This window comes from Actinoplanes cyaneus (assembly GCF_016862095.1).
Taxonomy (GTDB): domain Bacteria; phylum Actinomycetota; class Actinomycetes; order Mycobacteriales; family Micromonosporaceae; genus Actinoplanes; species Actinoplanes cyaneus.
In genome coordinates this window covers 1-53,853 of sequence record NZ_BOMH01000054.1, presented here as the reverse complement: position 1 = coordinate 53,853, position 53,853 = coordinate 1, and the positions used below count along the sequence as shown (strand labels likewise).

53 protein-coding genes, 3 tRNA genes and 1 pseudogene are annotated in these 53,853 nt (G+C 70.1%); 33 read left to right on the top strand and 24 right to left on the bottom strand.

The genetic code is table 11. The annotated features are described in order from the left end of the window. The first annotated feature begins 773 nt into the window (after window positions 1-773). The 4 genes from Acy02nite_RS33640 to Acy02nite_RS33625 all read left to right on the top strand — a co-directional run bounded on the left by Acy02nite_RS33640 (window position 774) and on the right by Acy02nite_RS33625 (window position 5,331). Entirely contained in the window at window positions 774-2,522 is a 1,749-nt protein-coding gene (locus tag Acy02nite_RS33640; RefSeq protein WP_203750002.1) for a hypothetical protein, read from the top strand. A gap of 1,213 nt (window positions 2,523-3,735) precedes the next feature. After that, window positions 3,736-3,900, top strand: a complete 165-nt coding sequence (locus Acy02nite_RS33635) for a hypothetical protein (RefSeq protein WP_203749999.1) — start codon at window positions 3,736-3,738, stop codon at window positions 3,898-3,900. A gap of 283 nt (window positions 3,901-4,183) precedes the next feature. Then, window positions 4,184-4,561 (top strand): ArsR/SmtB family transcription factor, encoded by a 378-nt coding sequence (locus Acy02nite_RS33630; protein ID WP_014440216.1) that lies wholly within the window; start codon window positions 4,184-4,186, stop codon window positions 4,559-4,561. A 95-nt stretch (window positions 4,562-4,656) separates the two neighbouring features. Next, window positions 4,657-5,331 (top strand): class II aldolase/adducin family protein, encoded by a 675-nt coding sequence (locus tag Acy02nite_RS33625; RefSeq protein ID WP_203749996.1) that lies wholly within the window; start codon window positions 4,657-4,659, stop codon window positions 5,329-5,331. 175 nt (window positions 5,332-5,506) lie between these two features. On the opposite strand, the gene Acy02nite_RS33620 is transcribed toward Acy02nite_RS33625, so the two are convergent. The 4 genes from Acy02nite_RS33620 to Acy02nite_RS33605 form a co-directional block, all read right to left on the bottom strand. Continuing rightward, the gene (locus Acy02nite_RS33620) at window positions 5,507-6,325 is read right to left on the bottom strand and encodes a DedA family protein (protein ID WP_239175450.1); all 819 of its coding nucleotides are present in this window, start codon (window positions 6,323-6,325) and stop codon (window positions 5,507-5,509) included. Between the two features lie 123 nt (window positions 6,326-6,448). Further along, complete coding sequence (locus Acy02nite_RS33615; RefSeq protein WP_203749993.1) at window positions 6,449-8,941, bottom strand: polynucleotide kinase-phosphatase; 2,493 nt, start codon at window positions 8,939-8,941, stop codon at window positions 6,449-6,451. Beyond that, entirely contained in the window at window positions 8,938-10,299 is a 1,362-nt protein-coding gene (locus tag Acy02nite_RS33610) for a 3' terminal RNA ribose 2'-O-methyltransferase Hen1 (protein WP_203749975.1), read from the bottom strand. The genes Acy02nite_RS33615 and Acy02nite_RS33610 overlap by 4 nt, the downstream gene beginning before the upstream one ends. A 194-nt stretch (window positions 10,300-10,493) precedes the next feature. After that, the gene (locus Acy02nite_RS33605; RefSeq protein ID WP_203749972.1) at window positions 10,494-10,685 is read right to left on the bottom strand and encodes a hypothetical protein; all 192 of its coding nucleotides are present in this window, start codon (window positions 10,683-10,685) and stop codon (window positions 10,494-10,496) included. A 289-nt stretch (window positions 10,686-10,974) separates the two neighbouring features. On the opposite strand from Acy02nite_RS33605, the gene fbaA reads away from it, so the two are divergent. Both fbaA and Acy02nite_RS33595 read left to right on the top strand, forming a co-directional pair. Further along, window positions 10,975-12,000 (top strand): class II fructose-bisphosphate aldolase, encoded by a 1,026-nt coding sequence (fbaA, locus tag Acy02nite_RS33600; RefSeq protein WP_203749958.1) that lies wholly within the window; start codon window positions 10,975-10,977, stop codon window positions 11,998-12,000. A gap of 117 nt (window positions 12,001-12,117) precedes the next feature. Then, window positions 12,118-12,639 carry a hypothetical protein gene (locus Acy02nite_RS33595; protein WP_239175448.1) on the top strand — a complete coding sequence of 174 codons (522 nt, stop codon included), beginning with the start codon at window positions 12,118-12,120 and terminating at the stop codon, window positions 12,637-12,639. 105 nt (window positions 12,640-12,744) lie between these two features. Here Acy02nite_RS33595 and Acy02nite_RS33590 read toward each other — a convergent pair whose 3' ends face one another. The 3 genes from Acy02nite_RS33590 to Acy02nite_RS33580 are packed head-to-tail and all read right to left on the bottom strand — an operon-like array spanning window position 12,745 to window position 14,478. Continuing rightward, on the bottom strand, window positions 12,745-12,918 hold the full coding sequence (locus Acy02nite_RS33590) for a hypothetical protein (RefSeq protein WP_203749942.1): 174 nt from the start codon (window positions 12,916-12,918) through the stop codon (window positions 12,745-12,747). A 14-nt stretch (window positions 12,919-12,932) separates the two neighbouring features. Further along, the gene (locus Acy02nite_RS33585) at window positions 12,933-13,247 is read right to left on the bottom strand and encodes a hypothetical protein (RefSeq protein WP_203749939.1); all 315 of its coding nucleotides are present in this window, start codon (window positions 13,245-13,247) and stop codon (window positions 12,933-12,935) included. A 43-nt stretch (window positions 13,248-13,290) separates the two neighbouring features. Continuing rightward, window positions 13,291-14,478, bottom strand: coding sequence for an LOG family protein (locus tag Acy02nite_RS33580; RefSeq protein WP_203749936.1), 1,188 nt, complete (start codon window positions 14,476-14,478; stop codon window positions 13,291-13,293). A 167-nt stretch (window positions 14,479-14,645) separates the two neighbouring features. On the opposite strand from Acy02nite_RS33580, the gene Acy02nite_RS33575 reads away from it, so the two are divergent. Continuing rightward, window positions 14,646-15,638: an ADP-ribosylglycohydrolase family protein gene (locus tag Acy02nite_RS33575; protein ID WP_203749934.1), complete on the top strand. Its 993-nt coding sequence runs from the start codon at window positions 14,646-14,648 to the stop codon at window positions 15,636-15,638. A 43-nt stretch (window positions 15,639-15,681) separates the two neighbouring features. Continuing rightward, entirely contained in the window at window positions 15,682-16,104 is a 423-nt protein-coding gene (locus tag Acy02nite_RS33570) for a DUF3151 domain-containing protein (RefSeq protein ID WP_203749930.1), read from the top strand. A gap of 4 nt (window positions 16,105-16,108) precedes the next feature. Here the strand turns inward: Acy02nite_RS33570 and Acy02nite_RS33565 are convergent, their stop codons facing one another. Together Acy02nite_RS33565 and Acy02nite_RS33560 are read right to left on the bottom strand one after the other, a co-directional pair. After that, window positions 16,109-17,068, bottom strand: coding sequence for a diacylglycerol kinase family protein (locus tag Acy02nite_RS33565; RefSeq protein ID WP_203749927.1), 960 nt, complete (start codon window positions 17,066-17,068; stop codon window positions 16,109-16,111). Between the two features lie 3 nt (window positions 17,069-17,071). Next, entirely contained in the window at window positions 17,072-18,361 is a 1,290-nt protein-coding gene (locus tag Acy02nite_RS33560; RefSeq protein WP_203749924.1) for an adenylosuccinate synthase, read from the bottom strand. Between the two features lie 80 nt (window positions 18,362-18,441). On the opposite strand from Acy02nite_RS33560, the gene purD reads away from it, so the two are divergent. Beyond that, window positions 18,442-19,683: a phosphoribosylamine--glycine ligase gene (purD, locus tag Acy02nite_RS33555; protein ID WP_203749921.1), complete on the top strand. Its 1,242-nt coding sequence runs from the start codon at window positions 18,442-18,444 to the stop codon at window positions 19,681-19,683. A 341-nt stretch (window positions 19,684-20,024) separates the two neighbouring features. Here the strand turns inward: purD and Acy02nite_RS33550 are convergent, their stop codons facing one another. Continuing rightward, on the bottom strand, window positions 20,025-20,474 hold the full coding sequence (locus Acy02nite_RS33550) for an SCP2 sterol-binding domain-containing protein (protein WP_203749919.1): 450 nt from the start codon (window positions 20,472-20,474) through the stop codon (window positions 20,025-20,027). Window positions 20,475-20,605: 131 nt separating this feature from the next. Here Acy02nite_RS33550 and Acy02nite_RS33545 point away from each other — a divergent pair, with 131 nt between their 5' ends. From Acy02nite_RS33545 to purL, 6 genes and pseudogenes are all read left to right on the top strand, one after another. Further along, entirely contained in the window at window positions 20,606-21,043 is a 438-nt protein-coding gene (locus Acy02nite_RS33545; RefSeq protein WP_203749916.1) for a helix-turn-helix domain-containing protein, read from the top strand. Between the two features lie 48 nt (window positions 21,044-21,091). After that, a pseudogene (locus Acy02nite_RS33540) lies at window positions 21,092-21,754 on the top strand (MFS transporter); the annotation flags it as partial. Further along, a complete protein-coding gene (gene purB / locus Acy02nite_RS33535) occupies window positions 21,751-23,172 on the top strand; it encodes an adenylosuccinate lyase (RefSeq protein ID WP_203749910.1) in 1,422 nt (473 codons plus the stop codon). The pseudogene Acy02nite_RS33540 and the gene purB, both read left to right, overlap by 4 nt. 62 nt (window positions 23,173-23,234) lie before the next feature. Next, window positions 23,235-23,486, top strand: a complete 252-nt coding sequence (gene purS / locus Acy02nite_RS33530; protein WP_203749896.1) for a phosphoribosylformylglycinamidine synthase subunit PurS — start codon at window positions 23,235-23,237, stop codon at window positions 23,484-23,486. Beyond that, the gene (gene purQ, locus Acy02nite_RS33525; protein ID WP_203750022.1) at window positions 23,483-24,193 is read left to right on the top strand and encodes a phosphoribosylformylglycinamidine synthase subunit PurQ; all 711 of its coding nucleotides are present in this window, start codon (window positions 23,483-23,485) and stop codon (window positions 24,191-24,193) included. The genes purS and purQ overlap by 4 nt, the downstream gene beginning before the upstream one ends. A gap of 23 nt (window positions 24,194-24,216) precedes the next feature. Beyond that, window positions 24,217-26,691 (top strand): phosphoribosylformylglycinamidine synthase subunit PurL, encoded by a 2,475-nt coding sequence (purL, locus tag Acy02nite_RS33520; RefSeq protein ID WP_425548066.1) that lies wholly within the window; start codon window positions 24,217-24,219, stop codon window positions 26,689-26,691. 91 nt (window positions 26,692-26,782) lie between these two features. Here purL and Acy02nite_RS33515 read toward each other — a convergent pair whose 3' ends face one another. Beyond that, entirely contained in the window at window positions 26,783-28,603 is a 1,821-nt protein-coding gene (locus Acy02nite_RS33515; RefSeq protein ID WP_203749878.1) for a carboxypeptidase-like regulatory domain-containing protein, read from the bottom strand. A 153-nt stretch (window positions 28,604-28,756) separates the two neighbouring features. On the opposite strand from Acy02nite_RS33515, the gene Acy02nite_RS33510 reads away from it, so the two are divergent. The 5 genes from Acy02nite_RS33510 to amcA all read left to right on the top strand — a co-directional run bounded on the left by Acy02nite_RS33510 (window position 28,757) and on the right by amcA (window position 33,554). After that, window positions 28,757-29,119 (top strand): sterol carrier family protein, encoded by a 363-nt coding sequence (locus tag Acy02nite_RS33510; RefSeq protein ID WP_203749875.1) that lies wholly within the window; start codon window positions 28,757-28,759, stop codon window positions 29,117-29,119. A gap of 121 nt (window positions 29,120-29,240) precedes the next feature. Beyond that, on the top strand, window positions 29,241-30,833 hold the full coding sequence (gene purF, locus Acy02nite_RS33505; protein WP_203749872.1) for an amidophosphoribosyltransferase: 1,593 nt from the start codon (window positions 29,241-29,243) through the stop codon (window positions 30,831-30,833). A 36-nt stretch (window positions 30,834-30,869) separates the two neighbouring features. Next, on the top strand, window positions 30,870-32,018 hold the full coding sequence (purM, locus tag Acy02nite_RS33500; RefSeq protein ID WP_203749869.1) for a phosphoribosylformylglycinamidine cyclo-ligase: 1,149 nt from the start codon (window positions 30,870-30,872) through the stop codon (window positions 32,016-32,018). 236 nt (window positions 32,019-32,254) lie between these two features. Further along, the gene (amcB, locus tag Acy02nite_RS33495) at window positions 32,255-33,358 is read left to right on the top strand and encodes a cyclophane-forming radical SAM peptide maturase AmcB (RefSeq protein WP_307872300.1); all 1,104 of its coding nucleotides are present in this window, start codon (window positions 32,255-32,257) and stop codon (window positions 33,356-33,358) included. Next, the gene (amcA, locus tag Acy02nite_RS33490) at window positions 33,327-33,554 is read left to right on the top strand and encodes a multiple cyclophane-containing RiPP AmcA (protein WP_203749849.1); all 228 of its coding nucleotides are present in this window, start codon (window positions 33,327-33,329) and stop codon (window positions 33,552-33,554) included. Before amcB ends, amcA begins: the two co-directional genes overlap by 32 nt. A gap of 418 nt (window positions 33,555-33,972) precedes the next feature. On the opposite strand, the gene Acy02nite_RS33485 is transcribed toward amcA, so the two are convergent. Further along, the gene (locus Acy02nite_RS33485; protein WP_203683401.1) at window positions 33,973-34,188 is read right to left on the bottom strand and encodes a DUF3073 domain-containing protein; all 216 of its coding nucleotides are present in this window, start codon (window positions 34,186-34,188) and stop codon (window positions 33,973-33,975) included. 181 nt (window positions 34,189-34,369) lie between these two features. Continuing rightward, window positions 34,370-35,449 (bottom strand): Glu/Leu/Phe/Val family dehydrogenase, encoded by a 1,080-nt coding sequence (locus tag Acy02nite_RS33480; RefSeq protein ID WP_203749846.1) that lies wholly within the window; start codon window positions 35,447-35,449, stop codon window positions 34,370-34,372. A gap of 202 nt (window positions 35,450-35,651) precedes the next feature. Between Acy02nite_RS33480 and Acy02nite_RS33475 the strand changes: the two genes are divergently transcribed. The 6 genes from Acy02nite_RS33475 (at window position 35,652) to Acy02nite_RS33450 (ending at window position 40,409) form a co-directional block, all read left to right on the top strand. Continuing rightward, window positions 35,652-36,491, top strand: coding sequence for a DUF8083 family protein (locus Acy02nite_RS33475; protein ID WP_203749843.1), 840 nt, complete (start codon window positions 35,652-35,654; stop codon window positions 36,489-36,491). A gap of 281 nt (window positions 36,492-36,772) precedes the next feature. Continuing rightward, complete coding sequence (locus Acy02nite_RS33470) at window positions 36,773-36,982, top strand: BldC family transcriptional regulator (protein WP_014687221.1); 210 nt, start codon at window positions 36,773-36,775, stop codon at window positions 36,980-36,982. A 166-nt stretch (window positions 36,983-37,148) separates the two neighbouring features. Then, window positions 37,149-37,925 (top strand): class I SAM-dependent methyltransferase, encoded by a 777-nt coding sequence (locus Acy02nite_RS33465; protein WP_203749840.1) that lies wholly within the window; start codon window positions 37,149-37,151, stop codon window positions 37,923-37,925. Beyond that, a complete protein-coding gene (locus Acy02nite_RS33460) occupies window positions 37,922-38,488 on the top strand; it encodes an RNA 2'-phosphotransferase (RefSeq protein WP_203749837.1) in 567 nt (188 codons plus the stop codon). Before Acy02nite_RS33465 ends, Acy02nite_RS33460 begins: the two co-directional genes overlap by 4 nt. An 83-nt stretch (window positions 38,489-38,571) precedes the next feature. Beyond that, window positions 38,572-39,153, top strand: coding sequence for a hypothetical protein (locus tag Acy02nite_RS33455; RefSeq protein WP_203749834.1), 582 nt, complete (start codon window positions 38,572-38,574; stop codon window positions 39,151-39,153). Continuing rightward, a complete protein-coding gene (locus tag Acy02nite_RS33450) occupies window positions 39,150-40,409 on the top strand; it encodes a PrsW family intramembrane metalloprotease (RefSeq protein WP_239175447.1) in 1,260 nt (419 codons plus the stop codon). Before Acy02nite_RS33455 ends, Acy02nite_RS33450 begins: the two co-directional genes overlap by 4 nt. 1 nt (window position 40,410) lies before the next feature. Here the strand turns inward: Acy02nite_RS33450 and Acy02nite_RS33445 are convergent, their stop codons facing one another. Beyond that, window positions 40,411-40,662: a hypothetical protein gene (locus tag Acy02nite_RS33445; RefSeq protein WP_203749831.1), complete on the bottom strand. Its 252-nt coding sequence runs from the start codon at window positions 40,660-40,662 to the stop codon at window positions 40,411-40,413. Between the two features lie 244 nt (window positions 40,663-40,906). Here Acy02nite_RS33445 and Acy02nite_RS33440 point away from each other — a divergent pair, with 244 nt between their 5' ends. Both Acy02nite_RS33440 and Acy02nite_RS33435 read left to right on the top strand, forming a co-directional pair. Then, window positions 40,907-41,257 carry a hotdog fold thioesterase gene (locus Acy02nite_RS33440; RefSeq protein ID WP_203750016.1) on the top strand — a complete coding sequence of 117 codons (351 nt, stop codon included), beginning with the start codon at window positions 40,907-40,909 and terminating at the stop codon, window positions 41,255-41,257. A 55-nt stretch (window positions 41,258-41,312) separates the two neighbouring features. Further along, complete coding sequence (locus tag Acy02nite_RS33435; RefSeq protein WP_203749828.1) at window positions 41,313-41,702, top strand: hypothetical protein; 390 nt, start codon at window positions 41,313-41,315, stop codon at window positions 41,700-41,702. A gap of 36 nt (window positions 41,703-41,738) precedes the next feature. On the opposite strand, the gene Acy02nite_RS33430 is transcribed toward Acy02nite_RS33435, so the two are convergent. Next, window positions 41,739-42,047: a hypothetical protein gene (locus Acy02nite_RS33430; RefSeq protein WP_203749825.1), complete on the bottom strand. Its 309-nt coding sequence runs from the start codon at window positions 42,045-42,047 to the stop codon at window positions 41,739-41,741. A 278-nt stretch (window positions 42,048-42,325) separates the two neighbouring features. Here Acy02nite_RS33430 and Acy02nite_RS33425 point away from each other — a divergent pair, with 278 nt between their 5' ends. After that, window positions 42,326-43,489 carry a calcium-binding protein gene (locus Acy02nite_RS33425; protein ID WP_203749822.1) on the top strand — a complete coding sequence of 388 codons (1,164 nt, stop codon included), beginning with the start codon at window positions 42,326-42,328 and terminating at the stop codon, window positions 43,487-43,489. 169 nt (window positions 43,490-43,658) lie between these two features. Continuing rightward, the gene (locus Acy02nite_RS33420; RefSeq protein WP_203749818.1) at window positions 43,659-44,045 is read left to right on the top strand and encodes a RidA family protein; all 387 of its coding nucleotides are present in this window, start codon (window positions 43,659-43,661) and stop codon (window positions 44,043-44,045) included. A 90-nt stretch (window positions 44,046-44,135) separates the two neighbouring features. Here the strand turns inward: Acy02nite_RS33420 and Acy02nite_RS33415 are convergent, their stop codons facing one another. The 9 genes from Acy02nite_RS33415 to Acy02nite_RS33375 form a co-directional block, all read right to left on the bottom strand. Beyond that, entirely contained in the window at window positions 44,136-44,540 is a 405-nt protein-coding gene (locus tag Acy02nite_RS33415) for a winged helix-turn-helix transcriptional regulator (protein WP_239175445.1), read from the bottom strand. A gap of 232 nt (window positions 44,541-44,772) precedes the next feature. Further along, window positions 44,773-44,991: a type II toxin-antitoxin system HicB family antitoxin gene (locus tag Acy02nite_RS33410; RefSeq protein ID WP_203749813.1), complete on the bottom strand. Its 219-nt coding sequence runs from the start codon at window positions 44,989-44,991 to the stop codon at window positions 44,773-44,775. A gap of 165 nt (window positions 44,992-45,156) precedes the next feature. Continuing rightward, window positions 45,157-45,233 (bottom strand) — tRNA-Phe (locus Acy02nite_RS33405). A gap of 15 nt (window positions 45,234-45,248) precedes the next feature. Beyond that, window positions 45,249-45,322: transfer RNA gene (locus tag Acy02nite_RS33400), tRNA-Asp, on the bottom strand. Window positions 45,323-45,383: 61 nt separating this feature from the next. After that, window positions 45,384-45,456, bottom strand: a tRNA-Glu gene (locus Acy02nite_RS33395). 173 nt (window positions 45,457-45,629) lie between these two features. After that, entirely contained in the window at window positions 45,630-46,502 is an 873-nt protein-coding gene (locus tag Acy02nite_RS33390; protein ID WP_203749810.1) for a MerR family transcriptional regulator, read from the bottom strand. Beyond that, entirely contained in the window at window positions 46,492-47,082 is a 591-nt protein-coding gene (gene idi, locus Acy02nite_RS33385) for an isopentenyl-diphosphate Delta-isomerase (protein ID WP_203749807.1), read from the bottom strand. The genes Acy02nite_RS33390 and idi overlap by 11 nt, the downstream gene beginning before the upstream one ends. Next, on the bottom strand, window positions 47,079-48,593 hold the full coding sequence (gene crtI / locus Acy02nite_RS33380; protein ID WP_203749804.1) for a phytoene desaturase family protein: 1,515 nt from the start codon (window positions 48,591-48,593) through the stop codon (window positions 47,079-47,081). The genes idi and crtI overlap by 4 nt, the downstream gene beginning before the upstream one ends. After that, window positions 48,590-49,660 carry a polyprenyl synthetase family protein gene (locus tag Acy02nite_RS33375; protein ID WP_203749801.1) on the bottom strand — a complete coding sequence of 357 codons (1,071 nt, stop codon included), beginning with the start codon at window positions 49,658-49,660 and terminating at the stop codon, window positions 48,590-48,592. Before Acy02nite_RS33375 ends, crtI begins: the two co-directional genes overlap by 4 nt. A gap of 68 nt (window positions 49,661-49,728) precedes the next feature. On the opposite strand from Acy02nite_RS33375, the gene Acy02nite_RS33370 reads away from it, so the two are divergent. The 3 genes from Acy02nite_RS33370 to Acy02nite_RS33360 all read left to right on the top strand — a co-directional run bounded on the left by Acy02nite_RS33370 (window position 49,729) and on the right by Acy02nite_RS33360 (window position 53,485). Continuing rightward, window positions 49,729-50,616, top strand: a complete 888-nt coding sequence (locus Acy02nite_RS33370; protein WP_203749799.1) for a phytoene/squalene synthase family protein — start codon at window positions 49,729-49,731, stop codon at window positions 50,614-50,616. A 1-nt stretch (window position 50,617) separates the two neighbouring features. Then, entirely contained in the window at window positions 50,618-51,928 is a 1,311-nt protein-coding gene (locus Acy02nite_RS33365) for a cryptochrome/photolyase family protein (protein ID WP_203749796.1), read from the top strand. A gap of 195 nt (window positions 51,929-52,123) precedes the next feature. Beyond that, entirely contained in the window at window positions 52,124-53,485 is a 1,362-nt protein-coding gene (locus Acy02nite_RS33360) for a dihydrolipoyl dehydrogenase family protein (protein WP_203749793.1), read from the top strand. The last annotated feature ends 368 nt before the right edge of the window (window positions 53,486-53,853 follow it).

Below are 53,853 nucleotides of genomic sequence, written 5' to 3'. Positions count from 1 at the left end.
TTATGGTCAGCCCAGTTATGGGCAGCCGGGTTCGGGTCAGCCTGGTTATGGGCAGCCAGGTTCGGGCCAGCCTGATCAGGGGCAGGCCGAGTTCGGGCAGCCGGGCTTCGGCCAGCCGGGGCAGCCTGCACCGGGGCTTCCGCCGTATCCCGGTCAGCCCTCTTACGGACCCCCTCCCGGGACGCCTGGGGTGCCGGGATCACCCGTGGCGCCGGCATCACCTGGGTCGCCAGCCGGAATGCCGCCGTCCTACCCGGGTCAGCCGGGGGCGTATCCGGGACAGCCTGGGTCGTATCAAGGGCAGCCCGGGCCGTTCCCGGGTCAGCCGGGACCGTATTCAGGACAGCCGGGACCGTATCCGGGTCAGGCCTCGCCGTATCCGGGCCAGCCTGGCGCGTATCCGCATCCGGGTCAGCCCGGCGCGTATCCGCCGCCTTACGGTGCGCCCGAGCACTCGGCCAACCCTTGGCAGCAGCCGTCCTCCGCTCCGCCCGCGTCTGCTCCGCCCGCGTCCGGTCCGCCCTCCTCGCCTGTGCTGCCGTCCGGATCGCAGCCGTCCGGTCTTCAGCCGGGTTCGTCGTCGCCGTCCGCATTCGGGCCGCCGAGCGACCCGTGGGGTCTGCCGCCCGCGGCTCCGGGCTCGTCGTCAGACGCGGCCCAGGGCAGCGCCACCTCCGACCCGTCGTCCGGCTCGGTCCCGGGTTCGGCCTCCGACCCGTCCTCCGACGTGGCGCCCGGCTCGTCTCATGGTGCTCAGCCTCCCTCCACACCCAGTGGCCAACCGGCTCCTCCGGCACCTTCCGTCCCTCCGGCTGACGAGGAGCGGCCGCCGCGCGACTCGGCCTGATCGCCGGCGCCTGCCCATCCTGCACGAGGTTTTCCGAACCGGCTCGCTTGTCCACAGGCGGGCCGGTTCGGTTATCCACAGGCGTTCCGGTCCGTCCGACCCGGATCCCGAATACGCGGTAGGTTTCCAGCCAGCCGAACACCGGGAGCCCTCGATGTCCTACGCCGCCGTGCCACCCGTCACCGCGCCACCGCCGCCCGCCAGCGCGCGTCCGCCTGCCGTGACGACGGCTTCGCTCCTGCTCTGGCTCATGGGTGCGGCCGGCCTCTGCTATGCCATCGCGACGGTCGCCGTCGCCGCCGGCACGGTGAGCCGCTTCCGGGGCGCGACCAGCGGCGAAGCGGCGGACAACTTCGTCACCGTGGTCTGGCTGGACGCCGCGCTCGCCGCGATCCTGTCGATCCTGTTCTTCGCGCTCCTCGTGGTGCTCGGCCTGGGCCTGCGCCGCGGCAGCCGGGTCGCCCGGGTCGTCTCGCTGGTCGTCTGCGTGCTCGGCATGCTCGGCGGCCTGGCCTCGTTCGTCACGGTGCTGGCTCAGCGCTCCGGCGATCCGGCGCCGGGCTCGATCAGTGACGCGCTCGGCTCGGCGTACCCGCAGGGCTGGATCGGCCTCAACGTCGTCGTCGCGGGGCTGCAGGTCCTCGCCTACGCCGCGGTCGGTGCGATGCTGCTGGTCGCGCCCCGCACGTTCTTCGGTTACGCCCCCGCGCAGGCGGCCCAGGGCAATCCCGCCTTCAACCCCTATCCGCAGTCGTTCGCCGCTCCGGGCCCCTACGGCCCGCCCGGCGCTCAGGGACCGTATGCCGTGCCCGGCGCTCCGGCTTCCTTTGCTCCGCCTGGAGCACCCGGTGCTCCAGGTCCCTACGGCCCGCCCGCTGCCTCGGGCTCGTCAGGCCCTGCTCAGTTCGGTCCCGGTCAGTTCGCTTCCGGTCAGTTCGGCCCGCCCGGTGTGCCCAACCCGCCCGGTGCGCCCAGCCCGGCCAGTCCGTTCGCTCCGCCTGGTGCTTCTGGCCAATTCGGGCCGCCCGGCTCAACGGGTGGGGCTCCGTCGAGTTTCCCGCCGGCGCAGAGCTCGCCGTACGCTCCGCCCGTCCCGCCCGGCTTCACCCCGCCCGTGCCTCCGTCGGTGGATGCTTCGGCCTACATGCGGCCTGTGCCGCCAGCCGTGGGCGTTCCGCCGGCTACGGGGCTTCCGGCAGCCACGGAGATTCCGCCGGCCACGGGGGTTCCGGCGGCGCCGTCGGCTGCGGAGCCGGCTGAGCACACGTCGCCGGCGCCTTCCGGGCTGTCCGGCGCCCAGCCGCCCGCATCGCCCAACAGCTATCCGCCCGTGGGCGGCTTTCCCACCACACCGCCCGCCGCCGACTCTTCGTCCCCGCCGTCGGGTGCTGTCACGCCACCGGGTCCGGCCACGCCGCCGAGCGACGCCCAACCGCCCACGCCGCCGGGTCCCGCCACGCCGCCGAGCGACGCCCGACTGACCACGCCGCCGGGTGCCGCCATGCCGCCGAGCGTCGGCCAACCGCCCACGTCACCGATTGCCGGCTCACCGGCTGAGGCGTCCGGCCCGTCGGGCCTCCCAGCAGGTGTCGAGGAGGCCCCGCCCGCGGGCCCTGCCGACAAAGCGGGTGGAACCGTCCCGTCCCGTCCTGTGGAGGACGACCGACCGGCCTGATGCGGCCGGTGCCGGCCGACCTGCGGATGCTCGGTGAGCTGTTCCAGGCTTGGCGTGAGGAAGGCTGGAGGGCAGGCTAGGCCGTCCCGTCCGGCCTGGTCTGCCGACGGCTGGCTGCGCGGAAGAGTGGTCGCTGCCCGCGGGCAGGTTCGCGCGGTTGTCGGCATGCCCTGCCGTCCCGTGCCTGGCTGACGAAGTCGAGGTTCGGCTGCCCTGCTGTGCGCCGGCTGCGGAAGGAGTTGCACCTCCGGGCTGTTCCTCGTGATCGGTTGCGCTGGCTGTGGGAGAAGTTCTACCTCCGGGTTGTATCCCGCGGTTCCGTCTGTCCGATGTGCGCTACTTACGGGATGACTTCCACCTCCGGGAGACGGTCCTGCCCTTCGGGCTCCCGCCCTTTCGGGGTGTCTTGGTAAGAGCCTCACGTTCGAGTCGTCGAGGGCCTGCTTTCGCTGCGGCGTACGTCACAGCCGTGACCGAACCAAGCGTCAGGGCCCGGAAAGCAATGCCGTCCGGAGTGCTCGGTGAAGACCCGATGTTTGGATGGTGCCTCGCGTGGAGAAGGGGCATGAAGGCCTCAGTCGGGTAGCCGACCTGAGTGGGCCCGCTCGTCAATTGGCGGCCACCTCCTTGGAGATCGCTGAATGGGTGCCGGGGATCGTCAGGCGCCATGACGCACGGTCCAGGCAGGGGTCCAGATCCCAGTTCGGCTACGGAGAGTGGGCAAGGACACATTGGAGTCGTTCCACGGCCGGATGACCGGACGCGGAAGCGGCTCACGCCTGGATCCGATGACGAATACTGACGGTTGTCATCGGAGTGACCATGCGGAAGGACGGCTAGATCCGGTTCTGCATCGACGACTGTGGGTCACTCGAACGGGTACGGACGGTTTCCTTCGATGTCACCCGATCGGCTGTCCGGATAGCACTAGATCGGCCATCCGGTGGGTGTTTTCGCCTGGACGGACAAACGTGATTCCCGGGGTTCACAGGACTCTCACAGCGCGGCTACCAGGTCATCTTGAGGGGTGGATGGGTACCGTGGCGGTGTTAGCTGCTTTGAGCTGCATCTATGGTCGCCGGAAAGGTCAAGATCCGTTGTACGATCGGTAAACCTTCTTTACAGAGCCATGTAGAGGCCTGGGTCAATAGTTCCGTTCCGCCCCGGCGGGGCGAAAGATTCCGGTTTCCTTCAAGCCAGTACGCTCGATGTCATGAAGGCACGGCACGACCTGGGTAAATTCATCACTGAATTGCCCGTCGCACAGCGTGGCGTCGTGCTTTCATCGGGTCGTGAGGCGCGTAGCGGCCTGTTGATCGCGCAGCGTGGCGTGATGGTGTCGACGCGTTCCGTGGCGAGTCATCGTTCTGGGTCGTGAACCGAACAATCGATGAATTGACAGTGTGGATTGGCTCACTCCCGAGAAGGGGATCGAGACCTCGACACGGATGGGTAGCGACCAAGTGGCGGCTGAGGCGTTGCAGGAGGCAGAGACCGAAGTCGGTGTCGGCGGAAAGGTTGATCGGATGAGTGGTGCGGTTCGGGGCTCCGGCCCGCGCCGGCGGTCGACCGACACGGCGATCGATGTCGGCCTTACGGCCTGAAAGTTAGCCGGTTCGTTCCTGCGCACATGCAGGAGAATCGATGCAGTTGGTGGAAGGATGGAGATCGTGGGAACTGCGTTGGCGGAAATGACGATGCCTCAGATCTCGCCGCTTGCCGGCGAGCCAATTGAACGCGCCGACGCCGAGCGCCTGGCGGGAGTGCTCAAGGCACTCGCCGACCCGGCACGGCTGCGGCTGCTGAGCCTTATCCAGTCCGCGACGGACGGTGAGGCGTGTGTTTGTGACCTGACGGCTCCCCTGGGCCTCTCGCAGCCGACCGTTAGTCACCACCTGCGGATCCTGACCGAGGCGGGTCTGCTGGAGCGGGAGAAGCGGGGAGTGTGGGCGTACTACCGCCTCGTGCCGACCGCGATCGCGACGATTGCGGACCTGCTGACGCCGCCCCGTAAGCGGGCGACCAAGAAGGCTCGCTGATCCGTGGCAATGCCTGGCGTCACTGAAACATGGGGGCGTGACGCCAGGCCGAGGACCTCTTCCCTGGCCACCCCTGGCGATTCGAGGAGGAACGGGTGAACTACGTGCCTGGTGACCTGCGTGACCAGCTCGCGCACGTGGGTTACGACGTGGTCCAGGCCGGTCTCGTCTGCGGCTCGGGCGGCAACCTGTCCGCCCGGATGCCTGATGACGATGCCATCTGGGTGACCGCGAGCGGCGCCTGGCTCGACCGGCTCAGCCGGGCGACCTTTGCGCCGGTTCGTATCACTGACGGTGAGCTCGCGACGGTTGGCGCCCTGCCACCGCCGCGGATCGAGCCGACCAGCGAGCTGGCACTGCATCTCGCGCTCTACCGCGCCCGGCCGGACGTCAACGCAGTGGTGCACCTGCACCCGCAGACGGCGTTGCTGCTGGACGCGCTGGGCGAGCACATCCGGATCGTCACGACGGACCATGCGTTCTATCTGCGCCGGGTCTCCACCGTGCCGTTCCGGCTGCCGGGCACGACCGAGCTGGCCGCGATGACCGCGGCGATGGCCGCGGACGGGACCGACTGCCTGGTGCTCAGCCAGCACGGCTGCGTGGTGATGGGCGACTCGGTGGAGCTGGCGCACAAGCGCGCCCGCAACCTCGAGGAGGCGGCTTCGCTGACGTACAAGGCGCTGGCTGCCGGCCGGCTGGAGAATCTCCGGGACTGCCCGGAAGAGTTTCTGAACCGGCTTTCCGGGTCCGCGGCGGTCACCGTCTGAGCGGGCCCATCGACGCTGCCAGCCGGCCGTCCCTAAGGCCGGCTGGATCGCGTCTCGTCGACTGAGCCTGGCCGTCTCCGGCCAGGCTCTTCTCGTGTGACGAGCGAATGCCGCGATCCGGAGAACACAGCGGCCGGCCCTGGAAACCAGGACCGGCCGGGTGGTGGACGGAGGGTCAGGCGCGGTGCGAACGCGGCCGGCGGTTCCGGTCGTCGTCCTCGTCGTCGTTCAGGTGGGCCGACTCGGCGAGCCCGGCGATGGTGGCCGCCGCGACCACCCCGACCGCCGCCGCGGCCTGCGGGCCCTGGTGCGTGCCGTTCTTCTTCGCCTTCCGCTCGCGGATCATCTCGATGAAGATCGGCAGCGCCGAGAGCAGCACGATGATCACCACGACCGGCAGGATGTAGTGGTCGATCTTGTCGCCGATGAGGTCGTAGATCTGCTTGGCGAGCGCGTGCCCGATGATCAGCACGCCGTCGGTCCAGAGGATGGCGCCGACCACGTTCCACACGAAGAACTTGCGGGCCGGCATGCCGAGCGTGCCCGCAACCGGGTTCAGGAACGTCCGCACGATCGGGATGAAGCGGGCCAGCACCACGGCCTTGGCGGGGCCGAACTTCTGGAAGTAGTACTCCGCCTTCTCCACGTACTCCCGCTTGAACAGCTTGGAGTCGGGGCGCTCGAACATCTTCCGCCCGTAGCGCGCGCCGAGCCAGTGCCCGAACTGGGCGCCGGCGATCGCGCAGATCGGTGCGCCGATCAGCAGCCCGGCGAACGAGAGCTGGGTCCCGCCGCCGAAGATCGCGTCGGCGACCGGGGACGCGGCGATGCCGGCCAGGAACAGCAGCGAGTCGCCGGGGAAGAAGAAGCCGACCAGCAGGCCGGTCTCCGCGAAGAGGATGGCCAGGACGCCAGGCAGTCCGAAGGTGTGCAGCAAGTCCTTCGGGTCCATCGGGTTCAGGGCGAGCTGCTCGGTGAGCGCACGGATGTCCACGGTTAGCCAGGGTACCGGCCGTCCGGTGCGACCAACCTGTACGACTGCTGTGGATGCCTTGTGCTCACGGACAGGAAGCGGGGCGCGCCTCCCGCAAAACGGAAGGGCGCCCCGCAAAGTGGATCAGAGGCGCGGATCGACCGGTTCCGACTCCGCCGCCAGGATCGCGAAGACCAGCTCGTGCACCCGCCAGGAGGGCGCGCCCTCGGCCAGCCGGTCGAGCGCCGCGAGGCCCAGTCCGTGCTCACGCAGCGCCATGTTCCGCTTACGGCCCAGATTGCGCTGCCTCAGGCGGGTGAGCTGCTCGGGCCGGGTGTACTCCGGGCCGTAGATGATCCGCAGGTACTCCCGGCCACGGCACTTCACGCCGGGCTGGACCAGCCGGCCCTTGCCGTCCACGGCGGCGAGACCGGCGTACGGCTTCACCACCATGCCCTCGCCGCCGGCCCCGGTCAGCGTCAGCCACCACTCGGTCGCCTCCGCCTCGGCGGCCGGGTCGGCCAGGTCGACGACCATCCGGCGGGTCGGCGTGAACAGCTCCGGATCCGCGGCGACCAGACGGTCCGCGATCGCCAGCTGCCAGCCGTGATCCTTCCCGGCGTAGGAGACCCCGGCGCCGGCCAGCACCGCGAACGGCGCGAGCGTGACACCCCGCAGACCCTCGGTCGGTTTCACGTACGCCCGGTACGCCGCCGAGTAGCCCTGGATCTCCGAGGATCGCAGCTCGAGCCGGTCCCGCAGGGCCGCCACGTCCAGCCCGCGACCGGCGGTCCGGTCCAGCACATCCAGGGCAGCCGGCAGCGCGGCCCGCCCAGCCGCGCCCACCCCGGCGTAGTGCTCCCGGATCAGGCTGCCGGCCTTCGCCGACCAGGGCAGCAGCTCCGCGTCGAGGAGCAGCCACCCGGTCTGCAGCTCGGCCAGGATCGGCTCGATCGCGGCCCGGACCCGGGCGAGCAGAGGCTGGTCCATCTCCGGGCCGAAGAACGGCCGGCCGGTACGCGTCCAGATCGCGTCGCCCACGCCGGAGGCCGAGACCCGGACGACCGCGCGGGAGCCCATGTGCTTCTCCTCGCAGACCACCCGGTCGACCCCGGCCGCTCGCAGGTCGGCGAAGGCGGACGACGGGTGCTCCAGGTAGCCGTCGACGGTCGAGCTGGAGCACGGCGCCATCGTCGGCGGCAGCCAGACCAGGGTTTCCGGGTCGACGGCGAAACGGCCCATCACCTCCAGGGCGGCAGCGGCGTTCTCGGCGGGAACGGTGGTCCGCCCGTACCCGTAATCGAGGTGTTTGCGGCCGATGACGTCGGCGATGTCGAGACCGCGGTCGGGCTCCGGCGTCGTGGTGAAGAGCGGGCGGATCGGCGCGTAGTACTCCTTCGCGGCGGGGGTGTCGACGAGCTGGCGTTCCGGCCAGCGCAGCGCGGTCAGCGCGCCACCGAAGACGCAACCGGTGTCCAGGCAGATCGTGTTGTTGATCCACTCCGGGCGCGGCGTCGGCACGTGCCCGTAGACGACGGCCGCGGAGCCCCGGTACTCCTGCGCCCACGGGTAGCGCACGGGCAGACCGTACTCATCGGTCTCGCCGGTGGTCTCGCCGTAGAGGGCGAAGCTGCGCACCCGGCCGGACGCGCGCCCCTGGTACGCCTCCTTCAACCCGGCGTGCGCGACCACCAGCTTCCCGTCGTCGAGCACGTAGTGGCTGACCAGGCCGTCGATGAAGGCCCGCACCTCGGTGACGAACTCGGTCGGCTCGGCGTCGAGCTGCTCCAGCGTCTCCGGCAAACCATGGGTGAGCTGCACGTTGCGGCCGTTCAGTTTCCGGGCCAGCTTCTGCTCGTGGTTACCCGGCACGCAGATCGCGTGGCCGGCCGCGACCATGCCCATGACCAGCCGCAACACACCCGGTGAATCCGGCCCGCGATCGACCAGGTCACCGACGAAGGCCGCCTTGCGGCCCTCCGGATGTACGGCGTCTGCCGGGCGCCCCTGGTCGTCCCGGATCAACTCCCAGCCCAGCCGCGTGAGCAGCGTCTCCAACTCGGCACGGCAGCCGTGCACGTCACCGACGATGTCGAACGGGCCGTGCTCGTCACGACGATCGTTGAACAGCTTCTCGTAGCGGATCCCGGCGCTCTCGATCTCCTCCAGCCCGCGCAGCACGTGCACCTTGCGGAACCCCTCGCGGGTCAGCTGGCCGAGCGAGCGCCGCAGGTCACGCTGCATCCGGGTGAGGACCTGCCGGCCGAACGTCCGGTCCGGCCGGGCCTGGGTTCGCTCCCAGGCGACCGCCTCGGGCACGTCCAGGACGATCGCGACGGGCAGCACGTCGTGCTCGCGGGCCAGCTTGACCAGGGCGGCACGGCCGTGCGGCTGCAGGTTGGTGGCGTCCACCACGGTGAGCCGGCCGGCGGCCAGCCGCTTGCCCGCGATGTAGTGCAGCGCGTCGAAGGCGTCCGTGGACGCGGCCTGGTCGTTCTCGTCGTCGGCGATCAGGCCGCGGAAGAAGTCCGACGAGAGCACCTGGGTGGGCTTGAAGTGCTTGCGGGCGAACGTGGACTTGCCGGAGCCGGAGATGCCGACCAGCGCGACCAGGCTGAGCTCGGGAACGTCGATCATGCCGTCACCTCCGTACGGGTGAAGAGAGCGAGCTGGGTGGGGGCGCCGGTGGTCTCGTCCGGGTCGCCGACGCCGCGGATCGTCACCGTGTACCCGAACTGGGAGGCCACCCGGTCGGCCCAGGCGGCGAACTCGGCGCGGGTCCACTCGAAGCGATGGTCCGAGTGCCGCATCCCGGTCAGGCCCTCGTAGTGCACGTTGTACTCCACGTTCGGCGTGGTCACGACGACCGCACCGGGCCGGGCACGACCGAACACGCTCGCCTCCAGCGCCGGGAGCCGGGTCAGGTCGACGTGCTCGATCACCTCCATCAGCACTGCCGCGTCGTAACCGCTGAGCCGGTCGTCGTGGTAGGTCAGCGCGGTCTGGATCAGTTTGATCCGGCCCCGCTGGCGCTCCGGAAGCCGCTCCAGCCGGAGCCGTCGCTCGGCCTGCTCCAGCACCCGGGCGGAGACGTCGGCCCCGACGATCTCGGTGAACCGGCTCTCCTTGAGCAGGGCACCGAGCAGCGCGCCCGGGCCGCAGCCGAGATCGAGCACGCGGGTCGCGCCGACCTCGGCCAGCGCGGCGAGCACCGCGTCCCGGCGCTGGCCGGCGAGCGGCGCCTTGCGGGCCACCGGCAGCTCCGACTCCTCCTCGGTGACCGGCTGGTCGGCGTCGAGCAACTCCAGCGCGGTGGTCGCCAGCGACTTGCGGTGCGCCAGGTAACGCCGGGCGATCAGCACCTTCTCCGGATGGCCGGCGAGCCAGCCCGCGCCGGAGCGCAGCAGCTTCTCGATCTCGTCCGGCGCGACCCAGTAGTGCTTGCCGTCGTCGAGGACCGGGAGCAGCACATACAGATGATTGATCGCGTCGGCCAGCCGCAGCGTGCCCGTCAGGAGCAGATCGACGTAACGACTGTCGCCGCCGAGCTCCGGCTCCAGCGGGATCGGGGTGGCGGTCACCGCCCAGCCCAGCGGCGCGAACAGACGGGTGACCAGGTCGGCGCCGCCACGCAGCACCGGCACCCGGACCTCCAGCGGGATCGCCTGGGCGGCCAGCTCCGGACGATCCTTCGACGTGCCACGCTGGGCGCTGCGGAAGACCTTGGAGATGGCGCTCGCGAGCAGGCTGGACGCCGCATAGGGCCGATCGTTCACATACTGACTGAGCTCGAAGGCGTCGGCGCGGGCCCGCAGCTTGCGCGGGTCGACGTCGAGCAGCAGGGCGGCGGTGCAGCGCTCCTCCGTGGCCTCGGGGAACATGACGTACGCCGTACCGGTGGGCATGTCGAACTGATGGACCCTGTCGGGATGTTTGACCAGCAGGTATCCAAGATCGGTAGCGGGCCGGTGTGTCGTCGTCACGGTTAGCAGCACGCGTTGATGGTGGCAGCGCCGCGCCCCGAGTGCGATCGGAATTCTTCGACCTGTGGACAACCGGCGCACTGTTGTCGATGCTCGATCCCGCAGCGGGAGCGGAGGTGGCCGACAGCCGGTTCAGCGCGTTGCCACGCTATGGCGTCGACCAGGTGCGTGTTCCGGGCCGCGCGCCGGGCGCGGCCCGGAGCACGTCAGCGGTAATCGTCGTCGAACTCGACGATCCGGTTCTCCTCGGCGTCCCAGTCGCCGGCCTCCGCCGAGGCCGGCGCGACGGGCGTCTCCTCGGAGTCGCCGTCCTGCCAGGCAGGGACCGCGCTCACCGCCTGCTCGGCGGCGTCCACCTCGGGCGTCTCCAGATCGGATTCCTCCATCAGGCGCGTCATCCTCGGCTCCCCTCTCGTGTCGCCGGTTCCCGTCCCATGGTGCGCGTTTGCCCGCTCGGATGCCGCGCAAACCGGCACCGGCCCGGCGGCGAACAGCGTGGTGCCACGCAGAGCAACACTCGCGGGTGGCGATATGCCCCAGAACCACTGTTTTGGTCGGGGGAGGAGCGGCGGGCGCCGTGAATTTCGGGGCGATTTCCGCTACCGACCGCGACTGCGGAATACTGCTGCTGGAGGACAGCGCGGTCCTGCCCTCTGCTTCCCGTTTGAAAGAGCAAGGAGCGCACTGATGCCTATCGCTTCCCCCGAGGTCTACGCCGAGATGATCGATCGCGCCAAGGCCGGCGCGTTCGCCTACCCGGCGATCAACGTGACGTCTTCGCAGACGCTCAACGCGGCCCTCCAGGGCTTCGCGGAAGCCGGCAGCGACGGCATCGTGCAGATCTCCACCGGCGGCGCGGAGTACGCGTCCGGCCCGACGATCAAGAACATGATCACCGGCGCCGTCGCCCTGGCGGAGTATGCGACCGAGGTTGCCAAGAACTACCCGGTCAACATCGCGCTGCACACCGACCACTGCCCGAAGGACAAGCTGGACAAGTATGTCCGTCCGCTGATCGCGATCTCGCAGGAGCGCGTGAACAAGGGCCTGGCCCCGCTGTTCCAGTCGCACATGTGGGACGGTTCGGCCGTGCCGCTGGACGAGAACCTGGACATCGCCGAGGAGCTGCTGGCCGCCGCCGCGGCCGCGAAGATCATCCTCGAGATCGAGGTCGGCGTCGTCGGTGGCGAGGAGGACGGCGTCTCCGCCGCGATCGACGACAAGCTCTACTCGACCGTCGAGGACGGCCTGGCCACCGCCGCCAAGCTGGGCCTGGGCGAGCGGGGCCGCTACCTGACCGCGCTGACCTTCGGCAACGTGCACGGCGTCTACAAGCCGGGCAACGTCAAGCTCCGCCCGGAGATCCTCAAGGAGATCCAGGACGCGATCGGCGCGAAGTACGGCAAGGAGAAGCCGCTCGACCTGGTCTTCCACGGCGGCTCCGGCTCGCTGCTCTCGGAGATCCACGGCGCTCTGGACTTCGGTGTGGTGAAGATGAACATCGACACCGACACGCAGTACGCGTTCACCCGCCCGGTCGTCGACCACGTCATGAAGAACTACGACGGTGTGCTGAAGATCGACGGCGAGGTCGGCAACAAGAAGGCGTACGACCCCCGCGCCTGGGGCAAGCTGGCCGAGAACGGTCTGGCCAAGCGCGTCGTCGAGGCCTGCGAGCACCTGCGCTCGACCGGCACCTCGCTCGCCAAGTAAGTAGCGAACCACTCGCGAGAGTCAACGGCCGGTCCCCGTACGCGGGGATCGGCCGCTGTCGTCTTGCGTGGTTACACAACGACATGGGTACGATCGTGCGGTCTTGATCAAGGGGCGGTGATCGTGCTCGCTATCGAGGGCTGGAAACCCGAGTGGCATCACGATGCCGAGGCCCTCGCCGCCACGCATCGGCACATGTTCGTGCGGCTCATCGGACGTAAGTTGCGATCAAGCTGGCTGCTCTGGGATGTCGCGCAGCGTGGCTGGTTCGCCGACGGCCCGGTCATCCTCGACTTCGGTTCGAGTCGCGTGGAGATCACTCACCGTAAGTTCGACGAGTGCGCGATCACGTGGGACCAGATCGACATGGCGGTCCCGATCGACATGTACGAGCACTTCGACTGGCGCGCCGACCCGCACGCCGCGCTGCGCAACGCCCGGGGCCGTCCGCTGCGCGCCGTCAACATCATCGAGCGGACGACGCGGGCGGACTGGCGCCCCCGGGTGCTGCACGCGATCGAGTTCCTGTTCGACGGCGCCCGCCTCGCCGTCTACAACGCGATGGACGAGAACGGCCTCACCGACGTACCGGAGAAGGATCTTCCCGCGGCGCACTGGCGCCGGGTTCACATCGCCTGAGCGGCCGTCGGTTGCCGCCCGGCGTGAGCGGCAGCCGGTTGCCGGCGTGAGTGGCCGCCGGTTGCCGGCGTGAGTGGCCGCCGGTTGCCGTCGATGGAGGGGCAGTCAGTTGCCGCTGATCCCGCCGGCGTCACCGGAGTGCCGGGCGACGCCACCCTCGTATCCGGTCGGCGCCGGAGGGCGATAGCCGGGATCGCCACTGTTGCCGCGCCGCATGATCACAGCGCCGGCCGCCGCCGCGATGATCGCGACGGAGAAGATCACCACCAAAGTCACCATGTCCAGCCTCTTCCTTAGTTGCCGCCGCCGCTGTCGCCGCCGAACGAGCCGCCGCCGTCGCCCCACGAGGAACCGCCGTCACTCCAGGACGAGCCGCTGTCGTGGTGTCCGGAGTGGTGGGTCGAGCCCGAGTCGTGGTGCCGGTGATGGTTCCCGGAGTCGCCGACGTCCACCGGGAGGTAAGGCAGGTTGCTGCCGCCATACCCGGCGTCGGCGGAGCCCGGATGCCGCCGGCCGACGGGGCCACGCCGGCGCCGGAACCACCCGGTCAGGAACGACAGCAATGCGATGAGCAGGATACCCGCGAGGAGTAGCAGAACGATCGCCATGTCCGCAGTGTGCGCCCCGCTGCCAAGCCCTCCTGACCAGGCGTTACCGGGTCAGCGCGGCCGTGGCCTCGTCGATCGAGTCGGTGACCACGATCAGCCCGGACTGGTCACCGTGCGGCGAGCGGGCCAGCAGTGTCCCCAGCAGGTCGACCACGGGGAGTTTCGCCCAGTGCTCGGTACCGAGGAAGACGAACGCCCCGGACGGCCCGTCGGTCTGGTAGAACGTCTTCGTCGCGGCCTGGAACACCTCCTGCACGGTGCCGGCCCACCCGGGCGCGAAGACGATCCCGCCGCGGGACAGCCGCAGGATCGAGTCCTCGCGGACGGCGTTGGAGAAGTACTTGCCGATCTGCCCGGCGAACAGGTTGGCCGGCTCGTGGCCGTAGAGCCAGGTCGGCAGCGCCAGCCCGCCGAAGCGGAGCCGGTCGGCCAGGTCGACCGCCGGCAGCGGGTAACGCGCCCGGACGCCCAGCGCGGCCGCGGTGTACGGGTCGTGGTCCCGGAAATCCGGTGCGGCCGCCAGCATGTCGATCGCCGCGGCCAGGTCCCGTTCCGAGCGGGAGGCGAAGTAGGCCCCGAGGTTGGCCGCCTCCATCACGCCGGGGCCGCCACCGGTCACGATCAGCCGCCCGCTCGTGGCCAGCCGCCGGGCCAGTGTCGCGGCCATCCGGAACGGCTCGGAGCCGCGCGGCTCGGCGTGCCCGCCCATGATCCCGACCGCGTCCGCAGTGCCGTGCGCCGTCGCCCACGCGGCCAGCGCCTTGCCGAGGGCGTTGTCGATGCCGGCGTCGTGCAGCCGCTGGGCGACCGCCTCCCGCACGTCCGGGACCGCACCGCCGCGCTCGACGAAGTGCCGGTAGACGACCGTGTCGTACATCCCGGCGAAGCCGCCCTCGTCGAACCCGGCCGCCAGGTCCTCCGGGGTGTAGAGCAGCGCCGGATGGGTCGGGTACGGCAACGTGCGGAACGGCGGGACCACGTGCGCGCCCCGGCGGATCAGGTCGATCTCGACTTCCGGCGTGCCGAACCGGCACCCGACGAACAGGGTGTCGCGCACGTCGACGGGCGTGAGATCGGGCGGGTTTCGGTCCAGCCGAAGACCGAGAACGATCAGCCCGGCCAGGGTGTTCTTGACGAGATGGGTGTCGAGCTCTTCGCGAGACTCGATCTCGAACGCGGTCGCGTCGAACGGCATGTCGCCGCCGAGCACCGGTTGCAGGGGATCCGGCATGACCTACATGGTGCTCCCGCCCGGCGAGGGCCGGACGCACACCCCGGCCGTTGACGCGCGGGACACAAGGCGTAGCGCGACCGGGGCTGCGGCGGGGTCCTGGAGCGCGCTCGGGACCTCGCGCCTCGCACTCGGCCGGGCTACGCGACACCGCCTAGAGTTGCACCATGCGTGCTGCGTCGGGATCGATGTTCGGGTTGGCCTATGGCGATGCGCTGGGCAAGCCCACCGAGTTCATGGAGTACCCGGCGATCGTCTCCCGATACGGCCCGGGCGGCCCCCGGCAGCTGCACGGCGAGCCGGCCCTGGTCACCGACGACACCCAGATGGCGCTGGCGGTCGGTGAGGCACTTCTCGAGGTGCGGAACCCGGACGCGGCGCGGCTCGAGCCGGTGCTCCGTCGCAGGTTCCTGGCGTGGGCCTACAGCCCGGAGAACGACCGCGCGCCCGGCATGACGTGTCTGCGCGCGTGCGGTGCGCTGGCCGAGGGCGGGCCGTGGACCGAGGCGACCCAGGCCGGCTCGAAGGGCTGCGGGGCGAACATGCGGGTCACCCCGGTCGGCCTGGTCCCCGGGCTGACCGATGATCAGCGGGCCGGCGTCGCGCAGTTGCAGGCCGGCATGACGCACGGGCATCCGACCGGTCTCGCGGCGAGCGAGTTGACGGCGTACGCGGTGCATTGGCTTCGCGGCGGCCTCGCGCCGGCGGACCTGCTCGCCGCCCTCCGCGACCGCTGTGACGAGCAGCGCAAGATCTATCGGGGTGAATGGCTCGGCGAGCTCTGGCGGCGTCAGCCGATGACCGACTCGCCGGAGGCGTTCATCGCCAGGGGCTGGGACGAGTGCGCGGCCGCGCTGGACAAGGTCGCCGCCGGTCTCGCCGCCGGACGTTTCGAGGGTGACCCGTGCCTGGTCACCGGCGCCGGCTGGATCGCCGAGGAAGCGCTGGCCAGCGCCCTCTACTGCTACCTGATCTCACCGGACGAGCCGGTCACGGTGCTCGGCCGGGCCGCGGCCTCCTCCGGCGACTCGGACTCGATCGCCTGCCTGGCCGGCGCGTTCGCGGGTGCCGCGCTCGGGCTGGGCGCCTGGCCGGCGGGCTGGCAGACCCAGATCGAGTATGCGGACCGCCTGGTGAAGCTGGGCACCGCCTGGGACTGAGACCGGGAGATCGGCGCCGGCTCGGACTGAAACAATGGCTGTCATGCAGAACCTTCTTCCCGAGCCGCCGGCCACCCGACTCCCGGCCGACGCCACCGCCGACCAGGCTCTGGCCGACGCCGCGAGCACCGGCACCGACGAGGCGTTCAAGGCGGTCGCGGCCAAGTTCCCGGCCTACAGCGCGGTCTGGGCGCCGCTGGCCGCGGGCGCCCTCGCCGCCGGCGAGCCGGTGACCGCTTATGCCTATGCCCGCACGGGTTACCACCGTGGCCTGGACGCCCTGCGCCGCAACGGGTGGAAGGGCCACGGCCCGGTGCCCTGGGCGCACGAGGCGAACCAGGGCTTCCTCCGCTGCCTGTACGTGCTGTCGCAGGCCGCCGCCGCGATCGGTGAGGCCGACGAGGCCGCTCGCTGTGCCCAGTTCCTGCGGGACAGCGACCCGGCCGCCGCCGACGCCCTCAGCTGACCCCTCAGCCGACCGGGGTCTGTGCGTAAACCGCCCAGGCTCCGGCCTCGGTCCACCAGGACCGCTTGCGGGTGGTCGACCCGGCCACCCCGTCGTCGAGGAACTGCAACTCGCCCTCGCGCGGCAGGACCGACACGGCCCGTCCGCTCGCACGGCGCACCTCGATGCGTACGCGCGTGGTCTTCTTGAACCGCTGCTTGACCACGACCGGGACCGCGACAGCGACCTCGACCCGGCCGTCAGCCAGGTTTCCCTCGGAGAGCAGCCGGAGCCCGTCGAACTCGGCGTAACCACCACCGTTGCCGACGACGCAGGCCAGGATCGGCTCCTCGCCCTCGCTGAGCACGTGATCGTCCACCTCGACCCGACCGCGCCACGGCACGGCCGCACCGTTGTCGTCGGCGCCGCCGAGCAGCGCACCGTCCAGCGTCACCGACCCGCCGTCGTTGCGCAGCAGGTCCAGGCGTTTCACCGAGCCGGCCAGCACCGCCTGCGCCACCTCGGCCGGCGTGCGGGGCAGACCGAGTTGCGCGGCCAGGTCCACCGCGTTGGCAGGGTCCAGCGGCAGGATCGCCAGCGCTGGCAGATCCGGAACCGTCCGGGTCGCCTCCAGATCGGCGGGGCGCTTGCTGGGCGACGGCGCCCAGCGGCGAACCATCCGGCGCATGACCGCCCGCAGCTGCGCGTCGGTGGCCGTCGCGACCACCAGACGCAGGTCGTCCCGCGTGCCGGGCCAGGTCAGCGCGTCGGCACGCTCCGGCCCGTCGAACCGGGCCAGCACCTCGTCGATCTCCTGATCCGAACCGGCCAGCACGGTGTCCACCTGCGCGCCGCCCGCACGCAGAGCGTCCGCGCAGGCCAGCACCGGTGTCCGCGGGGTGGCGCAGGCCGAGCCACAGCCTCCGCAGCCGGACCCGCACGAGTCGCCCGACCCCTCGGCCAGGCTGAGGATGACGACGTCCATGCCTCAGCCGCCCAGCACCGAGTGCCGCTCGATGACCGCCTCGCGGCCCGGGCCGACACCGACGATGGAGATCCGCGCGCCGACCCGGGCCTCGACGAACTCGACGAACGCCTGCGCCTCGACGGGCAGATCCTCGAACTTGCGGCAGCCGGAGATGTCCTGCTTCCAGCCGGGCAGCGTCTCGTAGATCGGCTTGGCGTGGTGGAAATCGGTCTGGTTGATCGGCATCTCGTCGTGACGGACGCCGTTCACGTCATAGGCCACGCAGACCGGGATCTCGTCCAGGCCGTCGTAGTTGTCCAGCTTGGTCATCGCGAAGTCGGTGACCCCGTTGATCCGCTGCGCGTAGCGGCCGATCACCAGGTCCAGCCAGCCGATGCGGCGCGGGCGGCCGGTGGTCGTCCCATACTCGTGGCCGACCTCGCGCAGGTAGTCGCCCCACTTGTCGTGCAGCTCGGTCGGGAACGGACCCTCGCCGACGCGGCTGGTGAACGCCTTGAGCACCGCCACGACCCGGTCGATCCGCGTCGGCGGGATGCCGGAGCCGGTGCAGGCCCCGCCGGCCGTCGCGTTCGAGCTGGTCACGAACGGGTAGGTGCCGTGGTCGACGTCGAGCAGCGTGGCCTGGCCGGCCTCGCAGAGCACGACCTTCTCGTTGTCGAGCGCCTGGGACAGCTCTAGAGCGGTGTCCGCCACGTAGGGCCGGAGCCGGTCGACGTAGGAGAGCAGCTCCTGCACGACCTCCTCGACCTTGACCGCGCTGCGGTTGTAGATCTTCGACAGCACCTGGTTCTTGAAGAGCAGGGCCGCGGTCACCTTCTGCCGCAGGATCGACTCGTCGAAGAGGTCCTGCACGCGGATGCCGACCCGGTTCATCTTGTCGGCGTAGGTCGGGCCGATGCCGCGCCCGGTGGTGCCGATCCGGCGGGAACCCAGGAACCGTTCCGAGACCTTGTCCAGCGAGCGGTTGTACGACGCGATGACGTGCGCGTTCGCACTGATCCGCAGCCGGGACGTGTCGATGCCGCGGGCCTCCAGGCCGTCGATCTCCTGGAACAGCACGTTCAGGTCGACGACGACGCCGTTGCCGATCACCGGAATGACGTTCGAGGAGAGGATCCCGCTCGGGAGGAGGTGGAGTGCGTACTTCTCGCCGTCGATGACGACGGTGTGGCCCGCATTGTTGCCACCGTTGAACTTGACCACGTAGTCGAGCCGGTCACCCAGCAGGTCCGTGGCTTTGCCCTTGCCCTCGTCGCCCCACTGGGCGCCGATCAACACGATCACCGGCACTTTTAGGTATGCCTTTCCCCAAGGTGTACCTGGAGGAGCCCGGGTACTGCCGAAGTTTACGCGAACTAGGATGAGCAGTCGTGCGCGTACTTCTGATCGGCTCCGGTGGGCGCGAGCACGCGCTTGCCGTCGGCCTTGCTGCCGACCCGTCCGTCGAGTTCCTGGCCGCCGCGCCGGGCAACCCCGGAATAGCCCAGGTGGCGGAGCTGCATCCGGTGACCGCCACCGATCCCGCAGCGGTCGCCGCCCTCGCCGTCGAGCTGAGCGCCGACCTGGTCGTGATCGGCCCGGAGGCGCCGCTGGTGGCGGGGGTGGCCGACGCGGTGCGCGCCAAGGGCATCGCCTGTTTCGGCCCGTCCGCCGCGGCCGCGCAGTTGGAGGGCTCCAAGGCGTTCGCCAACGAGGTCATGGACGCGGCCGGCGTTCCGACCGCGCGCTCGTTCGCGTGTGAGTCGGCAGCCGAGGTCGCCTCGGCCCTGGACGAGTTCGGCGCCCCCTATGTCGTGAAGAATGACGGCCTGGCCGCGGGCAAGGGCGTGGTGGTCACGAACGACCGAGAGGTCGCGATCAAGCACGCCGGGGAGTGCGGCAAGGTCGTCATCGAGGAGTTCCTCCCCGGCCCCGAGGTGTCGCTCTTCGTGGTCACCGACGGCACCGCGGTCGCGCCGCTGATGCCGGCGCAGGACTTCAAGCGTCTCGAGGACAACGACGAGGGCCCGAACACGGGCGGCATGGGCGCCTACGCCCCGCTCGACTGGGCGCCGGCCGACCTGACCGAGCGGGTGCTGCGCGAGACCGTCGAGCCGACCCTCGCCGAGATGCGCCGCCGTGGCACCCCGTTCGCCGGCCTGCTCTACGTCGGTCTCGCCCTCACGCCCGACGGCCCCAAGGTCATCGAGTTCAACGCGCGGTTCGGTGACCCCGAGACGCAGGTCGTGCTCGCGCTGCTGGCCACGCCGCTGGCCGGGCTGCTCAAGGCCGCCGCGACCGGCACGCTCGCCGAGCACCCTCCGCTGCGCTGGCACGACGGTGCCGCGATCACGATCGTCATCGCCAGCCACAACTACCCGGGCACGCCGCGCACCGGCGACGTGATCACCGGCGCCGAGGTCCCGGGCGTGATCCACGCCGGCACCGCGCGCAACTCCGCGGGCGAGCTGATCTCCGCCGGCGGCCGCGTCCTCAGCGTCACCGCGACCGGTTCTGATCTCGCGTCCGCACGCGAGGCCGCCTACACGCTCGTGCGGGGGGTCTCCCTGCCGGGCGCCCAGTTCCGCACCGACATCGCGCTGCGCGCGCTCAACCAGGAGATCAAGATCTAAGGCCCGCTTCGGTACGTAGTTCTCGGCGCCCGCTCCCAGGCGACGCGCCGACTGCCTGTGCGTGCCCGCGCGACCTCCGCATCTGGTCCCGGCCCCAGCGCGCGTCACCGTCCCGGCTGGTTCTCATGGTCGTTATCCGGCCCGGATAACGACCATGAGAACCAGCCGGAAACCCGGAGGCGCGCTGCGGGCCCGGCCGTCCGCCACGTCGCGCGGGCACGCAGGGGCAGTCGGCGCGTCGCCTGCGGACGGGCGCCGACAACCTCGTACGAGAAAAGGGTGTGCGGCCTGGCGCGGAGAACCGCGACCGAACCGCACACCCTTCGCCGAAGCGGACCTGATCAGGCCTTGGGGATGTCGAAGAGCTTCGCGATGCTGGCGGCCAGCGCCAGGTCGCCCTTCGCCTTGATCTTGCCGGTCATGAACAGCATCATCGGGTTGCCGTCGCCCGCGACGACCTTGAGGAACGTGACCGCGTCCATGGTCATCGCCAGCTTCGGCTCACGGACCGGCGTCGTGGTGACGGTGCACTGACCGTTCTCGATCACGGTCTCGTAGGTGTTGGAGGCGCCGTTCGGCCCCGTGATGATCCAGTGGATGACGGCCTGCGCGTCGCCGGCCTTCTCCGCGCGGAACAGCGACGGCATCCGGTTGAAGACCTCGTCGAGGATCTTCGTCCGCGAGTCCGACGCCATGACTTCAGCGATCTTGGAGTCCGGGGTGGACTTGACGAGCTGAGCGAACTCCTTCGGGCCGATCGAGGAGAGCGACTCGGGGCTGAATTCAGTCATCAGTGGACCTTTCGGAATGAACGTCGAACCTACTCGCCGGTAACCTTAGCGAGAATGCCGCCTTTTCGTGCAGTCTGCCACTCTCCAACAACTGTTGGACGGTCGACCCGGCCGGCCATAGACTCCCCAACATGTCTTTGGCGGAGGATGCCGGGGCGGGCGGCCAGGCGGCGTTGCGCGCCCTCGCGCACCCGGTCCGATTGAGGATGTTGTCCCTGCTCAGCGGCGCTGAGCTGACCGCCGCGGAAATCGCCCGGGAGCTCGGGATCACCCATGCCAACGCCAGCTATCACCTGCGGAACCTGCTCGCCGGCGGCGTGATCACCGCGGGCCCCGAGGAGAAGATCCGCGGCGGGCTGGCGAAGAGATATCGCTACGTGACGACGAAGGACTCCGTGCCGGAGCAAGCCGGATTCGAGGTGTGGGTGGACCCTGCGACCTGGCAGGACGTCCGGGAGCGGATCGCCGCCGCGCTGCGCGACCTGCACGACGCCGCGCGCCCACCCGGCGAGCCCGGAACGATCCGCGCGAGCGCCACGGTCGCCCTCTTCGACGCGGAAGCCGGATGACGCGCGCGTTCCGCCTGCTCGTGGCCGGGAGGGCGGTGGACGCGTTCGGCAACGCCTCCACCGCGTGCGGGCGTGCTGGGCGAACTGCGCACCGGCTGGTCCGAGTTCCGCTCGCACACCTGGCTCTGGGTCGTGGTGGTCGCCGCCTGCGTGACGAATCTCGCCTGGGCGGGCGCCACGCACGTGCTCGCGCCGGCGCTCGCCGACGTCACCATCGGCCGGCAGTCCTGGGGGCTGGTGCTCGCGGCCCAGACGGCCGGCATGATCACCGGCGGCTTGCTCGCCATGCGGCTGCGGGTGCGGCGCTTCCTGCGGTACGGCGCCCTCGCGCTCTTCACGATGGCGGGCCCGCTGATCATTCTCGGTCTCACCCCGCGGCTGATCCCGCTGGCCTGTGCCGCTTTCCTGGCCGGCGTCGGGCTGGAGCAGTTCAGCGTGGCCTGGGAGACGACGATGCAGGAGCACATCCCGGCCGACCGGCTGGCCCGCGTCTACTCGTACGACATGGTCGGTTCGTTCATCGCCGTCCCGATCGGTGAGATGGCGGTCGGGCCGATCGCGGACCGGTTCGGCCTGCAGCCCACCCTGCTCGGCACCGCGGCCGTCCTGGTGGCCGGTCTTGTCGGAATGTTGAGCAGCTCGGACGTCCGCACCCTGCGTCACCGGCTGCCGAGGGCGGAGCCGGGGCACATGGAAGAATCGGTGCCGTGACCATCCCGAACGTGCTTGCCACCCGTTACGCCTCCGCTGAACTCGTCACTCTCTGGTCGCCGGAGGAGAAGATCCGGATGGAGCGCCGGCTGTGGCTGGCGGTCCTGAAGGCCCAGCGTGACCTCGGCGTCTCGGTTCCCGAGGGCGCCGTCGAGGCGTACGAGTCGGTGCTCGACCAGGTCGACCTGGCCTCCATCGCGGCCCGCGAGCGGGTCACCCGGCACGACGTCAAGGCGCGCATCGAGGAGTTCTCCGAGCTTGCCGGCTTCGAGCAGATCCACAAGGGAATGACCTCCCGCGACCTCACCGAGAACGTCGAGCAGTTGCAGGTCCGGGCGTCGCTGGAGCTGATCCGGGCGCGCGTCGTCGCGACCCTGGCCCGGCTCGCGGCGCTCGCGGTCGAGCACTCCGACCTGGTGCTGACCGGCCGTTCGCACAACGTCGCGGCGCAGGCGACGACGCTGGGCAAGCGTTTCGCCTCGGCGGCCGAGGAGCTGCTCATCGCGTACGAGCGTCTGGACGACCTGATCGGCCGGTACCCGTTGCGGGGCATCAAGGGCCCGGTCGGCACCGCCGCGGACCAGCTCGACCTGCTCGACGGCGACGCGGAGAAACTGGCGTCGCTGGAGGCCAAGGTCGCCGAGCACCTCGGCTTCAACCGGGTGCTGAACAGCGTCGGCCAGGTCTACCCGCGCTCGATCGACTTCGACGTGGTGTCCGCCCTGGCCCAGATCGTCGCGGGCCCGTCCTCGCTGGCCACCACGATCCGCCTGATGGTCGGGCAGGAGCTGGTCACCGAGGGCTTCAAGCCGGGCCAGGTCGGCTCGTCGGCGATGCCGCACAAGATGAACACGCGCTCGTCCGAGCGGGTCAACGGCTTGGCCGTGATCGTCCGGGGTTACCTGTCGATGGTCGGCGAGCTGGCCGGTGACCAGTGGAACGAGGGTGACGTCTCCTGCTCGGTGGTGCGCCGGGTGGCCCTGCCGGACGCGTTCTTCGCCACCGACGGTCTGTTCCAGACGTTCCTCACGGTGCTCGACGAGTTCGGGGCGTACCCGGCCGTGATCGCCCGTGAGCTGGATCGCTTCCTGCCGTTCCTGACCACCACCAAGCTGCTCGTCGCGGCGGTCCGCAAGGGCGTCGGCCGGGAGGTCGCGCACGAGGTGATCAAGGAGCACGCGGTCGCCGTGGCGCTGGCCATGCGGGAGAAGGGCGTGGCCGTCAACGACCTGTTCGACCGGCTCGCCGAGGACGGGCGGCTGCGGCTGACCCGGGCCGAGATCGACACTCTCGTCGCCGACCGGGCCGCCTTCGTGGGTGCCGCGCCGGCTCAGGTGCGCGCGGTTGCCGAGCGTGTCGCCGAGGTTGTGGAGCGTCACCCGTCGGCCGCCGGTTACACCCCCGCTCCCATCCTTTGAACTGGCCGAACAGTTGACCAGGTAGTCTCCTTCATGCTTACACCTATCAGTCAGGAGTGCCCGTGGCTCGCGTCGTGGTCGACGTCATGCTCAAGCCGGAGATCCTGGATCCGCAGGGTCAGGCAGTGGCGAATGCGCTGCCTCGGCTCGGCGTCAACGATGTCTCCTCAGTTCGCATCGGCCGTCGGATCGAGATCGAATTCGATGGCGAACCCGACCTCGATCGGGCTCGTGAGATCGCCGACAAGCTGCTCGCCAACCCGGTGATCGAGGACTACACGGTCCGGGTCGCCGACGCGGCGGAGGTTGCCTGACCATGCGGATCGGTGTGGTCACCTTCCCCGGATCATTGGACGACGGGGACGCCGCCCGCGCCGCCCGGCTTGCCGGCGCCGAGGCGGTTCGTCTCTGGCACGGCGACCCGGATCTGCACGGGGTCGACGCCGTGGTCCTGCCCGGCGGCTTCTCGTACGGCGACTATCTGCGCTGCGGCGCCATCGCGCGATTCGCTCCGGTCATGGAGTCGATCATCGACGCGGCCCGTGGCGGCCTGCCCGTGCTGGGCATCTGCAACGGTTTCCAGGTCCTCTGCGAGGCGCACCTGCTGCCCGGCGCGCTGACCCGGAACCAGCACCTGCACTTCCGTAACCGGGACCAGTGGCTCAAGGTCGAGGCGACGAACACCGCCTGGACCAACGGCTTCACGCCCGGCCAGGAAATCCTGATCCCGGTGAAGAACGGCGAGGGTTGCTACGTCGCCGACCCGGCCACCCTCGACAGGCTCGAAGCCGAGGGCCGGGTGATCGCGCGTTACATCAACGGCAACCCGAACGGCTCGCAGCGTGACATCGCCGGAATCACCAACGAGGCCGGCAACGTCGTCGGCATCATGCCGCACCCGGAACACGCCGTGGAGGCGCTGACCGGCCCGTCGCTCGACGGCCTCGGCTTCTTCACCTCCGTCCTGCGGGCCCTGGCGGGGTCGTCCGCGGCCGGCTCGCAAGCAGGGGGACAGCAGTGACGCAGCAACAGACTGGGCCGGCTATCTCGGAGACCGCCTTCGCCGCGACCGACGTCCTGGCCGAGGGCTTCGCCGACAGTCCGGACACGGTGCAGCGGGCCGAGCAGTCCTCCGACGACCTCCAGCCGTACGCGGATCTCGGTCTCAAGGACGACGAGTACGCGAAGATCAAGGACATCCTCGGCCGGCGGCCGACCGCGTCCGAGCTCGCGATGTACTCGATCATGTGGAGTGAGCACTGCTCGTACAAGTCGAGCAAGGTGCACCTGCGCGAGTTCGTCGCCAAGGTTCCGAAGAACACCCGGATGCTGGCCGGCATCGGCGAGAACGCGGGCGTCGTCCAGGTCTCCGACGACCTCGCGGTGACGTTCAAGGTCGAGTCGCACAACCACCCCAGCTACGTGGAGCCCTACCAGGGCGCGGCCACCGGCATCGGCGGCATCGTGCGCGACATCCTGGCGATGGGCGCACGCCCGATCGCGGTGATGGACCCGCTGCGCTTCGGCGCCCACGACCACCCGGACACCGCCCGCGTGCTGCCCGGCGTGGTCGCCGGCATCGGGGGTTACGGCAACTGCCTGGGTCTGCCCAACATCGGCGGCGAGATCGTCTTCGACCCGTGCTACCAGGGCAACCCGCTGGTCAACGCCCTGTCGATCGGTGTCCTACCGGTCGAGCGGCTGCAGAAGAAGGAGGCGACCGGCACCGGCAACATCGTCGTCCTCCTCGGCGCCCGCACCGGCCGTGACGGCATCGGCGGCGTCTCCGTGCTGGCGTCGGCCACCTTCGACGAGGAGGCCGAGCAGCGCCGCCCGTCGGTGCAGGTCGGCGACCCCTTCATGGAGAAGCTGCTGATCGAGAGCTGCCTGGAGCTGTACGACGCCGGCCTGGTCACCGGCATCCAGGACCTCGGCGGCGCCGGCCTGACCTGCGCGCTCACCGAAACCGCCGCGGCGGCCGGCACCGGCATGCGGGTCTGGCTGGAGCGGGTCCCGCTGCGCGAGGCCTCGATGTCGCCGACCGAGATCCTGGCCAGCGAGTCCCAGGAGCGCATGCTCCTGATCGTCACGCCGGAGAACCTGGCCGCGGTCCTCAAGGTCGCCGAGAAGTGGGGCGTCTGGGCCACCGCGATCGGTGAGGTCACCCCGCGTGCCGAGGACGGCACGCCCGGTCGCCTGCTGATCACGTGGAACGACCACGTCGTGGTGGACGTGCCGCCCGGCTCGCTCGCCGACGACGGGCCGGTCTACGAGCGTCCGCTGCGGGAGCCGTCCGACCTGATCCTGTTGCAGGCCGACCGGGCGGAGACCCTGCCGCGCCCGTCGACCGGTGACGAGCTGCGCGAGACCGTGCTGCGGATGGCCGCCTCGCCGAACCTGTGCGACAAGACCTGGGTGACCGAGCAGTACGACCGGTACGTGCTCGGCAACACCGTGCTGGCCCAGCCGGAGGACTCCGGCGTGCTGCGGCTCGACGAGCAGACGAACCTCGGCGTGGCGCTGTCGGTCGACGGCAACGGGCGGTTCGCGCGGCTCGACCCGTACGAGGGTGCCAAGCTCGCGCTGGCCGAGGCGTACCGGAACGTCGCCGTCACCGGCGCCCAGCCGATCGCCGTGACCGACTGCCTGAACTTCGGCTCGCCCGAGGACCCGGCCGTGATGTGGCAGTTCGCCCAGGCCGTGCAGGGTCTGGCGGACGGCTGCCAGCAGCTGGGCACCCCGGTGACCGGCGGCAACGTCAGCTTCTACAACCAGACCGGCGCCGCGGCGATCCACCCGACCCCGGTGGTCGGCGTGATGGGTCTGTTCGACGACGTCACCCGGCGCGTCCCGATGGGCTTCAAGTCCGCCGGCGAGTCGCTCTACCTGCTCGGCGAGACCCGCGAGGAGCTGTCCGGCTCCGAGTGGGCCTGGGTGACCCACGGCCACCTCGGCGGCCGTCCGCCCAAGGTCGACCTGGCGGCCGAGCAGACCCTCGGCAAGCTGATGGAGCGCGTCTCGCAGACCGGCCTGGTCAGTGCGGCGCACGACCTTTCCGACGGTGGCCTGGCGCAGGTCCTGGTGGAGAGCTGCCTGCGCTACGGGACGGGCGCCTCGGTGACCATCGAGTCCGCCTTCGTCCAGCTGTTCAGCGAGTCGGCGGGGCGCGCCCTGGTGTCCGTGCCGCAGGGCCACGAGCAGGCGTTCGTGGCGCTGGCGGCCGAGCTGGGCGTCCCGTGCGCCCGGATCGGGGTCACCACCGAGGCGGCGACGCTCGAGGTGACCGGCCAGTTCTCGATCCCGCTGGACGAGCTGCGGACTGCCTGGTCGGAGACCCTGCCGAAGCTGTTCGGCGGGCCGTCCTTCGCCGGGCTGCCCACCGAGGAGCCGGCCGCCGAGGCCGCTCCGGCTCCGGTTGCTGCCGCTCCGGCTCCGGCCGGCGAGGCCGAGGTGCCCCAGATCCGGTCGGTGACGCTGGAGCTGATCGAGCCGAAGGCTCAGGAGCCTGACCTGCCGTAAGCGCTACGAGCCGGCCCGGGGATCCATTCCCCGGGCCGGCCCATGAAGAAGGGCCCCGCGCGATGCGCGGGGCCCTTCTCGTTGGCTCAGATCACTCTTCCCATTCGCGGTTGCGCCGCGCAGGGTCGGGGTGCTGCTGCCCATAGGCCCCGCCGCGCGGGTCGTAGCCGGCCTGCTGGTTGCCGTAGCCGCCCTGCTGCTGCTGCTCGTAACCGGGCTGCTGCTGACCGCCGTATGCCGCGCCGTGCTGGTCGTAGCCGGCCGGCTGGTCGTAACCCGGGGCACCGTAGCCGCCCTGGTCGTAACCGGCGGGCTGCTGCTGGCCGCCGTACGCCGCGCCGTGCTGGTCGTAACCGGCCTGCTGGTCGTAGCCCTGGGTGCCGTAGCCGCCCTGGTCGTAACCGGCCTGCTGGTTGCCGTAGGCGCCCTGCTGCTGGTCGTAGCCCTGGGCGCCGTAGCCACCCTGGTCGTAGCCGCCGTAGCCAGCCTGCTCGTCATACCCGCCGTTGTCCGGCTGGTACATGCTGGTGTGCTCGTCGTAGCGCTGCTGGCCCTGGCCCGCCTGCTGACCCTGGTCGTAGCCGCCGGTCGCGGCGCCGTACCCGTTGTCCTGAGCGCCGTAGACGCTGGTCGCGCCGCCGGCCGGGGTTTCCCACTGGCTGTTGTTGCCCGTGCCGAGGAAGCCGCCCTGCGGGGGCATCGGAGCACCGTAGGGGTCGGGGAACTCGTCCTCGACCGGCGGGCGGTGGATCATCGTGGGCGCGTCGCTCAGGCCACCGGCCATGCCGCCGCCCATGCCGCCCATCCCGGCGCCCGCGACCATCGTCGCGTCGTTGCGGCCGGCGCCGACCGGCGCGGCCACCCGGGTGGGGTCGGCACCGCCGAACTGGCCGGGGCCGGTGGGGCTGCCGCTCGGGCCGCCGCCGAAGCCGCCGCTGCCCGGCGAGTCATCGTTCTTCGCGGCGTTCTTCCGGCGCATCCAGACCAGGACCATCGCGCCGACACCACCGGCGACGAGCAGGCCGCCCATCACGATCAGCAGCCAGGAGCTGCCGCCGTCGTCAGAGGTGTTCGTCGTGGCCGCCTGCGTGTTTCCGGGGTTGGCCGGCGCTTCGTCGGTCGCCTCGTCAGTGGCCTCGTCGGTCGCCTCGGAGCTGGGCGGGGCGCTGGTCGCCGTGCTCGGCGAGGGCGACGCGCTCGCTACGGCGAGGGACTTCAACACCAGCGACACGCTCACGCTCTTGCCGGCCGTGCCGGTGGTGGTGACCAGGGTGGACTTGTAACCGTCCAGCTTCGCACCGACGGTGATCTTGCCGGCGGCGATCGGCGCCGCGTCCGACGACGTGAAGGCGAAACCACCGTCGCCGCCAGAGGTCGTCGGGTACGAGTGGCCCTGGCTGTCTTGGATGCCGACCTGCGCGCCCGGGACGGCTTTGCCCTCGCCGTCCTTGACCTTGCCGGAGACCTGCCGCACGGTCTTCGGAGCCTCCGCGCCCTTGACCGTGATGGTCTTGGAGTCGGCCGGGTTTCCGTTGATCGAGAGCGTGATCGTGGCCTGCGCCTTCAGCCCGGTGCCGACAGCCGGCATCCGGATCTGCGCGGAGAAGTCGCCGCCGTCCTCCGTGCCGGGCGGGACCGTGTTGGTGCCGCACTGCACGCAGACCGCGCCGCCACCAGCGCTGACCTTGATGGTGATCGGCTGGCCCGGGGGAGTGTCGGTGGCGCCCGCGGGGTTACTAGCCGTGTATGAAACGGTTACAGTAGCCCCAGGGTCAGCCTGCTGTGGCGCGTCCGTGAACTTGGCAGAGGGGTCGGCTGCCAGGGCAGCCGTCTGAACGCCGGCCACCATGCCGACGACCAGCGCCAGGAACGCACCGGCCTGGGCAGCCCGGCCACGTAGGTGCGTTGTCACATCCACCGCCTTCCGTGTCGCGTGGTCTGCGGTTACTTCCCCGGCAGATCTCTCGCGACTTGTACGCCGTCGGCAACTATGCCTTGTCGCATGCCTTTTGCGCGACCCAGGGCGGTGTGCCGTTGTCGGTAAACCGCGTCGTATCGTCCCGACATGTCGTCTGCGCACAATAAATCCGACTCGGTGGCCGCGGCGCTGGACGCGCTGGACCGAGGGGACGAACCTGACCGGACGGTGCTGCGTGACGCGGTCCGGGCACTGCTGACCGAGTTGTCCCGCCGAGCGCCTGGCCGTTCGGTGGAGGTACGAATTCCACCTTTCGGTGCGATTCAGTGCGTCCCCGGTCCCCGGCACACCCGCGGCACACCGCCCAATGTGGTCGAGACGGATCCGATGACCTGGCTGCTCGTGGCCACCGGCCGCCTGGAGTGGGCGCAAGCGGTCCGGGACGGGCGCCTGCGGGCCAGCGGGATCCGCACCGATCTGAGCGAGTACCTGCCGCTGACCCCGGAATGAGCCCGGGCCGGGTGTCTCCGGGCTCGCGTACACTGGGCGATCGGAGCGAGCGGAGTTCGGGCAGACCACCGGTGGTCAGCGCTTCGAGCAGTTCGTGCGAACCGACATGAGGGAGCGACAGGTGCCCCGAGGCGACGGCCTACTGACCGACGATCTCGACCCCCAGGAACGCGGCCCCCAGGATGCCTGTGGCGTCTTCGGTGTCTGGGCCCCCGAGGAAGAGGTCGCCAAACTCACGTACTTCGGGCTCTACGCACTGCAGCACCGGGGCCAGGAAGCCGCCGGCATCGCGGTGAGCGACGGGTCCGGCGTCGTGGTCTACAAGGACGTGGGCCTGGTCTCCCAGGTCTTCGACGAGCCCACCCTGGCAAGCCTGCGCGGCCACCTGGCGATCGGCCACGCGCGCTACTCGACGACCGGCGGGTCGAACTGGGAGAACGCGCAGCCCACGATCCGCGCCACCACGGCCGGCACGACCATCGCGCTGGCCCACAACGGCAACCTGGTGAACACCGCCGAGCTCGCCAAGGAGGTCGCCGACCGCGGCCTCGAGGTGGGCGACGCCACGTCGGACACGATGCTGGTCACCACCCTGCTGGCCGGGCGCCCCGACCTCTCCGTCGAGGCCGCCGCCATGGAGGTGCTGCCCACGCTGCGCGGCGCCTTCAGCTTCGTCTTCATGGACGAGCACACGCTTTACGCCGCCCGGGACGCGCAGGGTGTCCGCCCGCTCGTCCTCGGCCGGATGGAGAACGGCTGGGTCGTCGCGAGCGAGACCGCGGCGCTGGACATCACCGGTGCCAGCTTCGTCCGTGAGGTCGAGCCCGGCGAGATCATCGCGATCGACGAGCACGGCCTGCGTTCCTCGCGGTTCGCCGCCCCGGAGCCCAAGGGCTGCCTCTTCGAGTATGTGTACCTGGCCCGCCCGGACACCACGATCGCCGGCCGCAACATCTACGCGGCTCGTGTCGAGGTCGGCCGCAAGCTCGCCAAGGAGCACCCGGTCGAGGCCGACCTGGTGATCGGCGTCCCGGAGTCCGGCATCCCGGCCGCGATCGGTTATGCGGAGGCCTCCGGCATTCCGTACAGCGCCGGCTTCATGAAGAACGCGTATGTCGGCCGCACCTTCATCCAGCCCTCGCAGACCATCCGTCAGCTCGGCATCCGGCTGAAGCTCAACCCACTGCGCGAGGTCGTCCGGGGCAAGCGGATCGTCGTGATCGACGACTCGATCGTCCGGGGCAACACCCAGCGCGCCCAGATCCGGATGCTGCGCGAGGCCGGCGCCCTGGAGGTCCACGTCCGGATCTCGTCGCCGCCGGTGAAGTGGCCGTGCTTCTACGGCATCGACTTCGCCACCCGGGCCGAGCTGATCGCGAACGGTCTGGAGATCGACGGCATCCGCCGCTCGATCGGCGCCGACAGCCTGGGCTACGTCTCGCTGGACAACCTGATCCAGGCCACGGAGCAGCCGAAGAGCCGGCTCTGCATGGCCTGCTTCGACGGGGAGTACCCGATCGAGCTCCCGGCCGCCGACCTGATCGGCAAGCACGTGCTGGAGGGTGTCGGCCGCCGCGCCGCCGAGAAGGCGAACGAGGCCGCTGTCACCGAGCTCGAGGCCGACTACGAGGCCCGCGAGCACGGCGATGACCACGCGGCACCGGCGCCGCTCGTGGCCAGCCCGGGTGGCGCCTCGGCGCTGCATCACCCGTGACCTTTCTAGTTCGCAGAAACCGCTAAGGGGAGAACCGTGACGCACGTGTCCGAGCGCAGTGCCGGATCGAACGGCGCTGAGGGCGGCGACCGACAGCCGTGGACGGCGGGCGCCGGCCGCGGGCCGCGCAAGCGCTCCGCGACGTATGCGGCGGCGGGTGTCTCGATCGACGCCGGCGACCGGGCGGTCGAGCTGCTCAAGTCGAAGGTGAAGAGGACCACCCGGCCCGAGGTCATGGGTGACCTGGGCGGCTTCTCCGGCCTGTTCCGGCTCAACACCGCGAAGTACAAGAGCCCGATCCTGGCCTCGTCGACCGACGGCGTCGGCACCAAGCTGGTCATCGCCCAGCAGCTCGACATCCACGACACGATCGGTATCGACCTGGTCGCCATGGTCGTCGACGACCTGGTGGCCTGCGGCGCCGAGCCGCTGTTCCTGCTCGACTACATCGCCTGTGGCGAGGTCGTGCCGGACAAGATCGCCGAGATCGGCGCCGGCATCGCGGACGGCTGCCGGTATGCGGGCTGTGCTCTGCTCGGTGGCGAGACCGCCGAGCACCCGGGCGTGCTGCGCCCGGACGAGTACGACGTGTCCGCCACCGGGGTCGGCGTCGTCGAGGAGAGCGAGATCCTCGGCAAGGAGCGGGTCGAGCTGGGCGACGCGGTGATCGCGATGCGCTCGTCGGGCCTGCACTCGAACGGTTACTCCCTGGTCCGCCACGTGCTGCTGGGCGCCGGCCGGATGCGCCTGGACACCGTTGTCGAAGACTTCGGCACCTCGCGCACCCTGGGCGAGGAACTGCTGACCCCGACCAAGATCTACGCCAAGGACTGCCTGGGCCTGATCGAGGAGACCGACGTCCGGGCGTTCTCGCACGTCACCGGCGGCGGCATCCCCGGCAACCTGAACCGGGTGCTGCCCAGCACGATGGACGCCGTGGTCGATCGCTCGACGTGGCGCCCGCAGCCCATCTTCGACCTGATCCAGGCCAAGGGCCGGATCGAGGACTCGGAGATGGAGTCGACGTTCAACATGGGCGTCGGCATGTTCGCCGTCGTCTCCCCTGACGACGCCGACCGCGCGATGGCCTACCTGGCCGGCCGTGGTGTCGAGGCGTGGCAGGTCGGCGAGGTGCTGGAGGGCACCGGCCAGGTGCAGATGATGGGTTCGTACACCCGGGGCTGACCCAGAGTGACGGTTCCTGTGATCACGGCGTGAGTGAACTCGCGCCGATCCATCACCGCACGACGGTGAGCCTGGTTCACCACAGGCCGAACGTGAAATGATCCGTGTGTGCCGATGTCCGGCACATACGGATCTTTCGCATTGAGTGGCGAGGTTCGTCTGGACCGCGAGGCCTAGCCTGGCCCTGTGCCATGGGTGCCGGACGGAGGTGCGCGATGACGGGCACGTGGAGCGGGATGCGGGGCATCTCGGCGGAGCCGGGTTACGTCGTCATGCAGCCGACTACTCTGTGCAACCTGGCCTGCAACTACTGTTACCTGCCGTTCCGCCGGGAGAACCGGAAGATGCCGGTCGCCGTCGCCGAAGCGGTGGCCGCCGAGATCGCCGATTTCGCGAGGGCCGGTCGCTTCTCGGTGGTCTGGCACGGCGGTGAGCCGCTCGCGGCCGGCGCCGACCACCTGGCCGCGCTCTTCGCCCCGTTCGGCCCCGGCGTGGAGCATCACGTCCAGACGAACGCGACGCTGATCGACGACGCCTGGTGCGAGTTCTTCGTCGCGCACGACGTCCGGGTCAGCGTGAGCGTCGACGGGCCGCCCGAGCGCAACGGCGAGCGGGTGGACCGGGGCGGCAAACCGGCCTACGACCTGATCGCCAAGGGCATCGAAGCGCTTCGGCGGCACGGGATCCCGTTCTCCACCCTGTGCGTGGTGTCCGACCCGCGGCCCGGCGTGGCCACCGAGCTGTACGAGTACTTTCTCGGCCTGGGCTGCGAGGTGCTCGGCATCAACGTCGAGGAGCAGGAGGGCGTCAACCTGCGGCTGAACCGGCACGACCCGTCCGCGGTCAGCGCGTTCTGGGCCGAGCTCGTCAGTGCCTGGCGCCGGGCGCCCAGCATCCACCTGCGCGAGGTGGAGTGGTCGTTGCGGTATGTGGGGGCGGTCCTCGACGGCACCGCCGACAGTCTGCTGCCGAGGCGGCTCGATCCGATCCCGACGATCGCGCACGACGGCTCGGTGGTGCTGCTCTCGCCCGAGCTGGCGGGCTTCCACGACCCCCGCTACGGCGACTTCACCAGCGGCAACGTGCTCACCACGCCGTTGCGGGAAATCCTCGCGGGCGCGGCGGACACCCCGTGGATCGGCGAATTCCTGCGCGGTGTCGAGGCGTGCCGGGAGAGCTGTCCCTACTTCGGGTTCTGTGGCGGCGCTCACGCGGCCAACCGCTACTTCGAACACGGCAGGTTCGACGTCACCGAGACGGACCACTGCCGGAACAGCAAGATTCGCCTACTGGAAGGAGTGCTGGATCATGCCCGAGATCACGAGCCCACGGCCGTCTGACGGTGTGGAGACGGATCCGGTGACGACCCGGGTGCACGACACCCGGGACGGGCTGGCCTCGCTCATCGCCGAGGCGGAGACGGCCCGGCGGCAGCGTGCGGAGCAGGTGTCGGCCGACAGCGGCTCGGCGGTGTGCGCCTGGAACCACTTCGAGAACATCCCGACGTTCTACAACTGGAACAACCGGCCACGCTGAGTCGCGGGCCCGGCCGGCGAACCTGCCCGGAAAGGGACCGCGAGCAGCGGTCGTATACGGGACGGCGCACGGCCGAAGCTCACGCACGAAAACGCCGCGCCGGAACGAGTGCGGTTCATCGCCAGCCGAGACATCCGACAAGCAGCGTCCGAGTCGCGCCCATCCAGGCCGCACGGAGGCGTGGCCGGGGCTTGGGCGGGCGAGAGACACCCGGCAGGCCGCAACCAGGCCACAGAGGCGAGGTGGGCACACGCGTAGAACCGCGTGGCAGGCCGCAAACCGTGCCGCGCGCAGACGGGGCTCGGTCGGAGCCCACGCGGACACCGCCCGCGTGGGCTTCCATTGCAACCGCTAGGAGTTGATGACCACGGCGCACTTGAGCACGCGGGTCCTACCGCGTGCTCCGTGCCTTACGGGGTCAAATCCGCCTTGGAGGCGACCAGGAATCCTGGTCGTCGTCAGCGTCATCCTCGTCATCGTCGACGAACTCTTCGTTGTCGTCGTCGAAATGACGGTCGGACTGGCGTGTACCGGCCAGTTCGCGCTGCAAGGCGGTGAGGTCGGTGTTCGGGGAGTGGTACTTCAACTCCCGGGCCACCTTCGTCTGCTTGGCCTTAGCACGGCCGCGCCCCATGGCTCGACCCCCTCGCACAGAATTCGGGGCAGCCCGAAGGCGGGCCCCGATGACGTCAGGCATCTCTCGTGGGTCTTACGGTACATGGGCGATGCCGTCTTCGGCACCTCGGGTTGCGTGTGACACTGCCGCGCGTCGCGGTTCGGTCCAAACAACGCCGCGCAGCAGCGTCTGAACCGGTCTAGTTGAGGTAAATCGCCCGCAGGCGCCCGACTTCCGCCATCCGGCGCTCGGCGAGCCGGTCGGCCGCGACGGCGGGCGGGACACCCTCGTCGCCGGCGAGCTGAAGGATGCGCCGGGTGGTCTCGAAGATCCCGGTGGCCCGCAGCTTGGCCCGGTCGAAGTTGAAGCCCTCGATCTCGTCGGCCACCTGGATCACGCCGCCGGCGTTCACCACGTAATCCGGGGTGTAGAGGATGCCGCGGTCGTCCAGCAGCTTGCCGATGCCCGGATGGGCCAGCTGGTTGTTCGCCGCGCCGGTGACCACCTTGGCGCGCAGCACCGGCACCGTGTCGTCGTTGAGCGCGCCACCCAGCGCACAGGGCGCGTAGACGTCGAGGTCCGAGGTGATCAGCGTCTGATTGTCCGGCACGAGCTCGACCTCGGGGTGGGTCGTGCGGGCCCATTCCAGCGCGGCCGGGCTGACGTCGGTCGCGACGACCGTGGCACCGTCCTCGATCAGGTGGGCCACCAGATACTTCCCGACCTTGCCGAGGCCGGCGACGCCCACCGTGCGGCCGGCCAGCGTCGGGCTGTCCCAGGTGTGCTCGGCGGCCGCGCGCATGCCCTGGTAGACGCCCCAGGCGGTGAGGACGGACGAGTCGCCGGCGCCGCCGTGCTCGACGCTGCGCCCGGTGACGTAACGGGTCTCGCGGGCGATCACGTCCATGTCGGGGACGTACGTGCCGACGTCGCACGCGGTGTAGTAGCGGCCCTTCAGGGATTCGACGAAACGTCCGTACGCCCGGAGGAGGGTTTCGGTCTTCGTGGTGGCCGGGTCGCCCCAGATGACCGCCTTGCCGCCACCGAGGTCCAGACCGGCCAGCGCGTTCTTGTAGGCCATCCCGCGGGACAGTTTCAGCACGTCGGCGAGGGCGGCCGCCTCGCTCTCGTAGGGGTAGAACCGGGTGCCGCCGAGCGCGGGCCCGAGCGCGGTGGAGTAGATGCCGATGATCGCTTTCAGGCCGGAGTGCCGGTCCTGGCAGAAGACGACCTGTTCGTGCCCGGAGGCGTCATTGCCGTCGGTGTCGAACACACCCATCGTTGTTCTCCTGATTCTTCGGTGTAGGCCTTCGTGGGGCCCCTCTGTCCGGCGGGGTGGGCCGGACAAGGCCGAGCCTAGGCCCTGCTGCGTGATTCGGCCCCGGTCGGATAACGAGCCCGGGGACTTGCCGAGCGAATGGCACGGGGATTACGCCCGCGCGGGAAGTTCCACCCGGCCGGATCTGTGAAACGATCGCGCCGTGCCGTCACTGTTCGCGTCGTACCTACGGATCTACGAGCCGCTGACCGCCTTCGACCGGGAGCGACAGGTCTTCTGGCGTCGTTACGCCAAGGAGGGCCGCGATCTGGGGCCGATCGAGGGCCCGGTCCGGCAGCGCACCGCCGTGCTGGAGGCTCTCGGGGCGGGCTGGACCCGCCTTCCCGACCTGCCCGACGAGGCGTACGTCCTGGAGTGGGAGAACTCTATCCTCGTCTGCCCGTGGAACCTGCGGCTGCGGGTCGCCGAGGCGGCGCTGAACGCGCGCGACGGTGTCCCCGCCGTGCTGGCGGACGCCTTCGTCCCCCCGGTGCTCGCCGGTCAGGCCAAAGCCGTGGTGGAGGACTGGCGCAGCGGCGCCCGGGTGCTGGAGCAGGGGGTGCCCCGGGTGCACGAGCAGATCGCCACCTGGGGGGTGCCACTGCGCTGGTTCGCCTTCGTCGATCTGGAGGAGCGGGACATCGCGCTCACCGGCCGGCGGCGCACGCTGCGTTACCGCACGGAGATCTCCAAGGCCCGCCGGCGGGCGCACCGGGCGGTCTCGGTGCTGCGCAAGTCGCTCGGCGACGCCCCGATCACCGAGGCGGTCGAGGAAGGCACCCGCTGGCTCGAGGAGTTCCATCCCCGATCGGTCGTCGAACTCGATTACGGCGGCCTGGTCAACCTCCTTCCGGAGGACAAGCTGGCCGGTGACGACTCACCCGGACTGGTGGCTGCCGGCCTGTCGGCACTCTCCCGTGGCGACGCCGACGCGGCCGGGGAGGCGTACGAGAAGCTGGTCGCTAGATGGCGAAGTGTCCAACTTCTCGAGCGCAGCAACTGAGCAGCGGAAATAGGACAGACCGGGAAGTTTCTCCGGCCGTGGAAGCGCTCCCGAAGCGAACACTCTTCGTGATCGGCGACGCCCGAAGCGTGATAATCGGACTAAACGAGACACTATCTGGCGTAGAAAACACGTAAAAATCGGGCATGCTTCATCCGTCTATCTGGGGACGTTCGTCCGTTCGGCCCATGTCGGACATCGGGGACTAGCCGGACCATGAGAGACGCACCGGCCGGCGGGACCCCGGCCGATGTTTTTAGGCACCTGTGGAGGAGTGACCGATGGCATCGCGTACGCACGATCCTGAGCCGCTACTAACGCCGGCCGAGGTGGCGTCGATGTTCCGAGTCGACCCGAAGACCGTCACCCGGTGGGCGAAGGCGGGCAAGCTCAGCGCAATTCGCACGTTGGGTGGCCACCGTCGCTACCGGGAGTCGGAGGTTCGCGCCTTGCTGCAGGGGCAGATTCCCACGCAGCGTCAGGGTGACTGACCGGTTCGACCTAGATCGTTGTAAGGGGCGTGCGCCGGGGAAGGCGTAACGCCCCTTCTTCGTTTCCCGGATCTGCAATTTCCTAGATCAACGACTTCGCCATGATCGGGTTACGCGGGCCGCGCCTGAGTTGCTCTCGCGCCGACGGCCCAGAAGAGTACCGACCATGGAACAACCGGCGATCGGCGACGCGTTCGGCGAGATGATCAGAGACGCGTACGCGGTACGGACCGGCATCGGCCCACGTCCGCTGGCCGGCGGGCGTCTGCCCCGGCCGGTGATCGAGGTGATCGAGCGCGACGACGGCCTGATCAACGGCGCGCCCGCCGATCACTACCTGGACGAGCCGGAGGCCTGGCAGCCGCACGACCACCGGGCTCTGCGGCTGTGCCGCGGGCACGTGCTGGACATCGGGGTCGGCGCCGCCCGGATCGCGCTCGAACTGCAGCGCCGTGGCTTCGCGGTCACCGGCCTGGACACCTCGCCCGGCGCGATCGAGGTGGCCCGCAAACGCGGCTTGCGCGACACCGTGCTGAGCACCGTGGACGGGTATGCCCGGGCGTCCGCCCGTTACGACACGTTCCTGCTGCTCGGCAACAACCTGGGCCTGCTGGAGGGGCCGGAGCGCGCGCCGGTGTTCCTGGAGGCGCTGGCCCGGCTGGCGAACCGGGGCGCGCGGATCCTCGCGCAAGGCGCCGACCCGTACGGGACCAAGGATCCGGTGCACGTCGCCTATCACCAGCGGAACCGGGCCCGGGGGCGACTCGGCGGGCAGCTGCGCCTGCGCCTGCGGTACCGGCTGGTGGCCTCGGACTGGTTCGACTACCTGAACTGCTCGGTCGACGAGCTCGATCAGCTGCTCAAGGGCACCGGCTGGCATCTGAAATCGATCGACCAGAAGGACCGCCCGTACTACCTTGCGGTCATGGAGCAAGACCATTGACCGAACTGACCCGCGACCAGGTCCGCCTCAGCCGGAGGATGTCCCTGGTGCTGCGACACCGGCCCGAGGTGGCCGGTCTGACCCTCGACGCGAACGGCTGGGTGCCGATCGCCGATTTCCTGGCCGCCCTGGACATCAGCCGCACCGAGCTGGACCACGTGGTGGCGAACAACGACAAGTCCCGCTTCGCCGTCGCCGTGGGCGAGGACGGGGTGGAGCGCATCCGCGCCAGCCAGGGCCATTCCCGCCGGGTTCCGGTGGACCTGGACCTGCCGCCCGTGGCGCCACCGGCGGTGCTCTTCCACGGCACCCCGCGGGAGAACCTCGACTCGATCCTGCGGAACGGGCTGCGGCCGCGCAGCCGTCACCACGTACACCTCTCGGTCGATGTGCCGACCGCCCTGGTGGTGGGCCGGCGCCGGTCGGCGGAGGTGGTGGTGTTCGAGGTGGCGGCGGGCGTGATGGCGGCCGCCGGCCACGTGTTCCACCGCAGTGCCAACGGGGTCTGGCTGACCTCGGAGGTCACCCCTGAGCACCTTTCGGTAAAACGGACAAATCCGTAATCTGCCAGGTTGATCGACCATCCACTGTGGTCGCACGCACGGATTGCCGGACATCACCCCGGCGTCCTGGTTAGCGTGGACGGATGGGGACGGTCACGCGGCGTCATCTCACCGATCTCCCCAGCACACCCGGATTGCTCAGCGCGCTCGTCCTGGTCGCGATTCTGGCGGGGCTCTGCCTCGGCCTGCCGGCACTCGATCGTGCCGTCCCGGCCCAGCGGGCGATACCCGGAGGTGAGCCGTACCGGGTCGGTGCCGGGGTCACCGTGGTGCCACCGGCCGGTGCGACGCTCGACGTCACGGGCACCCGGCCGGGAGAGGACCGCGCCACGGCGCTGTTCCGGCTCGGCGCGGTGCGGTACTCGATCGCGGTCCAGCCCTTCTCCGGCGACCTGCCGCAGGCCGCCGTCCGGCTCCGCCAGCGGATCACCGACACCTCGGGATACCAGGTGACCGGCACCCAGCTCGCGGTCTCCACCGCGGGTGGGCTGGCCGGCCTGCAGGGTGGTTACACCGCCGGGGACCGGGGCGGCCGTTACGCGGTCTTCGTCGCGCACGGCCTGACGATCGAGGTCACCGTCAGCGGCGCCGACCTGGATCTGGATCACACCCTGCCGGCCATCGATGCCAGCACCAAGACTTTGCGGTACGAGGGTGGCCGGTGAGCTCGCCCGTCCGGCCCGGTGCCGCCTGCCCGGCCACTCCGTACCGGCTGCCCGCGTTCTGGGTGGTGATCGCGCTGCTCGCCACCGGCGCCGTGCGGATGTCCCAGATCCTCGCGAAGTTCCTCGACTCCTACCCGATCGCCACGATCACCGCGCTCGCCCTCTTCGCCCTGCTCGCCGTGCCGTTCTGGCTCTTCGTCCAGGAGCTCGACTTCTTCGAGCGGGAACCGGCCGGCCTGCTGGTCCTCGCGTTCTCCTGGGGCGGCCTGGTCGCCACCAGCGTCTCCATCCCGGGCAGCACCGCCGTGGAGAACCTGATCGCCAAACTCGGCTCACCCGGCCTGGCCGCCGACTGGGGCGCCGCGCTGGCCGGCCCGACCGTCGAGGAGATCGCCAAGACGCTCGGCGTGATCGCCGTCGTGCTGATCGCCCGCTCGCAGGTGAACAGCGTGCTGGACGGTGTCGTCTACGGCGCGATGGTCGGGCTCGGCTTCCAGATCGTCGAGGACATCGTCTTCGCGATCGGCGCGGTCGCGCTCGCCGGGCAGGGCGACCAGGTGCAGCCCGTGATCACCACGTTCCTGGTCCGCGGCTTCCTGGCCGGGGTCTGGAGTCACACCTTGTTCGGCGCGCTGGCCGGAGCCGGCATCGGTTACCTGGTGGTCAGCACCGACCGGGGCCGGCCGCGCCGGGTCGCCACGGCCGCGCTCGCGCTCTTCGGCGCCTGGGCCTCCCACGTGCTGTGGAACTCGCCGCTGTTCCGGGAGGGGCTCGGCAACGGCGCGGTGGCGCTGCTCGCCGTGCTGGTCTTCAAAGGCCTGCCACCGCTGGTGCTCATCCTCATGCTGGTGCGTCGCGCACACGATCGCGAGGCGGAGTATTACGTCGCCCGGCTCCAGGGCCTGGACGACCCCGAGGTGATCACCGAGGGCGAGCTGCGGGCACTGGGCTCCGGGTCACGCCGTGCCGCCGCGCGCCGGCATGCCGCCGAAAAGGCAGGGCGGGAAGCTCGGGCCACAGTACGCCGCCTGCAGCGTGCCCAAGCCCGGCTGGCCGTCGAGCTCAGCCGGGCCTCGGAACAAACAGATCAACCCCATTCCGACGTACGGCGGCATCGCGCCACCCTGATCGCACTGGGCCACCCGGAAGCGGTCGAAGGTCTCCGCTCCTGGCGGCACACCGCCTCGGCGATCGGCACCGCGGCCGTCGCGATCGCCGTCCTGTGGGTCGCGCTCTCCGCTCTCGGCGGGGCGTAGCTCAGCTCGCGGCCGGCGGCAGCCCGCCGTCGCCGTCGACGATCGTGTCCGGCGTGCCGTCCTCGTCGAGGTCCACCATCGTGATGTCGACCTTGCCGTCGCCGTCCGTGTCGAACTGGAAGAGGTCGGGCTTGCCGTCGCCGTCGGTGTCCGACACCCAGACGTCGACCTTGCCGTCGTTGTTCGCGTCGCTGGTGATCAGGTCGACGCGGTCGTCGCCCCTGGTCTCGACGACCTCGTGCGGCTCGCTCATCTCGTCTCCTTCGACGGTCTCTGGGGTCTGCGTCTCTTCTACGGACGCCGACTCTGCCCGGCGGGATCACCGGAAACAACCGCCACATCAATACCCCGCGTACGCAAACGGCAGTCCCGCCCCCTGTGACGGGTATCGCTGGTGACCGGTTGATACGCGGGTAACGTACGCCGTCGTGGATATCGCGGCAGACGGCACGCAGCACCTCTTCACCAGCAACGGAGGCGGTGCGCTCGCCGAGCGGATGGGCATCGTGATCACCGAGGCGACAGCCGAGCGGGTGGTCGGGACGATGCCGGTCGACGGCAACACCCAGCCGTACGGACTGCTGCACGGCGGCGCGTCCTGCGTGCTCGCCGAGACGCTCGGCTCGGTCGGCGCGGTGCTGCACGGCCAGACCGTGGACCGGCCGTTCGCCGTCGGTGTGGACATCAACGCCACCCATCACCGGGCTGCCCGCTCGGGGCTGGTGACCGGGGTCGCCGTGCCCGTGCACCGGGGTCGCGCGGTCGCCACGTACGAGGTCGTCCTGGAGGACGAGAGCGGTGAACGGGTGTGCACCGCGCGCATCACCTGCCTGCTCCGCGGGGCGTGAGATCCCGCCGCTGATCCACAGGCGATCCTTGACGGTGACGCGTACGGTTTGCAACGTGACCGAAGCACCACAGCACGCGTTCGACGACGCCACGCAGATCCTGGCCTGCGCTCTCACCGGTGACAGTGATGCCGTGGCCAGCAGCTTCGATGCCGTCGTCAGCCGGGATGGGGTGGTCGGCGCCTGGGACGTCGCGTGGTGCCTCGCCGCGACGATGGTCGGCGAGCTGCCCGGGAGCGGGGGCTGGACCCTCGAGTTCCCGGGGATCGACGACGCTCGTTACGACAAGCGGTGGGTGGCCCGTTTCGTCAGTGCCTACGTGAACGGGGACGCCCCGACCGGGGAGGCGCTCTTCGGGGCTGCGATCGCCGACGGCCAGCTGCCTGATTGTCTGCTCGCGCTGGCCGGTTCCACGGTCGCGACGCTGCGCCACCGGGCGGCCTGATCCGGACGTCCCGGCGGAGTCGCCGAGGCCGTGGGGTCAGTGACCCTTCAGGTAGAGAGCCTTCGCATACTGCGTCGCGGCGGCGGTGTTGTACATCGACGCCTGGGACATGCAGAACGTGTTCTCCGAGATCGCCCGGGACGCCTGCACGCTGCCCCTGAAACGGATGTCCGCCTCCCCCTCGGAGAGACCGCGGGCCTTGAACTGGCGGCGCATCGCGATCCTCCCGCTCTGGAACGAGTTCGCGGCCTCCTCGGCGTGCAGCATGAAGGACATCGCCTTTTCGGCCAGCGCCTCGGCAAGGTTGTAGGCCGTCTGCTCGGCCTCGTTGGTGAAGGTCTGCACAGCGTCGTGCCTCCTCGCAAGCAGGTCCGTCCGGACCGATTCCTCTAACACTCTGATTGAGCGCGCGCTCGGCATCAAGGGGCGGTCGGTATCCAGTGGACGGAACAGTGTGGCGGGCGTCCACAAACGACCTCCAAGTCGGTGGAGACGTGTCCGGCATCACATCGAGACGATGCTGAATCAGCCGAAACGGGGAGGCGCGTCGAAACGGTACCGTTCTACGATCTGGGTCGCGCGGTGATCGACACCGCCGCCCATTCTTCACGGGGGACCCCTCGATGTTTCTGATCAACCGCAAGGCACTGGCCGCGATCGGCATCACCGCAGCTGCCGTGGCCACGACCGCCCTCTTCGCTTCCCCGGCGCAGGCGGCCGCAGCCGGCTCCGCGAAGGTGGTCGGGTCGAACGGGGTGCAGTTCAACGCCGCGGCCGGCCAGGCGAACGCGCTGACCATCACGATCTCCGGCCGCACCGTCACCCTGGCCGACCGGGTCGCGCTGAAGCCCGGCAAGGGCTGCAAGAAGGTCACCAACACCAAGGTGAAGTGCACGACCTCGAAGAAGACGACGAAGCTCAACGTCTCGCTCGGGGACAAGAACGACACGCTCACCAACAAGACCGGCGTCTACCTGCTGGCCAACGGTGGCACCGGCAACGACACCATGAAGGGCGGCTCGGGCGCGGACCAGCTCCAGGGCGCCGCCGGCAACGACAAGCTGTACGGCTACGCCGGCAACGACGCGCTGTTCGGCCAGGACGGCAACGACTACGTCTACGGCGGCGTGGGCAACGACTCGATCGACGCCGGCAACGGCAACGACCGGGTGCTCGGCGAGGCCGGCAACGACACGATCCTCGGCCAGGCCGGCAACGACAGCCTCGACGCGGGCATCGGCAACGACCGGGTCTCCGGCGGCCGGGGCAACGACATCATCTTCGGTCAGGCCGGCAACGACCAGATCGTCGCCGACAACGGCGCCGACACCATCAACGCGGGTGACGGCAGCGACATCGTTGCCGGCGGCGCGGACAGCGACCGGATCATCGGCGGCAACGGCAACGACCAGCTCGTCGGCGACAACGGCGACGGCTCTGCCAGCGGCAACGACACGATCACCGCCGGCGCGGGCAATGATGTCGTCGTCGGCGAGGCCGGTGACGACCGGATCACCGGCGACAGCGAGGACGACGTTCTGGTCGGCGAGACCGTCTCCGACGATGAGATCCTGATCGGGAGCGACACCGCTCGGGACGCCCTCGACGGCGGCACCGAGACCGTCAGGGACGTCTGTGGGGTGATGGCCGGCGGCACGGCCACCAACTGTGAGTTCGTGGAGCGGGGCGGCGCGTCCGCGCTCGCCGCACGGTCCGCGAAGGCCACCGCCGGCACGAAGGCCGCGGCCGAGGCGATGAAGCGCGTGCAGGCGCTCACCATCAAGTAAGACCGCATCACGCACCACAGCGAATCAGCGCCCGGCGGGAATTCTCCCGCCGGGCGCTTTCGTTGCGGGCCCTCCACGTCTCGTGCGGCGGGACGGTTACCCAAAGGTGCCCTGAGATGCGAAAAGTGCGTTCTTCCGGGCTCCGGGCCGGCCTCCTACAGTCGTCGGCATGACAGTCACGTTGATCGACGCGCCCGGCCTTCCCGAGATCCCGATCTACCGCCAGGTGTCGGTGGCGACCGGCTCGCGGCTGATCCACGTCGCCGGCCAGGTCGCGTGGGACGGCGGCGACTTCGCCACGCAGGTCGAGCAGGCCTACCTGAATGTCGGCACCGCCCTGGCCGCTGCCGGCGCCACGTTCGACGACGTGGTGAAGCTGACCGCCCACGTGGTCGACTGGAAACCCGCCCGCATGCCGGAGCTGCTCGACGGCATCGCCCGCGCCTCGGCCCGGCTGGGTGTCACAATCGCCGCGCCGGCGTCGCTGTTCGGCATCGTGGCCCTGGACGTCCCCGAACACCTGGTCGAGGTCGAAGCAGTGGCCGTGCTCGACTAGGCCTCTCTGGCGGATCACCCAAGACTGCGGCGATGTCCAGGTGGTGGCCGCCGTCAGGCACCGACTGGACCACGCCGCAGCCCGGTCACACTACGAGACACTGCCCGGCTGGTCGTCTGCGAAGCGCGCGCGGGATGCCTCGATCTGCTCGAGGAAGGTCTGCGTCCAGCCACACATGCCGTCGACCACATCGCGCAGCGCGTCACCGGCCTCGGTCAACGAATACTCCACGCTGGGCGGGACGGTGGGGTGCACGGTCCGCTCGACGAGGCCGTTGCGCTCCAGCGTCCGCAGGTTCTGGGTCAGCACCTTGTGGCTGATGCCCCCGACCTCGCGGCGCAGCTCGTTGAAGCGCATCGTCCGCTGCCCGAGGAACTCGATGATCAGCAGCGACCACTTGTTGGCCACCTCGGAGAAGATGCTCCGAGCCAACGAGTCGGCCCGAGCCAGATCAGCCTCCGGCGGCAGCGCTCCGATCTCTTGCCTGGTCCCCACCGATCCGAGCATAGTGCTCCAGCAGCAGAGCCGTTCTGAACGGCTGTGCCGGTGAGGTCCGTGCGGGAGAGGACCGTGCCTTCGCCACGAAACCACAGCCGGCCCGCCAACTGATCGGAACAGCGGATTCCCGCGCCGCCGCGCCGCCGCGCCGCCGCGCCGCCGGGTCACCGGGTCACCGGGTCCAACGGCGGCGCCCCCGCAACTGGCGGCCGCATCACACGGCCACGTCCTATGTCGCCTGCATCAGGTCGACCCTGACAGCCGTCGGTTCGGGAATCGGCTCGCCCGCCTGGCGCAGACCACCCAGGTGAAGTGTGATGGCCGACCGCATCTCGGTGACGCACTCGTCAGGAGTGTCTCCCAGCGCGACACAACCCGGCAGGCCAGGAGACCAGGCGCCGAAGCCGCCGTCCTCAGCGCGCTCGATGACGACCGCGTATCCGTTCACGTGCGCTCCCATCGAAGTGGGCCGGACAGCATGCAGCGATGTGCGACTGACGGCGAGTGGCGATCATCGGAGTTCGGATTTCGCGGCGCCGGAAAAGGCCCGGAAAGCAAAACGTCCACCGTGCGTTTCCGCAGGTGGACGGTGCTCAGTGCCCGGCGAGAGGCCTGGTGGCCAGGGGCGGGGTCGAACCGCCGACCTTCCGATTTTCAGTCGGACGCTCGTACCAACTGAGCTACCTGGCCGTGCTTGGTACTTTGCGGTCCTGACGGGACTTGAACCCGCGACCTCCGCCTTGACAGGGCGGCGAGCACTCCAACTGCTCCACAGGACCTTGCTATTCACTTCTGTCTTACTGCTGGCCAGTTCGCGACCTGCGCCGCAAACCTTACCAGTACCCCCAACGGGATTCGAACCCGTGCTACCGCCTTGAAAGGGCGGCGTCCTAGGCCACTAGACGATGAGGGCAACTCCGCCATCATTACACATCGAGCTGGAGACCCGATCTGCAACGCTTGGTGGCCTTCGCCCCAACCGCGCCCCGTTGAAGGCTTGGAAAGCATATGTGATCCACCGGGCGGTCTCCAAATCGGTACCCCTCTTTTCGTCCGCGCGCCGCTGACCAGCGGGAACGTGAGGCCTCAGAGGGACGCGAGGAGTTGAACCGCCTCGGTGAGCCCGGTCAGCCGGGTGATTCCGGTGGGGAGATCACCTTCCGGCCAGCCCGGGCCGGCGGCCGCGATCAAGAGGGGCGGGTGCGGCGCGTCCCTGACGCGGGCCAGTTGACCGGGGTCGCCGGTGGCGGGCCGCTGGGACCAGAGCACCACCGCGGCCGGCCCGGTCCGTGCGATCGCGTCCAGCAGCGCCTGAGACGGCACCCGGGCGCCGAACAGCCTGGTGGGCACCCCGCCCTGGGCGAGCGCGGCTGCCAGCGCCTCCAGGGGCAACGTGTGCTGTTCCTCGTCGGCCGCGGCTAGCAGGATCCGTGGGCTGCCGGTCGCGTGCTGCACCGCGGCCAGCGCCTCGGTGACGGTTCGGGACAGCAGGTGCTCGACCTCGACGAAACGCAGCGTTGCCTCGTAGCGGTCCCCGACGGCGATCAGCGCCGGAGTCATCACGTCGGTCCAGGCGGCCATGACGCCCCGCTCCCGGATGGCGGTGCCGAGGATGTCCCGCATGGCCTGCGCGTCCAGGCGCATCGCGGCCCGGGTCAGCCCGCGCACCGTCGACTGCTGGTCGGGCGCGGGCGCGGGTGCGGGCTGGGGTTCCGGGGCGCTCGCGCGGGCCGGCTGGGCGAGCGCCCACGCGGCGGCCTCGGCGGGCGCCACGCCCTGGGCGGTGAGCCGCTGCATGACCTGCAGGCGGTCCATGTCGTCGGCGGTGTACCGGCGGTGGTGCCCGGATTCGTGCCGGCTGGGCCCGAGCCCGTATCGCTGGTGCCAGGTTCGCAGAGTCGTGACCGCCACACCGAGCCGGCGGGCGGCAGCGCCGGCGCTCAGGGCCTCATCGGCCACCTGACCCCTCCGTGAGAAGGACACTTGACCGCTCCGTGTCTGTTGCCGTGGTGAGGACCTCGAAAACGCCGGACAACCAAGGCGCGTACGCCTCGGGAGCCGCCGACATCTCACCACGCAACGAGGCCTGCGGCACCCAGCGCAGTTCCGCGATCTCGTCCGGGTCCGGTCGCAGCGCCGTGCCGGCCGGCAGCGCTCCGAGCAACACGTGGTCGTATTCGTGCTCGACCCGGCCGGTCACCGGATCGGCCGCCCGATAGGTGTAGACGCCGACCTCGGTGAGCGCGACGTCCCGTACGGCGATCTCCTCGAAGAGACGGCGACCGGCCGCCTCCGTGACCGTCTCGCCGGGCGCCGGGTGGCCGCAGCAGGTGTTGCCCCAGCGCAGCGGGAAGCGGGTCTTCACGGCGGCCCGCTGCTGGAGCAGGATCCGCCCCTGGTCGTCCCGCAGGAAGACCGAGAACGCCCGGTGCAGCAGGCCGGGCTCGCGGTGCGCGTCGGAGACGGTGGCGGCGCCGACAGCGGTGCCGCCGGTGTCGACCAGTTCGACGAGCTGATCCTCGCGTGTCGCGGTGCTCATGAGATCTCCCGTGTGATGCGGCTCGCGGCCAGCTTTCCGGAGATGAGCACCATCGGCACGCCGACCCCGGGTTGTGTGCCCGAACCGGTGAAGACCACGTTCGGCAGCGAGGGGTGCAGGTTCGACGGGCGGAACGGGCCGGTCTGGGAGAACGAGTGCGCGGCGGCGAACGGGGTGCCGGCCGCCATGCCGTCGTCGGCCCAGTCGGCCGGGGTGATGATCCGCTCCACCTCGACGCCGTCCCGGAAGCCGATGTATCCGCGCTGTTCCAGCGTGCGCAGCAGTTCGTCGGCGTAGCGCTCGGCGAGCCCGCCGCGCCAGTTCATCGGGCCGGCGACGAGGTTCGGGGTGGGCGCGAGGACGTAGTACGTCTGCTTGCCGTCGGGCGCGGACGACGGGTCGGTGTGGGTCGGGTTGGTCACCAGCAGTGACGGGTCACTCATCAGCAGCCCGCGGTTGATCACCTCGTCGAAGGTTCGCCGCCACGTCGTACCAAAGTGGATGTTGTGGTGGGAAATCTTGGAGTAGGACCGTGACGAACCGATGTGGAGGACCACGCACGACGGGGAAAAGCGCAGGCGACGCTCGCGCCGAGCGGGGAGCAGGTCCCGATAGGCGATCGGCAGGTCAGGGTTCAGCACAACGGTGTCGGCCTCGATGACCTCGCCGGCGGCGGTCAGCACGCCGGTCGCCCGGCCGTGCTGGGTGAGGACCCGCTCGACCGTCGTGTCGTAACGGAAAGTGACCCCGTGTTTCTCGGCGGCTCCGGCGAGCGCCTTCGGCACCGCGTGCATGCCACCCTTGGGGTAGTAGACGCCGGCGACCGAGTCGAGGTAGGCGATCACCGCGTAGATGGCGAGCGCGTCGTGCGGGGCGAGCCCCGCATACATCGCCTGGAACGAGAAGATCCGCTGGGTGCGCGGGTCCCGGAAGTACTCGTTGATCTTCGGCTGCAGCCGGCGGAACGCGCCCATCCCCAGCAGCTTCAGCAGGTTCAGGTTCATCAGATCGACCGGGCTGTCCAGGTTCCGGTCGATGAAGTGGTCGCGTTCGAGCTGCCAGAGGTTCCGGGTGAAGTCGACGAAGCGCAGGTAGCCGTCGGCCTCCCGGGCACCGCAGACCCGGGCGATCTCGGCCGCCATCCGGGTGGTGTCGGTACGCACGTCCAGCGTGGACCCGTCCGGGTAGTAAGCCCGATATGCCGGGTCGAGCGGCGTGAGCTCGAGCCAATCGGAGAGCTTCTCACCGACCGCCTCGAGGGGCTCGGCGATCAGCTCCGGCATGGTGAGCACGGTCGGGCCGGTGTCGAAGTCGAAGCCGCCGACCGAGAGCCGTCCGGCGCGCCCGCCGGGCACCGGCTCGCGCTCCACGACGGTGACCTGGCGGCCGGCCGCGGCCAGGTGCAGGGCACAGGACAGGCCGGCAAGACCGGCGCCGACTATCACGACACGATCGGTGGGTCCGGTGACGGTACGCACGGCTCTGCTCCAAGAGGTGGGGGACTTCATCATGCCGGGCGCTGCGTCGCCACGGTGGCCAGCTCGGTCAGCACGCCGCGGGCCTCGGGGTCGATCGGCGCCGACGCGAGCGCGGTGAGGCCTTCGGTGACCCGGACGCTGATCATCTCCTCGACCCGGGCGGGGGCCCCGGTCTCGGCGACGATCTGCGCCTTGCGGTCGAGCTCGGCGTTGTCCAGCTCAGACAACTGTGCTGGGGTGGCCATCCGCCGCGCGAGCATGAGCAGCGCCGTCGGTTTGCCGGTGCGCAGGTCGTCGCCGGCCGGTTTTCCGGTGACCGCCGGGTCGCCGTAGACGCCGAGCAGATCGTCCCGGAGCTGGAAAGCCTCCCCGACCGCCATCCCGTACGCCCGGTACGCCTCGGCGACGCCGGGATCGTCGGCGCCGGCCAGCGCCAGCCCGTAATCCAGCGGCCGATGCACCGTGTAGCTGGCCGTCTTGTGCCGGGCGACCAGCAGCGCGCGCTCGACCGACCAGGACGCCGGGTCCGTCTCGCCGAGCACGTCCAGATACTGCCCCGCGACCGCCTCGATGCGCATCCGGTCATAGCGGGTCCGCACCTCGAGCAGGGTGGCCGGCGTCACCGGGGTGCGAGCCAGCAACTGGTCCGCCCAGACCAGGCAGAGGTCACCGATCAGCACGGCGGCCGACGAGCCGAAGCGGGCGCCGTGCTGCGCCGCGAAGATCCGATGCGCGGTCGGCCGCCCCCTGCGGGTCGCCGAGTCGTCCATCACGTCGTCGTGCACGAGAGCGAACGTGTGCATCAACTCGAGCGCGCCGAGCGCCGGCAGCAACGGCTCGGAGTCGGCGCCGGGGCCGGCGACACCACGCCACCCCCAGTAGGCGAACGTCGGCCGCAGCCTCTTCCCGCCGGCCATCACCAAATCACGAGCGGTCCGCGCGAAACCGCCGAGGGAGGGGTCGATGCCGTCGAGCGCGGCGATCTGGGAGGCGAGGAAGTCCGCGAGAGTTCCCTCGACGGCCCTGACCAGCCCAGTGTGAGAGACCTGCTGGCGGGGTATCGCGTTGAGACGATTTCCCTCGAGGGTGTCATTGGCCACGCTCAGTACCGTACCCTAACTTTCGGAAGTTGCGTCGATTCGTGCGTCGATTTACCGGGAGGACCGGGATGGATACCGATCTGGCCGCCGCCTATGAGCGCTGCCGTGAGCTGCATCGAGAGCACGGCCGCACGTACTACCTGGCGACCCGGTTGCTACCGGCCTGGAAGCGTCGCCACGTGCACGCTCTGTATGGATTCACCCGATTCGCCGATGAGATCGTCGACCGGACCGAGTCCCAGCCGCCCGCCCAGCGCGCGGCCGAGCTCAACGCCTGGTCCACCTCGTTCCTGGCCGGTCTGCGCGGCGAGCCGGTCGAGGACCCGCTGCTCCCCGCCGTGCTGCACACCATCGCGGTCTTCGGGCTCGACCTGGAGGACTTCGAGAAGTTCCTGCACAGCATGGAGATGGACCTCACGGTCACCGGCTACCCGACCTATGAAGATCTACTCGGATACATGGAAGGTTCCGCCGCGGTGATCGGCACGATGATGCTGCCGATCCTCGGCTCCTCCGACCCGGTCGCCGCCCGGGAGCCGGCCCGCCAGCTCGGCTTCGCGTTCCAGCTCACCAACTTCATCCGGGACATCGCCGAGGACCTCGCCCGCGGCCGGGTCTACCTGCCCGAGGAACACCTCGTCGAGTTCGGGGTCACGGTGGACGACCTGCGCGCCGGGGTGACGACGCCCGCGATCCGCGCGCTGATCAAGGCCGAGGTGGCCCAGGCCCGGGAGCACTACGCGGCCGCCGCGCCCGGCATCCCGCTGCTCGAGCCGGCCTCGCAGGCCTGCATGCGCACCGCGTTCCAGCTCTACGGCGGCATCCTCGACGAGATCGAGGCGGCGAACTACGACGTTTTCGTCCGCCGCGCCACCGTGCCCAACCGCCGCCGGGCCGCGGTCGCCGTCCGCAGCCTGCTCACCCGGCCAGGCACACCGGTCCACCTGGCGGCCTGAGATGAGCGCCCGGATCGCGCTGTTCACGCGGGACCTGCGGATCCACGACAATCCGTTGCTCAGCGGAGCCGGCGAGGTCGTGCCGCTGTTCGTCCTCGACCCGCGCCTGCGCGACCTGTCCGCCAACCGGCAGCGATTCCTCCACCAGAGCCTCGCCGACCTGCGCACGAGCCTGCGGCAACGGGGAGCCGACCTGGTGATCCGGGAGGGCGATCCGGTCGCGGAAACGGTCAAGCTCGCCCGCGAAGTGGACGCTTCGACGATCACGATGGCCGGGGATGTGACCGGTTACGCCCAGCGACGCGAGCGTCGGCTCCGCGACGAACGGCTCCAGGTGGAGATCGTTCCGGGCGTCACGGTGCTGCCACCGGGAGCGGTGCGGCCGGGCGGCGGCGGAAACTCGTATCGCGTCTTCACGCCGTACTTCAAATCCTGGGAGAAAGCCGCGTGGCGAAAGGTCACCGCGGCCCCGGACACGATCACGATGCCCGCCGGCATCGCGCCGGGCATCCTCCCGAAGACGCCTGACGGCGAATCCCCCGACGCCATCGCCGGGGGAGAGACCGAGGCTCGCCTGCGGCTTCGCGATTGGCTCAAGAGCCTGCCGCAGTACGGCGATGAGCACGACGACATGGCAGCCGACAACACCAGCCGGCTCAGCGCGTACCTGCGGTTCGGATGCCTCTCCCCGCTGGAACTGGCTATGGCCGCCAAGTCCGACGATTCGCCCGGCGCACAGGCCTACCTGCGGCAACTCTGCTGGCGCGACTTCTACTACCAGGTGACGGCGGCGTTCCCGAGGATCTCGACGCAGGCCATGCGCCCCGCCGCGGACCAGAACTGGCGGTACGACGACGACGCGCTCCAGCACTGGAAGGACGGCCTGACCGGGGTGCCGATCGTCGACGCCGGGATGCGCCAGCTGCGTGCCGAGGGCTGGATGCACAACCGGGCACGGCTGATCACCGCGGCGTTCCTCACCAAGCACCTCGGCATCGACTGGCGTCCCGGGCTCCAATGGTTCTTCCGCTGGCTGCTCGACGGTGACGTGCCGAACAATTCCGGAAACTGGCAGTGGACGGCCGGCACCGGCAACGACACCCGTCCGTACCGCAGGTTCAACCCCATCCGGCAGGCGCAACGGTTCGATGCGGAAGGCGTGTACGTTCGTCGCTACGTACCCGAACTGAAGAACGTCGCCGGTGTCGCGGTCCACCAGCCGTGGCGACTGCCCGAGCCGGTACGCCGCGGCCTCGACTATCCCGGACCGCTGGAGTCGCACCGGGACGAGGCGGTCTGGCTGCGGGGCTGAGAGCAGGGGTCCACCGGCTGGTTGCGTCCGTCAAAACGTCCTCACCGGTGGACCCCGCGACGTTTACCCGGCACCCGTCACCCCGAATCGTGTTGCGTGGGAACGCTCCCGCGCAGTCCGTCGAGCAAGGCGACTGCGCTGGTCCTCACAGACTTCAGCGACCATCGGACCGCCGGCTTCTGCTTAGCTGACAGCATGGTTGAAGCGCGGCAAGTGGACGTGGTGGTCGTCGGACTCGGTGTCGGCGGCGAGGAGGTCGCCGGTCGTCTGGCCGCGGCCGGACTGAAAGTGATCGGTGCCGAGAACCGGCTCGTCGGCGGCGAGTGCCCGTACTGGGGCTGCATCCCCACCAAAATCATGGTCCGAGCCGGCAACGCCCTGGCCGAGGCCCGCCGGATCCCCGGCCTGGCCGGGAAGTCCACCGTGGAGGCCGACTGGACGCCGGTCGCGCGGAAGATCCGTGACCAGGCGACCGACAATTGGAACGACAAGGTCGCGGTCGACCGGTTCACCGGCAAGGGCGGCACGTTCGTCCGGGGCACGGCGACCATCACCGGGCCCGGCCGGGTCCGGGTCGGCGACGAGGAGTTCGTCGCGAGCCGGGGCGTGGTCGTCGCCACCGGCACGACCGCGGTCATTCCCAAGATCGAAGGCCTCTCCGGTACGCCGTACTGGACGAACCGTGAGGCCGTCGAAGCCGCCACCCTCCCCGAGTCGATGCTGGTGCTCGGCGGCGGCGCGATCGGCTGCGAGCTCGCCCAGGCGTACGCGCGGTTCGGCGTCCAGGTGACCGTGATCGAGGGCTCGCCCCGGCTGCTCGCCATGGAGGAGCCGGAGTCCGGCGAGGTGGCCCAGGCCGCTCTCACCGCCGACGGCGTGCGCGTTCTCACCGGCGTCCACGCGCAGAAGGTCGCCCACGACGGCGCCTTCCAGGTCACGCTCGACGACGGAACCGTGCTCACCGGCGAGAAACTCCTGGTCGCCACCGGTCGCGCGGCCCGCCTCGGCCAGCTCGGCCTGGAGAACGCCGGGCTCGACCCGTCCGCCCGCTTCATCACCACCGACGAGTGGATGCGCGCCGGCGACAAGATCTGGGCGGTCGGTGACGTCACCGGCCACGGGGCCTTCACCCACATGGCGATGTACGAGGCGGACATCGCGGTGCGCGACATCCTCGGCCAGGGCGGGCCGGTCGCGGACTATCGGGCGCTGCCGCGGGTCACCTTCCTCGACCCGGAGATCGGTGCGGTCGGGATGACGGAGAAGCAGGCCCGGGACGCGGGGCTGAACGTGCGGGTCGGATACGTGCCGCTGAACCAGACCTCGCGCGGGTTCATCCACGGGCCGGGTAACGAGGGGTTCCTCAAGCTGGTCGCCGACCACGATCGAGGCGTGCTCGTCGGCGGCACCACGGCCGGCCAGTCGGGTGGCGAGATGATCGGCGCCGTGGCGGTCGCGGTGCACGCCGAGGTGCCGGTGTCGACGCTGCTCAGCCAGATCTGGGCGTACCCGACGTTCCACCGGGGGCTCGGCGAGGCGTTGAAGCCGCTGGCCTGATCCGTTTCGGTCCAGGTCTCACAGGGGTGTCGCCTCCGGGCGGCACCCTTGCCGTTTTTCCGGGTTCGGCTGCGCTGACCTGCGGGAAGGCGGGACACTAGACCCCGATTTGGAGGTCCCGGAAACCAGCGGGTAATGTTCTGCGAGCCGGCAGGGAAACGGGCGAGGCCGCGGAGAGATCCGCAGCGGCCGTCCTGCCAAATCCTCTGATCTTGAGACCGCGGTTCAGCCGTGGGCTCAGGTCGAAGGTGGCCGTACTAGGTCAGATCGGTAGCAACCGGGATTAACTGGTTGACAACGCCGAACGGGCCGAGTAACGTAGAGCGAGTGCCCCGGAGGGCGGGCCGCGAAAGCGGAACGGTTGATGG

Excerpts from the sequence above, each read along its gene's own strand:
- Acy02nite_RS33480 (WP_203749846.1), bottom strand. The coding sequence starts at position 35,449 with ATGGGTGTGTTCGACACCGACGGCAATGACGCCTCCGGGCACGAACAG.
- idi (WP_203749807.1), bottom strand. The coding sequence starts at position 47,082 with ATGAGCACCGCGACACGCGAGGATCAGCTCGTCGAACTGGTCGACACC.
- Acy02nite_RS33575 (WP_203749934.1), top strand. The coding sequence starts at position 14,646 with ATGCGTGCTGCGTCGGGATCGATGTTCGGGTTGGCCTATGGCGATGCG.
- amcB (WP_307872300.1), top strand. The coding sequence starts at position 32,255 with ATGCGGGGCATCTCGGCGGAGCCGGGTTACGTCGTCATGCAGCCGACT.
- Acy02nite_RS33465 (WP_203749840.1), top strand. The coding sequence starts at position 37,149 with ATGGAACAACCGGCGATCGGCGACGCGTTCGGCGAGATGATCAGAGAC.
- Acy02nite_RS33425 (WP_203749822.1), top strand. The coding sequence starts at position 42,326 with ATGTTTCTGATCAACCGCAAGGCACTGGCCGCGATCGGCATCACCGCA.
- Acy02nite_RS33470 (WP_014687221.1), top strand. The coding sequence starts at position 36,773 with ATGGCATCGCGTACGCACGATCCTGAGCCGCTACTAACGCCGGCCGAG.
- Acy02nite_RS33455 (WP_203749834.1), top strand. The coding sequence starts at position 38,572 with ATGGGGACGGTCACGCGGCGTCATCTCACCGATCTCCCCAGCACACCC.
- Acy02nite_RS33550 (WP_203749919.1), bottom strand. The coding sequence starts at position 20,474 with ATGACTGAATTCAGCCCCGAGTCGCTCTCCTCGATCGGCCCGAAGGAG.
- Acy02nite_RS33635 (WP_203749999.1), top strand. The coding sequence starts at position 3,736 with ATGAAGGCACGGCACGACCTGGGTAAATTCATCACTGAATTGCCCGTC.
- crtI (WP_203749804.1), bottom strand. The coding sequence starts at position 48,593 with ATGATGAAGTCCCCCACCTCTTGGAGCAGAGCCGTGCGTACCGTCACC.
- Acy02nite_RS33440 (WP_203750016.1), top strand. The coding sequence starts at position 40,907 with ATGGGCATCGTGATCACCGAGGCGACAGCCGAGCGGGTGGTCGGGACG.
- Acy02nite_RS33580 (WP_203749936.1), bottom strand. The coding sequence starts at position 14,478 with ATGCCGGATCCCCTGCAACCGGTGCTCGGCGGCGACATGCCGTTCGAC.
- Acy02nite_RS33510 (WP_203749875.1), top strand. The coding sequence starts at position 28,757 with ATGTCGTCTGCGCACAATAAATCCGACTCGGTGGCCGCGGCGCTGGAC.
- Acy02nite_RS33585 (WP_203749939.1), bottom strand. The coding sequence starts at position 13,247 with ATGGCGATCGTTCTGCTACTCCTCGCGGGTATCCTGCTCATCGCATTG.
- Acy02nite_RS33370 (WP_203749799.1), top strand. The coding sequence starts at position 49,729 with ATGGATACCGATCTGGCCGCCGCCTATGAGCGCTGCCGTGAGCTGCAT.
- Acy02nite_RS33420 (WP_203749818.1), top strand. The coding sequence starts at position 43,659 with ATGACAGTCACGTTGATCGACGCGCCCGGCCTTCCCGAGATCCCGATC.
- amcA (WP_203749849.1), top strand. The coding sequence starts at position 33,327 with ATGCCCGAGATCACGAGCCCACGGCCGTCTGACGGTGTGGAGACGGAT.
- Acy02nite_RS33565 (WP_203749927.1), bottom strand. The coding sequence starts at position 17,068 with ATGGACGTCGTCATCCTCAGCCTGGCCGAGGGGTCGGGCGACTCGTGC.
- Acy02nite_RS33605 (WP_203749972.1), bottom strand. The coding sequence starts at position 10,685 with ATGACGCGCCTGATGGAGGAATCCGATCTGGAGACGCCCGAGGTGGAC.
- Acy02nite_RS33545 (WP_203749916.1), top strand. The coding sequence starts at position 20,606 with ATGTCTTTGGCGGAGGATGCCGGGGCGGGCGGCCAGGCGGCGTTGCGC.
- Acy02nite_RS33365 (WP_203749796.1), top strand. The coding sequence starts at position 50,618 with ATGAGCGCCCGGATCGCGCTGTTCACGCGGGACCTGCGGATCCACGAC.
- Acy02nite_RS33570 (WP_203749930.1), top strand. The coding sequence starts at position 15,682 with ATGCAGAACCTTCTTCCCGAGCCGCCGGCCACCCGACTCCCGGCCGAC.
- Acy02nite_RS33590 (WP_203749942.1), bottom strand. The coding sequence starts at position 12,918 with ATGGTGACTTTGGTGGTGATCTTCTCCGTCGCGATCATCGCGGCGGCG.
- fbaA (WP_203749958.1), top strand. The coding sequence starts at position 10,975 with ATGCCTATCGCTTCCCCCGAGGTCTACGCCGAGATGATCGATCGCGCC.
- Acy02nite_RS33445 (WP_203749831.1), bottom strand. The coding sequence starts at position 40,662 with ATGAGCGAGCCGCACGAGGTCGTCGAGACCAGGGGCGACGACCGCGTC.
- Acy02nite_RS33615 (WP_203749993.1), bottom strand. The coding sequence starts at position 8,941 with ATGATCGACGTTCCCGAGCTCAGCCTGGTCGCGCTGGTCGGCATCTCC.
- Acy02nite_RS33360 (WP_203749793.1), top strand. The coding sequence starts at position 52,124 with ATGGTTGAAGCGCGGCAAGTGGACGTGGTGGTCGTCGGACTCGGTGTC.
- Acy02nite_RS33485 (WP_203683401.1), bottom strand. The coding sequence starts at position 34,188 with ATGGGGCGCGGCCGTGCTAAGGCCAAGCAGACGAAGGTGGCCCGGGAG.
- Acy02nite_RS33630 (WP_014440216.1), top strand. The coding sequence starts at position 4,184 with ATGGAGATCGTGGGAACTGCGTTGGCGGAAATGACGATGCCTCAGATC.